53 protein-coding genes and 1 tRNA gene (1 of these 54 cut by a window edge) are annotated in these 57,336 nt (G+C 55.0%); 31 read left to right on the top strand and 23 right to left on the bottom strand.

The window, feature by feature from the left end:
- A tRNA-Met gene (locus AC2FI7_RS20930) sits at nt 1-77 on the top strand.
- Nucleotides 78-565: 488 nt separating this feature from the next.
- Nucleotides 566-3,403 carry a hypothetical protein gene (locus AC2FI7_RS20925; RefSeq protein WP_010438700.1) on the top strand — a complete coding sequence of 946 codons (2,838 nt, stop codon included), beginning with the start codon at nt 566-568 and terminating at the stop codon, nt 3,401-3,403.
- Here the strand turns inward: AC2FI7_RS20925 and AC2FI7_RS20920 are convergent.
- The 6 genes from AC2FI7_RS20920 to AC2FI7_RS20895 form a co-directional block, all read right to left on the bottom strand.
- Nucleotides 3,396-4,724, bottom strand: a complete 1,329-nt coding sequence (locus AC2FI7_RS20920; protein WP_496833598.1) for a phosphatase PAP2 family protein — start codon at nt 4,722-4,724, stop codon at nt 3,396-3,398. The genes AC2FI7_RS20925 and AC2FI7_RS20920 overlap by 8 nt on opposite strands.
- A 55-nt stretch (nt 4,725-4,779) precedes the next feature.
- Entirely contained in the window at nt 4,780-6,567 is a 1,788-nt protein-coding gene (locus AC2FI7_RS20915; RefSeq protein WP_010438704.1) for an adenylate/guanylate cyclase domain-containing protein, read from the bottom strand.
- 603 nt (nt 6,568-7,170) lie between these two features.
- Nucleotides 7,171-8,217, bottom strand: coding sequence for an energy transducer TonB family protein (locus tag AC2FI7_RS20910; RefSeq protein WP_496816892.1), 1,047 nt, complete (start codon nt 8,215-8,217; stop codon nt 7,171-7,173).
- Nucleotides 8,214-8,591 (bottom strand): ExbD/TolR family protein, encoded by a 378-nt coding sequence (locus AC2FI7_RS20905; protein WP_496816891.1) that lies wholly within the window; start codon nt 8,589-8,591, stop codon nt 8,214-8,216. Before AC2FI7_RS20905 ends, AC2FI7_RS20910 begins: the two co-directional genes overlap by 4 nt.
- 4 nt (nt 8,592-8,595) lie before the next feature.
- A complete protein-coding gene (locus AC2FI7_RS20900) occupies nt 8,596-8,922 on the bottom strand; it encodes a biopolymer transporter ExbD (protein ID WP_029621714.1) in 327 nt (108 codons plus the stop codon).
- A 31-nt stretch (nt 8,923-8,953) separates the two neighbouring features.
- Entirely contained in the window at nt 8,954-9,616 is a 663-nt protein-coding gene (locus tag AC2FI7_RS20895; RefSeq protein ID WP_010438715.1) for a MotA/TolQ/ExbB proton channel family protein, read from the bottom strand.
- A gap of 701 nt (nt 9,617-10,317) precedes the next feature.
- On the opposite strand from AC2FI7_RS20895, the gene AC2FI7_RS20890 reads away from it, so the two are divergent.
- Together AC2FI7_RS20890 and amaB are read left to right on the top strand one after the other, a co-directional pair.
- Complete coding sequence (locus AC2FI7_RS20890) at nt 10,318-11,424, top strand: saccharopine dehydrogenase family protein (RefSeq protein ID WP_029621716.1); 1,107 nt, start codon at nt 10,318-10,320, stop codon at nt 11,422-11,424.
- Nucleotides 11,425-11,442: 18 nt separating this feature from the next.
- Nucleotides 11,443-12,939 (top strand): L-piperidine-6-carboxylate dehydrogenase, encoded by a 1,497-nt coding sequence (amaB, locus tag AC2FI7_RS20885; protein WP_050806438.1) that lies wholly within the window; start codon nt 11,443-11,445, stop codon nt 12,937-12,939.
- Nucleotides 12,940-12,994: 55 nt separating this feature from the next.
- Here amaB and AC2FI7_RS20880 read toward each other — a convergent pair whose 3' ends face one another.
- Nucleotides 12,995-14,572 (bottom strand): DUF5928 domain-containing protein, encoded by a 1,578-nt coding sequence (locus tag AC2FI7_RS20880; protein WP_010438720.1) that lies wholly within the window; start codon nt 14,570-14,572, stop codon nt 12,995-12,997.
- Nucleotides 14,573-14,711: 139 nt separating this feature from the next.
- Between AC2FI7_RS20880 and AC2FI7_RS20875 the strand changes: the two genes are divergently transcribed.
- Nucleotides 14,712-15,530 (top strand): sulfotransferase family protein, encoded by an 819-nt coding sequence (locus AC2FI7_RS20875; protein WP_010438722.1) that lies wholly within the window; start codon nt 14,712-14,714, stop codon nt 15,528-15,530.
- A 164-nt stretch (nt 15,531-15,694) separates the two neighbouring features.
- On the opposite strand, the gene ilvD is transcribed toward AC2FI7_RS20875, so the two are convergent.
- Nucleotides 15,695-17,527 carry a dihydroxy-acid dehydratase gene (ilvD, locus tag AC2FI7_RS20870; RefSeq protein WP_010438724.1) on the bottom strand — a complete coding sequence of 611 codons (1,833 nt, stop codon included), beginning with the start codon at nt 17,525-17,527 and terminating at the stop codon, nt 15,695-15,697.
- Between the two features lie 104 nt (nt 17,528-17,631).
- Between ilvD and AC2FI7_RS20865 the strand changes: the two genes are divergently transcribed.
- The 4 genes from AC2FI7_RS20865 (at nt 17,632) to AC2FI7_RS20850 (ending at nt 20,603) form a co-directional block, all read left to right on the top strand.
- The gene (locus AC2FI7_RS20865) at nt 17,632-18,189 is read left to right on the top strand and encodes a helix-turn-helix domain-containing protein (RefSeq protein ID WP_010438727.1); all 558 of its coding nucleotides are present in this window, start codon (nt 17,632-17,634) and stop codon (nt 18,187-18,189) included.
- A gap of 12 nt (nt 18,190-18,201) precedes the next feature.
- Nucleotides 18,202-18,471, top strand: a complete 270-nt coding sequence (locus AC2FI7_RS20860; protein WP_010438730.1) for a CBU_0592 family membrane protein — start codon at nt 18,202-18,204, stop codon at nt 18,469-18,471.
- A 93-nt stretch (nt 18,472-18,564) separates the two neighbouring features.
- Nucleotides 18,565-19,419: a 3-mercaptopyruvate sulfurtransferase gene (gene sseA, locus AC2FI7_RS20855; protein WP_010438733.1), complete on the top strand. Its 855-nt coding sequence runs from the start codon at nt 18,565-18,567 to the stop codon at nt 19,417-19,419.
- Entirely contained in the window at nt 19,419-20,603 is a 1,185-nt protein-coding gene (locus AC2FI7_RS20850) for an amino acid aminotransferase (protein ID WP_010438736.1), read from the top strand. The genes sseA and AC2FI7_RS20850 overlap by 1 nt, the downstream gene beginning before the upstream one ends.
- Before the next feature lie 67 nt (nt 20,604-20,670).
- Here the strand turns inward: AC2FI7_RS20850 and AC2FI7_RS20845 are convergent, their stop codons facing one another.
- Together AC2FI7_RS20845 and AC2FI7_RS20840 are read right to left on the bottom strand one after the other, a co-directional pair.
- The gene (locus AC2FI7_RS20845) at nt 20,671-21,993 is read right to left on the bottom strand and encodes an ammonium transporter (RefSeq protein WP_010438738.1); all 1,323 of its coding nucleotides are present in this window, start codon (nt 21,991-21,993) and stop codon (nt 20,671-20,673) included.
- 33 nt (nt 21,994-22,026) lie between these two features.
- Nucleotides 22,027-22,365: a P-II family nitrogen regulator gene (locus AC2FI7_RS20840; RefSeq protein ID WP_010438740.1), complete on the bottom strand. Its 339-nt coding sequence runs from the start codon at nt 22,363-22,365 to the stop codon at nt 22,027-22,029.
- A 257-nt stretch (nt 22,366-22,622) separates the two neighbouring features.
- Between AC2FI7_RS20840 and AC2FI7_RS20835 the strand changes: the two genes are divergently transcribed.
- Nucleotides 22,623-24,809, top strand: coding sequence for a transglycosylase domain-containing protein (locus tag AC2FI7_RS20835; RefSeq protein ID WP_010438742.1), 2,187 nt, complete (start codon nt 22,623-22,625; stop codon nt 24,807-24,809).
- Nucleotides 24,810-24,865: 56 nt separating this feature from the next.
- Here the strand turns inward: AC2FI7_RS20835 and leuB are convergent, their stop codons facing one another.
- Nucleotides 24,866-25,969: a 3-isopropylmalate dehydrogenase gene (leuB, locus tag AC2FI7_RS20830; RefSeq protein WP_010438745.1), complete on the bottom strand. Its 1,104-nt coding sequence runs from the start codon at nt 25,967-25,969 to the stop codon at nt 24,866-24,868.
- Nucleotides 25,970-26,060: 91 nt separating this feature from the next.
- Between leuB and AC2FI7_RS20825 the strand changes: the two genes are divergently transcribed.
- Nucleotides 26,061-26,588, top strand: a complete 528-nt coding sequence (locus AC2FI7_RS20825; RefSeq protein WP_010438747.1) for a redoxin domain-containing protein — start codon at nt 26,061-26,063, stop codon at nt 26,586-26,588.
- 6 nt (nt 26,589-26,594) lie between these two features.
- On the opposite strand, the gene AC2FI7_RS20820 is transcribed toward AC2FI7_RS20825, so the two are convergent.
- The gene (locus AC2FI7_RS20820) at nt 26,595-27,488 is read right to left on the bottom strand and encodes a LysR family transcriptional regulator (RefSeq protein ID WP_010438749.1); all 894 of its coding nucleotides are present in this window, start codon (nt 27,486-27,488) and stop codon (nt 26,595-26,597) included.
- Nucleotides 27,489-27,571: 83 nt separating this feature from the next.
- On the opposite strand from AC2FI7_RS20820, the gene AC2FI7_RS20815 reads away from it, so the two are divergent.
- Entirely contained in the window at nt 27,572-28,477 is a 906-nt protein-coding gene (locus tag AC2FI7_RS20815; RefSeq protein ID WP_010438751.1) for a Rossmann-fold NAD(P)-binding domain-containing protein, read from the top strand.
- A gap of 10 nt (nt 28,478-28,487) precedes the next feature.
- Here AC2FI7_RS20815 and AC2FI7_RS20810 read toward each other — a convergent pair whose 3' ends face one another.
- The 6 genes from AC2FI7_RS20810 to AC2FI7_RS20785 all read right to left on the bottom strand — a co-directional run bounded on the left by AC2FI7_RS20810 (nt 28,488) and on the right by AC2FI7_RS20785 (nt 33,463).
- A complete protein-coding gene (locus AC2FI7_RS20810) occupies nt 28,488-29,510 on the bottom strand; it encodes an endonuclease/exonuclease/phosphatase family protein (protein WP_010438753.1) in 1,023 nt (340 codons plus the stop codon).
- Nucleotides 29,507-30,337 (bottom strand): hypothetical protein, encoded by an 831-nt coding sequence (locus tag AC2FI7_RS20805; RefSeq protein WP_010438756.1) that lies wholly within the window; start codon nt 30,335-30,337, stop codon nt 29,507-29,509. The genes AC2FI7_RS20810 and AC2FI7_RS20805 overlap by 4 nt, the downstream gene beginning before the upstream one ends.
- Before the next feature lie 330 nt (nt 30,338-30,667).
- The gene (leuD, locus tag AC2FI7_RS20800) at nt 30,668-31,273 is read right to left on the bottom strand and encodes a 3-isopropylmalate dehydratase small subunit (protein WP_010438759.1); all 606 of its coding nucleotides are present in this window, start codon (nt 31,271-31,273) and stop codon (nt 30,668-30,670) included.
- A gap of 42 nt (nt 31,274-31,315) precedes the next feature.
- Nucleotides 31,316-31,870 (bottom strand): HdeD family acid-resistance protein, encoded by a 555-nt coding sequence (locus tag AC2FI7_RS20795; RefSeq protein WP_010438761.1) that lies wholly within the window; start codon nt 31,868-31,870, stop codon nt 31,316-31,318.
- 38 nt (nt 31,871-31,908) lie between these two features.
- On the bottom strand, nt 31,909-33,312 hold the full coding sequence (leuC, locus tag AC2FI7_RS20790) for a 3-isopropylmalate dehydratase large subunit (protein ID WP_010438762.1): 1,404 nt from the start codon (nt 33,310-33,312) through the stop codon (nt 31,909-31,911).
- A 43-nt stretch (nt 33,313-33,355) separates the two neighbouring features.
- Nucleotides 33,356-33,463 (bottom strand): hypothetical protein, encoded by a 108-nt coding sequence (locus AC2FI7_RS20785; protein ID WP_010438763.1) that lies wholly within the window; start codon nt 33,461-33,463, stop codon nt 33,356-33,358.
- Nucleotides 33,464-33,536: 73 nt separating this feature from the next.
- Between AC2FI7_RS20785 and AC2FI7_RS20780 the strand changes: the two genes are divergently transcribed.
- The 4 genes from AC2FI7_RS20780 to AC2FI7_RS20765 all read left to right on the top strand — a co-directional run bounded on the left by AC2FI7_RS20780 (nt 33,537) and on the right by AC2FI7_RS20765 (nt 36,434).
- Complete coding sequence (locus tag AC2FI7_RS20780; protein WP_496833595.1) at nt 33,537-34,907, top strand: mechanosensitive ion channel family protein; 1,371 nt, start codon at nt 33,537-33,539, stop codon at nt 34,905-34,907.
- A 165-nt stretch (nt 34,908-35,072) separates the two neighbouring features.
- The gene (gene rsfS, locus AC2FI7_RS20775) at nt 35,073-35,432 is read left to right on the top strand and encodes a ribosome silencing factor (RefSeq protein ID WP_029621719.1); all 360 of its coding nucleotides are present in this window, start codon (nt 35,073-35,075) and stop codon (nt 35,430-35,432) included.
- A gap of 44 nt (nt 35,433-35,476) precedes the next feature.
- Entirely contained in the window at nt 35,477-35,947 is a 471-nt protein-coding gene (gene rlmH, locus AC2FI7_RS20770; RefSeq protein WP_010438768.1) for a 23S rRNA (pseudouridine(1915)-N(3))-methyltransferase RlmH, read from the top strand.
- Nucleotide 35,948: 1 nt separating this feature from the next.
- The gene (locus tag AC2FI7_RS20765) at nt 35,949-36,434 is read left to right on the top strand and encodes a flavodoxin family protein (protein WP_010438771.1); all 486 of its coding nucleotides are present in this window, start codon (nt 35,949-35,951) and stop codon (nt 36,432-36,434) included.
- Between the two features lie 3 nt (nt 36,435-36,437).
- Here AC2FI7_RS20765 and AC2FI7_RS20760 read toward each other — a convergent pair whose 3' ends face one another.
- Both AC2FI7_RS20760 and AC2FI7_RS20755 read right to left on the bottom strand, forming a co-directional pair.
- Nucleotides 36,438-36,785 (bottom strand): hypothetical protein, encoded by a 348-nt coding sequence (locus AC2FI7_RS20760; protein WP_010438774.1) that lies wholly within the window; start codon nt 36,783-36,785, stop codon nt 36,438-36,440.
- Nucleotides 36,786-36,820: 35 nt separating this feature from the next.
- The gene (locus AC2FI7_RS20755) at nt 36,821-37,531 is read right to left on the bottom strand and encodes a DUF599 domain-containing protein (protein ID WP_010438777.1); all 711 of its coding nucleotides are present in this window, start codon (nt 37,529-37,531) and stop codon (nt 36,821-36,823) included.
- A gap of 80 nt (nt 37,532-37,611) precedes the next feature.
- Between AC2FI7_RS20755 and AC2FI7_RS20750 the strand changes: the two genes are divergently transcribed.
- From AC2FI7_RS20750 to AC2FI7_RS20680, 15 genes are all read left to right on the top strand, one after another.
- Nucleotides 37,612-39,051 (top strand): FAD-linked oxidase C-terminal domain-containing protein, encoded by a 1,440-nt coding sequence (locus AC2FI7_RS20750; protein ID WP_010438780.1) that lies wholly within the window; start codon nt 37,612-37,614, stop codon nt 39,049-39,051.
- Nucleotides 39,052-39,096: 45 nt separating this feature from the next.
- Nucleotides 39,097-40,191: an FAD-binding protein gene (locus AC2FI7_RS20745; protein ID WP_010438783.1), complete on the top strand. Its 1,095-nt coding sequence runs from the start codon at nt 39,097-39,099 to the stop codon at nt 40,189-40,191.
- A 3-nt stretch (nt 40,192-40,194) separates the two neighbouring features.
- Nucleotides 40,195-41,508, top strand: a complete 1,314-nt coding sequence (gene glcF, locus AC2FI7_RS20740) for a glycolate oxidase subunit GlcF (RefSeq protein ID WP_496816889.1) — start codon at nt 40,195-40,197, stop codon at nt 41,506-41,508.
- Nucleotides 41,509-41,625: 117 nt separating this feature from the next.
- The gene (locus AC2FI7_RS20735) at nt 41,626-42,411 is read left to right on the top strand and encodes a trypsin-like serine peptidase (RefSeq protein WP_010438788.1); all 786 of its coding nucleotides are present in this window, start codon (nt 41,626-41,628) and stop codon (nt 42,409-42,411) included.
- Nucleotides 42,408-43,226 (top strand): trypsin-like serine peptidase, encoded by an 819-nt coding sequence (locus AC2FI7_RS20730; protein ID WP_010438791.1) that lies wholly within the window; start codon nt 42,408-42,410, stop codon nt 43,224-43,226. The genes AC2FI7_RS20735 and AC2FI7_RS20730 overlap by 4 nt, the downstream gene beginning before the upstream one ends.
- 121 nt (nt 43,227-43,347) lie before the next feature.
- A complete protein-coding gene (locus AC2FI7_RS20725) occupies nt 43,348-43,815 on the top strand; it encodes an Hsp20 family protein (protein WP_010438794.1) in 468 nt (155 codons plus the stop codon).
- A gap of 381 nt (nt 43,816-44,196) precedes the next feature.
- Nucleotides 44,197-45,918: an LTA synthase family protein gene (locus AC2FI7_RS20720; protein WP_010438797.1), complete on the top strand. Its 1,722-nt coding sequence runs from the start codon at nt 44,197-44,199 to the stop codon at nt 45,916-45,918.
- A 175-nt stretch (nt 45,919-46,093) separates the two neighbouring features.
- Entirely contained in the window at nt 46,094-47,173 is a 1,080-nt protein-coding gene (locus AC2FI7_RS20715) for a coiled-coil domain-containing protein (RefSeq protein WP_010438800.1), read from the top strand.
- Complete coding sequence (locus AC2FI7_RS20710) at nt 47,174-47,530, top strand: hypothetical protein (protein ID WP_010438804.1); 357 nt, start codon at nt 47,174-47,176, stop codon at nt 47,528-47,530.
- Nucleotides 47,517-48,641 carry a hypothetical protein gene (locus AC2FI7_RS20705; protein WP_496816888.1) on the top strand — a complete coding sequence of 375 codons (1,125 nt, stop codon included), beginning with the start codon at nt 47,517-47,519 and terminating at the stop codon, nt 48,639-48,641. The genes AC2FI7_RS20710 and AC2FI7_RS20705 overlap by 14 nt, the downstream gene beginning before the upstream one ends.
- Nucleotides 48,642-48,716: 75 nt before the next feature.
- Nucleotides 48,717-50,648 (top strand): AAA family ATPase, encoded by a 1,932-nt coding sequence (locus AC2FI7_RS20700; RefSeq protein ID WP_496816887.1) that lies wholly within the window; start codon nt 48,717-48,719, stop codon nt 50,646-50,648.
- The gene (locus AC2FI7_RS20695; RefSeq protein WP_496816886.1) at nt 50,645-51,583 is read left to right on the top strand and encodes a hypothetical protein; all 939 of its coding nucleotides are present in this window, start codon (nt 50,645-50,647) and stop codon (nt 51,581-51,583) included. The genes AC2FI7_RS20700 and AC2FI7_RS20695 overlap by 4 nt, the downstream gene beginning before the upstream one ends.
- Before the next feature lie 12 nt (nt 51,584-51,595).
- On the top strand, nt 51,596-52,933 hold the full coding sequence (locus AC2FI7_RS20690; protein WP_496816885.1) for a DUF6638 family protein: 1,338 nt from the start codon (nt 51,596-51,598) through the stop codon (nt 52,931-52,933).
- A gap of 1 nt (nt 52,934) precedes the next feature.
- Complete coding sequence (locus AC2FI7_RS20685; protein WP_010438816.1) at nt 52,935-53,201, top strand: hypothetical protein; 267 nt, start codon at nt 52,935-52,937, stop codon at nt 53,199-53,201.
- Nucleotides 53,202-53,211: 10 nt separating this feature from the next.
- The gene (locus tag AC2FI7_RS20680; RefSeq protein WP_010438818.1) at nt 53,212-53,856 is read left to right on the top strand and encodes a DUF1523 family protein; all 645 of its coding nucleotides are present in this window, start codon (nt 53,212-53,214) and stop codon (nt 53,854-53,856) included.
- Between the two features lie 45 nt (nt 53,857-53,901).
- On the opposite strand, the gene AC2FI7_RS20675 is transcribed toward AC2FI7_RS20680, so the two are convergent.
- The 3 genes in view from AC2FI7_RS20675 to flgK are tightly spaced (at most 2 nt apart) and all read right to left on the bottom strand, a layout consistent with a single transcriptional unit that may run on beyond the window.
- Nucleotides 53,902-54,996 carry a flagellar basal body P-ring protein FlgI gene (locus AC2FI7_RS20675; protein ID WP_170781775.1) on the bottom strand — a complete coding sequence of 365 codons (1,095 nt, stop codon included), beginning with the start codon at nt 54,994-54,996 and terminating at the stop codon, nt 53,902-53,904.
- On the bottom strand, nt 54,993-56,000 hold the full coding sequence (locus AC2FI7_RS20670) for a flagellin (RefSeq protein ID WP_010438823.1): 1,008 nt from the start codon (nt 55,998-56,000) through the stop codon (nt 54,993-54,995). The genes AC2FI7_RS20675 and AC2FI7_RS20670 overlap by 4 nt, the downstream gene beginning before the upstream one ends.
- Nucleotides 56,001-56,002: 2 nt before the next feature.
- On the bottom strand, nt 56,003-57,336 hold the 3' portion of the coding sequence (gene flgK / locus AC2FI7_RS20665) for a flagellar hook-associated protein FlgK (RefSeq protein WP_010438825.1). The gene runs 118 nt beyond the window's last position; the window shows 1,334 of its 1,452 coding nt (coding positions 119-1,452); its start codon lies off the right edge, out of view — the gene reads right to left on this strand; it ends in the stop codon at nt 56,003-56,005.

Raw genomic sequence — 57,336 nt, 5'->3', positions numbered from 1 at the left:
CGCGGGATGGAGCAGCCCGGTAGCTCGTCAGGCTCATAACCTGAAGGTCGCAGGTTCAAATCCTGCTCCCGCAACCACTTTTACCGAACGCAGTGCCACCCCAGCCACCCCAGGGCGGCTTTGTTCGTTCTGAGATGCTCCCAACGCCATCAAGCCCGCCAGTTTCCAATGAGTTCAATTGTATATGTCCCATCTTCCGGGACCAATCGAATCTCTGATAGCCGACACTGGCATATATTTAGAGGGGTCCTTAGTGTCATTTCGCAGTTTGTGGCAGTTGGTCAAATCTATGAAAACCACCCGTAACTTATGGATCGATTTTTCAGCGACTTTATCGCAATGAACAATCACTTGGCGGATCTAGGAGACCCGCTTCCTCTATTCCATGTTACTAGGTAGTAGCGCGCTAGAAGCCCCCCTTTCTAACAGTCCTTAAGTATCGTCCGTCGTTCGGTAAGCCTACCCGTTGAGTTATCATACTATCGGAATCTCAAAATTTCGATTAATTTGAAGTTACGTGCCCCAACTCAATCAAACCTATTTCTGAAGGAAAGGGAGCATAGTTTTGTCTATTGATTTTCCAAATTGGCCACCAGAACCTTACAACTCTGACAGTTGGCCACCACCGTGGCTTAGATTTGAGCGCGAGTATCCAAATTCGGAACGGCGTTCGCGACTAATATCGCATTCCGATGCGCCATATATCGCCATCGCGACGGATGAAGAGACTGATCGGGAAACACTTGGAGCTATTGCTTCGGACTATTTGGATAAAGTTGAAGATTATCTAACAAGTCATGGGCAATCGTTGAATTGGCCTGAAGGGTGGGGCGGAAATCAGTTTAATGACAACGCCAAAGCCGGAAACTGGGACTTGGTTCACTGGCTGAATATCTGGCCTCCGGTTGACAGCGGTGCGAATGACAACCCACCTCAAATTGCGTCATGGAACCTGTCCCGCGATGAACTCCACAGATTGCCAGCAACGATAGTCATGGTGGCGACAGAATTCATAAATGATCAGGGGGAACCTGCCGAGTTCTCTATCGGTGTCAGCATTCCTATGCTGGTGGAGGAAACAGATGGTGGTAAACTCCGCGTCATCATTCGCTCGTTCACAGCAGAATACCCGGTTGTATCGCAGCAGAGTTGGTCGACCGTGGATGCCAAGGCCGCATTTCCGTCTCGAGAGGAACGACAGATCGAACTTGGGGCACTTACAAATGATTTGGTAAACTATCCATCTGATATTCTAAATCAAATTGGAGCCGCGGCTTCTGTTGAACCGAGATCCATCGATTTAGAGCAAATCTTTATCTTGTCCGATGTTGACCCGGATTTTCTGGAAGAACCGGTTGTTATCGAAACAGTTTCGAAAGCGCTTGGGTCAATCGAGCGATTTCCAAATCGCTTGAGTTATTCGGTGACCAACAAGATCAAGGCAATACCAATTGGCGGTGCGCAACAGCGACAATTCCACTTCGAATTGCTATCCACTGAAACCTGCCCACTGATCACCCATGTAGGTGAGGGCGAAGCAAAAATTTGGACTCAAGTTCCGCCTGCTTCGAAATTACCTTTTGATCCTGCAAATCCAGCATTGCCTTACGATTGGGATCGAAGGCGACCCACTCGTACAGATGATTTCCTTGATCGCTTCAGAGAGTTGGGAAAACTGACGAACGGGAATGAATTGACGCTGGAAGATCTGGGGTTTCGTGTTCGCCGATGCCCAGATTTTGTTCCAGGTGACCAAGATGGACTTGGCAATCCCGGTCCGACCAAAGTTTTAAGGCTACCCGCGAACAAGGAGATTCTACTACGAAGTAATGAGTATTCAGCACTACTTGCCTATGTTAACTGCGTTGAATTTTTCGATTTGTTGAGATCGTTTGGAATTATCTTGGACGATTTCGTTGTTCGGGCAGAAAGGGACATTCAGATCTTTTACCGGTACGGTATTGCTCCGGGTCCTGGCAAAGATGGGCGAACGGTGAACGCGCAGGTCGCCTATGACTGCAAATCTGATGCTGCGACCTTGCCGACAATTCGAATGAATCTCGCACTTGCAGAACTGACACGTTGGGACCGGCCATTGAACAGCGACGGAGAGCGTACCTGGGCGCAGCCCCTTGGCCTCGCGACTGACAAGCGCTGGATGCTTCATGAGTTTGGGCACTATTTGTTGGCTGCGCGTCTTGGGAAGCTTGAATTTGATTTTGCGCACAGCGCCGGTGACGCAATGGCCGCTATTGTTTGTGATCCGGAGTCTAGGCTGGCTGACCCGCGAAATGGTGTCGCCGAAAGCTATCGTGGAATCACATTCCCATTCGTGTTTTCGACGCGTCGCCACGACAGATCCCCCACGTTAGGTTGGGCGTGGTACGGAGAATTGAACCGGTCTGTTATTGAATCGCCGCCAACTGGTTGTGACGACCTGAAGGGTTATCTGACGGAACAGATCCTTTCGACAACGCTCTTCCGGCTTTATCGTGCGCTGGGTGGAGACTCGATGGATGCGGACGCACCGGATGTTTACCTGCGCCAACGTGCGTCTTTTGTGACGGTGTACTTGTTGGTACGGGCAATCCAATCATTCGGGCAATCGCCATCGAGGGCAGAAATGCTGGAGCTGGCGATCGAACAAATTGACCGTTTGCAGGCTGGAGTGATTGAAATGCCTCCTATCCCAGATCTACCAAATAACCTACCCCAACCGGATTGTTGGAAAGGGGGTATGGTCCACAAAGTGGTACGGTGGTCATTTGAAACGCAAGGCATGTTTGTCGAGAACCTTGAAGAGACACACAATGGCATGGGCAAAGCGCCTGACGTCGATGTCTATATCGAAGATTCCCGCCCGCTTAGAGAGATGGTGAACGGCAGTTGGTTTAATTTCGGCGTGGGCAGTTATTGCCCGGTTTCGCTAGATTGGCGTGATGATGCGCAATGGACAATGCCGGATCAGGTGATTTTCGGGAATCGTGGATCGGTTACAGCTGAGGGCTGCACGCTTCGCCGCTGGTATGGGGTGGTCTTTAATCCAGAAGAGGATTGGGGTCTTTCCTCCATTATTATCTGGCTTCCGCTCTTTTCACAGGAAGACAATTTGCCGGACATTGGAGCAGGCGACAGGCGGGTTCTGCCGTTCAACGATGAGGGCGAAGCCCTGGCAGAGATTGAGCGAATAGTGAACGCCGACCGACCGCAAGGTAGCACAGCATATGGTCTGGCGCTTTATGAAATCACTTGTCCAGACGATCGTGCCAATACAGATCCGCTGCAAAGCCTTGGGGTGGCTGTCGGGACAACATCCAGCAACCTACCCAAAACACCCCGAGCATTGACCGACCTCGTAGCTAATGACAATAACCTTGGGTTGCGGGTTATTCGGTTCATATGACTTCCGGCACAGGATCACTGTCCCATGGCGTGGGCCATTCGACTTTTGACGCGTCCAGCACCGTCATCAGCGTCGGACAATCGATACCCGCTATTGGATTTCCATCGACGTCTGTGTCGTTGGCTCTGTCAAACAGGGCATCCCAAATACCTGCAGCCAGATGGCGACTGGCCGTACTGTCGGTCGGGTAGTGCACGCCAATACGTTCTCGGTTCACTGCTATTCGATGCGCAATTGCAAGCAGTGGTGACTTTATGGGCGCGGTCCCGCGCAAGTCACTCCATCGTGGTTTCCGAAGCAGATGCCCATCCTCTGGGCTTGGAACAATATCCGCACCATCAATCGAAACTTTATCTTTCAGCACTCCGTAGCGGTAATAAATTCCCGGTATTTCTAGCAAAAGAAGCGAAATGAAATGCGCAAGAAATGAATGTCCGCTTGGGAATGCCGGATGTGCGGGTGGGCCGAACGGTACAGTCAGGCCGGGGCGGAGGATCGATGGTCGCACTCTTTTGTAATGTGCTTTGTAAGCCATGTAGATCACGTTACCGATTGCCAGCCCGACGTTTATCAGGTCGAGCGTATTGGGGTGATCAAACGAATTGATGCCCAGAAAATGAATGAGATAATCCGGTAGACCATCTGCCTGGACGTCGCTTTCCACAAGATAGTTCCACCGATCGTCCTCCATATAGATTTTGAGTTTCTCCAACTCGCCCTTGATAAATAGGAACGCGGCCAAATTCTCAGCGGCTGTATCTCCGGGTTGCCATTTCAGGTCGTTTGCTTCCAGCCAACGCAGCTTAATCGGGTCGATACCTGGCGGGATGCGGCCAAGGGAAATCGGTAACCATTTCCCGAATTGCCCAGCGATTTCAAGGGCTGCGAGCGTACCGGGCTCACTCCGGTCAGCGGCGCGCAACCACTCACCCAATTGCGGATCAAACGGAAGTGTCCAGAAACGCAAATCCGGATCCCAGTCGGCGGTCGTCCATTCCAGCGGGTCACTGTTAGGTTGGTAGGGATTGATTATGAATTCGAGCGGAAATGGAGTTTCACCGGAATTGTCTGGTGTGAAGTTAAGCGACCAAGGCAACAGCGCCAGTTCAATGGGGGTAGCATAGTAGCTACGGATAAAGCCAATGCCACCGTCAGCTCCGACCGGGATCGCACCCATGCCCATGCCGTTACCCATGCCCATGCCCATGCCGTTACCCATGCCCATGCCCATGCCGTTACCCATGCCCATGCCCATGCCGCTACCCATGCCCATGCCCATGCCACTACCCATGCCGTTGGCTGTGTCCTTTCTAGAAGTCATTGGAAATCCCCCTATCGAATAATATGGACTTGAGATTTCGTCGGCTCAAAGTCCTCTAACGCGGCAAACCCGCAATAAATAACCCACTTTTTAGGGCCAATTTGTCTTCTCTACGTACAAATGGATACCACGAAACAAACCGATCCACCGAGAAATCTTTGTCGAGCCTTAGAATCTCGGCTCCAACGGCCCGTGCCTTTTCCTCTTGACCGTTCATTGCAAGACTGGCCGCCAGAATTCTCAAGGTCGCAATAAAGCGAGAGTTGACCTGACGTGCCTTCTGCAACCAGGAAATCGCTTCAGCATAATTTCCCGAGGAAAACTCGGCGATTCCAACCCCGGTCCACCAAGTAAAGTTCAAGGTGTCAAACGGGCTTAGTTTAAATGCATTCTGAAACCGGGGTATCGCCTCGTCTCTTCGGCCTAAATACGACAATGTTACTCCACTTGTTGCCCAGCCGAGTGCATTATTCTGATCAAGGGACAGGGCCAGATCAAACATCGACATCGCTTGATGCGGATCACCCTCAATGAGGCTTGTCAGATGCCCAGCGACCACTTGGCAGAAAGGATCATCAGGATCCAATGCGATGGAATGTCTGGCATGCTCAACAGCCAGCAGTTTGTCGCGCTCAGGATTGTTGGAGCGTTCCTCGCCAACGAGGTAATTCAATCGCCAAGCGGAGTAAGCATAGGCTCTGGCATAGGTAGGATCCAGTTCCATAGCCCTTTGCAACGCTATTCCGGATTGATGATACCCCTCATCTGTGAACCGATACAGTTCTGATGCCGCCTTGAGAACGCAATCATACGCATCAAGGCTATGGGTAGAGCGATTTCGAACGCGTTCAATCCCGTGCGCGTTCAGGCGGGGCTCGAATGAGCCGACAACTGCGGCAACTATTGTGTCTTGAAAATCGAACAGATCTTCGGCGGTCCCGTCGAACGACTCGGACCAGATTGATCGGTTCAAGGCAACATCAACCAATTCCGCTGTAATCCGAAGCCGATTGCCCTGTCGGCGCACGTTTCCATCCATTACATAGTTTACGCCCAACTGCGCCGCGATCTCCTGGAGATCAATCGATCGATTGGCAAAACGCAATGTGGAGGCGCGGGCGATTACGTGAAATGCATGGCTGCGGGATAGGCCGCTGATAATGTCTTCGGTGATCCCTGATCCAAAATACTCTTCCATTTCATGGCCAGAAGACGCGCGAAATGGCAAGACGGCCACTGTAGGTCGCGATGTCCATTCAATGAAAGGTTGGTGTAGGCTCGCGCTTTCTGAGGAAGAAGTTTCCAGTGGCACGACTTGAAACAAGTGGATAACTCGATTGATGTTTTTTAGTCGCGGCGTACCAATATCTCTGAAGCGAACATTGATCTTACTTCCTGCCAGTTCTCGAACCAGTCCTGTCGCAACGATTTGACCCGGCGCTGCAGCGTCATGAATACGCGAGGCAATGTTGACGCCGTCACCCAATATGTTTCCGTGGCTCACCAAAACATCTTCGACATTTACTGCAATCCTTAATTGCAAATTTTCACGGGTGCCCCTTTGCGCCTCTGGATGTGGTTTCTTCTGAGCGTCGACAGCCCATTTCAAGGCAGCCACCACGCTGCTGAATTCAACGAGGATCGCGTCTCCGACAGTTTCGACCAATCGGCCATCATATTGCTTAAGCAATGGCAACAGCAACTCTTCTCTGAGCGATTTCCACTGGTTGCTTGTCCAAACATCGTCTTCTGCCATTAGGCGGGAAAAACCGGCAACATCTGCGAACGCGACAACTGCAAGCCTGCGCGTTTCAGAAATTGGAGGTTCGTTTTCACTCGCCATTGAAAGTCTTTCTGAAGAATCCTGTTCGTTGTTTATGAATGATAACTTGAAGGCAGAGTAACGATAGGATTGTCTTCGGTCTATTGCCTCATCTAATGAATGGCGTCTTCTAACTGCTCTGATATAGTCGATATGCTTCTTTTGCCGAACGTTTTGGCTTCTTTGACTTCCTGTTTGGTCATAGGGCGGATCATCTTGGAATAGAAACTAATTCTAAAAAATCGTGCTGAGGCGGCGCGAGTACCTTCGACTAGCAGACCGATGCTTGAAAAAGTGGTCGAGGGCTTTTGGATTTGAGGCTTCAAACCAGACATTGCAACCGTATTCGACAACGGTGGTTGCACCCTCCCGCAACCAGCGTCAGAAAATCTAAGTACAGCCCGTTCAGACTACAATTGATCCACTGGATCAATTGATTAACGTCTTCACCTCGTCAGGCTCATAACCTGAAGGTCAGAGGTTCAAAGCCTACTCCCGAAACCAAATTCCAAACAACCCGCTCAGACTATTTTTCATCACACGGTTCAATAGTTTAAAGCACTCCAAGCTATAAGTCTCTTGGGGTTAACGAATAGCTATGCAACTGAGCCGCTGTCTCTGATCTCAACTATTCTGGTAATAGAATGATAGCCTGCGGCTTGAACCGCTTGGTGGGCGAGGAAATGGGGCGGCGCGGATGACTTGATCTCTGGCGGCGCGCTCGATCTCGGGTGAGCCTGAGCTGTCGACGATGTCGACCCAAGCCAGTGATCCATCAGGATTAATTTCGAAGAATACCTGCGCAAATCCTCGGACTGGTACATAGACGACGGGTGTTTGATTTAGATGGACCAGAACCTGTCCGGCATAGTTCGTAGTGTCGGAGTTTCCTGCGCCGCGGCCTGAGGATTGATTTCTGCCACTGCTGGTTCGGAACGGGTCAGCCCCTTCCTTTTGATACAGGCTTAAGGGCGACTCTACTGTCCGCGAAGGGTTGCGCAAATTGTCGAAGTTACTGAACCCATCCAGCGATTTTGGCGTATCCGTTGCGGGCCTTGTGTCCGGAAGGCGGGGACGCTTGGAGACAGATACAGCCTGATCGGAAGCCCCGGTTTGTTCTTCCGGCAGCTCTGTTGTTGGCTCATCGACGGTACTTGGGATTTCCGGTTCGACTGCCGCACTCTCCAGTGGAGGGACCGGAGCAGTTGGGGCGTCTGTGGGTGGTAGCACTGCCAAGCGCTCGGTCGCCGGGGGTGTTGCGGTAGTCACCGCGTCTGCGGCTGGTTCGGCGCTGGACGGGGCGACCGGTTCGGTCGGCACCCCTTCCTGCAATTCTGATTGTGGGGCGACGGGCGCTCCGACATCGGGTGAAGATACCTGCTGAGGATTGGGGGAGGCGACGAGTGTTTCGCTGATCGGGATGTCGGCAGTATCGGGCCTAATAGTGTCTTCAACCGGAGGCTCGGGTGCTTCAGCAGATTCCGGTTGCACCGGGTCCGTCGTGTCTTCGGTGAATTCTTCGAATGTGTTGCCAAGCTCGATCAAGCTGACCGATTCCCCCTTGGATCGCAATTGTGGCAGACTTGGTCCGTAGAAACTGATCCCAAGGATGTGCAGGACAAGCGAAAGCGCACCCGCCAACGCAGCGACGGCTGCTGACTTCCGGATCATTTTAACGCCTGCTGGGTCACGAGGAACACAGACGGCGCGCCATACCGTCGAAGGGCACCGGTTAACTCCATCAACCGTTGGCCTGAAACATGGCGGTCGGGGACAATCCTGACCGGTCCGTCATCATGTCTGGCCATGAAAGCCTCAGGGTCGGTTTGCACTCCGCGAAAGCTGAGGATGCCATCAGCGTTCAAGACAAGCGCATCGGGAGGGTCGCGGCCTTCGAGTTCCGATGTGTCGACAAGCTGAAGCTCGGGATCAAGCGGTGGTGCCAGGGTGCCTGCAATCAGAAAGAAGATCAGCATCAAAAAAACGACGTTGATCAGAGGGATGGTCGAGTCTCGTTTGCGGCTTGGGTGACCAAAGCGGATCATCGGTCTACTCCAACACCGTGACGGTCAAGCCATCGCGGCCGCGCAAAATAACCAGCAAATCCACAAGTCGTTGCGCGGACGTATCGGCATCAAGGCTTACCAGAGCCTGACCTGTCCCGATCCTTGCAGACAGGTCATCCAGCGTCAGCGTTTCGCCGTTCAAAGTCACGCGCTCCGCACCGATCTGGATGAAAATTCGCTCGACGGGCTCAGCCGAGGCTGATGCGCCTGAGGTTGCACTGCTGATCTCGATCTCCGCGAATTTTGAGAAGGTTGAAGACAACATGAAGAACAGCAACAGCAAGAAGATGACATCGATGAGCGGCGTCATTGACATAGGTCGTCTGACAAAGGGTGCCGTGTTACACATGTTCAGCGTTCAGAAACTCGGTCGCACCGGTGGCGGGCTGGTTCGAATGGTTTGGGACAAGAACTGTGCGCAGTGCTTTGTCCGCAAACACCCGTTCGCGCGCGGTTCGGCTTTCAAACCAGGACAAGACCATCGAGGTCGGCATCGCCACCGCTAGGCCAACAGCTGTGGTTACCAGGGCAACCCAGATGCCGCCTGCCAGCAATGAGGGATCGACAGAAGACCCGGCAGATTGAAGGCTTTGGAACGCATTGATCATTCCCAAAACTGTCCCGAACAACCCAAGCAGCGGGGCAAGCTGGGCAACCGTGTCTAAAAGTCGAAACCCCCGCTCAAGCCCGGCAAGTGCCAACCCGGCTTCGGCATCCAGCCGTGCGTCCAGATCGGGTGTGTCCGGCGCGTCCATTGCGGCTTCGACAAGTGGTGCAAGATAGCTTCTGCTCTGTGCGAGGCGTGTGCGTGCCTCGGCCCGATCCCCGGCATCCCAGGCTTGCAGCGCTTGTGACAGCACTTTGTGCCGTCCCACGCCACAGGCTGCGAACTGCCACAGCTTATAAAGACTGACCGCCACCGTCAGCACCGACATGACAATAAGAATGGCTACTACGGGCCCGCCAAGGGCCAGGATTTCCCGAAGAGAAGAGAGAATATTCATCCAAGTAACTCCACTTCAACTCGGCTGCTGAGCGTTAGGGTCGATTGGCAGACGTCGCTCTGAGATCCGTTTATCACGCATGAACTCGCGCCATTGATCAATGCTCGCCCAACAGACGTGCAAGACATCCCAGGCAGGTCAAACTGACGGACACGCGGGCGATCTAAGGGTAAGTCTCGAAAATCAAAAAGTGAAAGGGTTACAACACTCCCTTCATTGTCGAATATCACCGTCTCGAATATTGCCTCATCGATGCTGGTTCCGGATTGGTTGGTCACCAGGAAGGTTAATCTACAGGCACCACTAACGTCTGCCAAGGCATTGAGCTCCAAAGAAATCTCAGCGGTAGGTGCCTCAGCGGATTGCGCCAGAGCTCCGCATGAGAGCAGGCATGCGAAACAGGTAAGCAGGACACGGAGAGATCTCATTGAAGGGCACCTATATGCTTGGGCGAACCGCGTTTGTCTGCGTTGTGTAGCCGACAATGGTCCTCTCATACCTGATAGTACTCTCACTTCAAAGGATCGCTAAAACGATTGTGAATTCGACAATATTTAAGGGCGAATTTGAAGATGCAGTCTAGCAAATTGACATAATATATGACAATATGACGGATATCTGCCTCATTTCGTCAAGACATGATCTGCATCCCGAACAATTCGCCCCTCATAATCGAAAGAAATACAGTATGGAGGCGCGTTTTGAGCTGGAATATTTGCATAGTCGGGGCAGGAAAGATCGGTCAGATGATCGCGACCTTGTTGAAATCCTCGGCGCATTACTCGGTAACTGTTGCCGATCATGATCTGTCGGCATTGTCTGTGTTCAACAAGCGAGGGATTTCAACGCGGCAGATCGATGCCCGTGACAGTGCAAGCCTCGAACGGGGGCTCAGGGGGTTTGATGCTGTTGTTTCGGCGGCTCCATTTTTCCTGACGCCAGAAATTGCCGGTGCTGCAAAAACAGTCGGAGCCCATTATTTTGATCTGACAGAAGATGTTGAAGCGACCAATGCGGTACGCCAACTTTCGCAGAACAGCGATACAGCGTTCATGCCGCAATGCGGATTGGCACCCGGATTTGTCGGTATCGCTGGCGCCGCGCTGGCTTCGGAATTCGATGAGTTGGAAAGCTTACATATGCGGGTTGGGGCACTGCCGCTGTTTCCGACCAATGCATTGAAATATAACCTGACGTGGTCCACTGACGGATTGATAAATGAGTATTGTAACCCTTGCGATGCCATTGTGAACGGCGAGCGGGTTAAAACAGCACCACTCGAAGATTATGAACTGATCGGCCATGATGGTGTGGAGTATGAATGCTTCAACACGTCCGGTGGGCTGGGCACGCTGCCCGAAACGCTTGAAGGCAAAGCGCGGGCTGTGTCCTATCGGTCGATCCGCTATCCGGGACATCGGGATATTCTTCGATTGTTGCTGAATGACCTGGGATTAGAGCGGCGGCGCGATCTGTTGAAAGAGATCTTTGAAACCGCACTGCCGCGCACAGATCAGGATGTAGTGCTTGTCTATTGCACTGCCAAGGGAATGATTGATGGTTCCCTGCGCGAGAAGTCCCTGATCAACAAATCCTTTGCCCGCACCATTGATGGGCAAATCTGGAGTGCGATTCAGATCACCACCGCAGCAGGTGTGCTGGGTGTCGTCGATCTGATGCGGACGGGTGCTTTGCCGTCCAAGGGTTTTGTCCGGCAGGAGCAGGTAAAGCTTGCCGATTTCCTGAACACAGAATTTGGTCGGCTCTATCGCGCCGGCGATGTCACCGAACAGAACAAGGCGGCCTGAGATATGAAAGATGTTGTAATGACTGCTGAAGCTACTCTTGCGAAACTGGACCTGACGGCGGCAGAGCTGACTGGTGGATCGCTGCGCGTAACTTCTCCAATTGATGGAAGTGTGCTGGCTGAAGTGCACGAAACGCCTCTGTCCGAGATGAAATCCATATTTGCGCGCTCGAAGGAAGCGTTCCAAGCATGGCGGGTTGTGCCTGCCCCGCGCCGCGGAGAACTGATCCGCCTTCTGGGCGAAGAACTGCGCGCAGCTAAAGATGATCTGGGCGCGCTGGTCAGCTGGGAGGCCGGTAAGATCACCTCGGAAGGGCTGGGCGAAGTGCAGGAGATGATCGATATCTGCGACTTTGCCGTTGGACTGTCCCGACAGCTCTACGGTCTTACGATTGCATCGGAACGACCTGGCCATCGGATGATGGAAACCTGGCATCCTGCAGGACCAGTGGGCGTGATCTCGGCCTTCAACTTCCCGGTTGCGGTCTGGTCATGGAATGCGGCGTTGGCGTTGGTGTGTGGGGATCCGGTAATCTGGAAACCTTCAGAGAAAACGCCCCTGACCGCGATGGCCTGTCAGAAAATATTCGAGCGCGCATTGGCCCGCTTCGGGGATGCGCCTGTCGGCCTGCTGCAGACCCTGATCGGAGGTGCTGCGCTGGGTGAAGCTCTGGTCGCGAGCGAGGATGTGCCGGTAATCTCGGCCACCGGCTCCACTCGGATGGGCCGTGCAGTTGCTCCGATCGTGGCGCAGCGCTTTGGTAAATGCATTCTGGAGCTCGGTGGCAACAATGCGATGATCGTCGGTCCTTCGGCCGATCTGGAAATGGCGGTCCGGGCGATCGTGTTTTCAGCCGTCGGGACGGCGGGTCAACGCTGCACCACGCTACGCCGTCTGATCGTGCACAACTCGATCCGTGAAGAGCTTGTTGCGCGCCTCAAGAAAGCTTACTCGGGCCTGCCAATTGGCAATCCGCTGACGGAAGGGACATTGATAGGTCCGCTTGTCGACGAAGCCTCCGGCGACGCAATGACCGGAGCGCTTAAGAGGGCAGAAGCCGAGGGTGGAACGGTCTTTGGTGGCAAGCGAGTAACCGAGGGAATGCCCGGTGGCGTCTACATGGAACCCGCCATTGTCGAAATGCCCAGCCAGACAGCAACTGTGAAGACAGAAACCTTTGCTCCGATCCTGTATGTCATGGGTTATGACGATTTTGCCGAGGCGATCGAGCTCCAAAACGATGTGCCCCAAGGCCTGTCATCCTGTGTTTTCACGTTGAACATGCGTGAGGCAGAACAGTTCCTGACCGCAGCTGGCTCGGATTGTGGCATTGCAAACGTCAATATCGGCCCGTCCGGCGCCGAGATCGGAGGCGCGTTTGGCGGTGAAAAGGAAACTGGTGGTGGGCGCGAAAGCGGTTCAGATGCCTGGAAAGCCTATATGCGCCGTCAGACCAACACGGTGAACTATTCAGCCGAGTTGCCGTTGGCGCAGGGTGTCAAATTCGACATCTGATTGGCGGGTCTTGATCTTAAGTATATCCGGCGGTTTTAATATACGCCGCCGGAAATCAATCCGCGAAAAGGTAATCCAAATGCATAATCGATTTGGCCTGGACCTCCGTTAGGTTCAGAAACTCGGCTATTGCCTCTTCGTTGACCAAGCGATCAGCAGTTTCGCGCAAATGAAACAAACCATCGTTTTTGGAGTAGCGGATCTGCTCAGATTCATAGGCAAGTGCGTTCCGCAACGTCGGAAGCAATCGGGCCATTGACTCGGCCGAACTGTTCTGACCAGCCAACCCGACACGCAGGGCGTGACCAGCAAGGTATTCGTCGGAATATTCGCATTCGATTTCCAGTACACGCGTCTGGGCTTGATCCCCGCCAAAATCCTGAATGACATCTAAATTCGCAGGATCAACGCATAAGATCAGTTTGTCGCTGTCGAAATGTTCGAACAGCAATTTCGCGACTGCGCGACGATGTCGGGAGCGTTTGGTCAATGTCGTCTCAATACCACCCAGATCGGGAAGCGGAGTGTCTTGCTCATCGTATATGTATTCAATACAGGGAATGCTGGTTTCCGAGGCAATCTGATCAACCAATCGTTTGGCAACGTGCCATTTTTTGCAGACAATCAAGTATATTTCGCGATCGGGTCCCAGGGTGTTACCCGCTTCCCAGAACCGTTGTGTGTACCGCCGTCCGACGCGTCCACGGCTGGTCAAGAAATGATACAGTTTGCGCCCTTCCCCAGAAATACCAAATGCGACCCCTTCGCTGGCATATAATTGCCCTAATCGTTCCTTGAGCTCATGGGCTTCAGGGCTGATCTTGCGTGAGAAGAGGTAATCCTGACCCAGCAGCATGTCATAGTGATCGTTGTAAAAACTAACGGGCATGCCGTAGTCGGAGAACATCAGAAATGTCAGCGTTCGGTTCTCGATCTCGTGCTTTGGTATCAGATGGCGAACGAGAGTTTGAAAGAACGTCTCATCTGGAATCCACGTTGTCTTGAAGAACCGAAGCACATCCGGGCGTTGTTGCAGGAATTCGAGAATCATCTCGACAGTACGACGGCGAAGACACCACCATTGGCTGCCAATCATGATCTGAAGGTCTGACGGTATGTCGCGAGTGAGGCCAAACCGTTTTTGCATCTCGTAAGCGGTGTAGAAGAGGCGCGGTTGATTGCGTTCGTTAAAGTAATGGCGATAGATCAGCCGGTCTTCTTTCATTCCGGTCTTGATCCAGTTGCTTGCGAAAAAATCGTGGCTCTCGATGAAATCCACATCGCGATCATCAAGGAAACCGCACACATATTCAGCGGTCTTGATGGCCATGCAATCGCCAGACAGCATATAGAAATGGGTGGCCCTGGGGAACTGCTCTACAGCCGACTGAAGCGCATGCAGCGTAGCCTGTACCAGGGACCATTCACCCCATCCGCATTTAATGCGCTTCTTCGAAAAGGTGACATTAGGGTTGTCGCTTAGGGCCTCGCGAATTCGCGCATAATCTGTGTCGCTGGCACGGGCATCAAAATGGATCGCCATGCAATCACCGGCAGCGGTCAGCTGACCGGCCTGCGCGATGATCGCGTCCGGATCTTTGTGACACAGCAAGATAAAGGCAATCTTTGCCATTCTATATTCGTATTTCCCCGTTTCTGCCGTTTGCAACCGTGATACTGAGGATGAGCGATTGAATAAACAGAATATTTTTGGTTCTTTGAGCCAATATGCCGGAGTATCAATACGATAACTGGCTAAGGAGGCACAGCAGATGGGTTTTCCCGGTACATGGATGACCGAAAGTCAGAGCATGGTCTATCGTGTCGTGCCAAAATGTGCTTGCTCGACCATTGGACAGATCATGTACTTCTCGGATCATGGCCGGTTTTTTGATGGTGATATTCACGACGCCAATGATGGGATGCATAAGTGGGCTTTTAATGCCAGTCAGGACCCAATTGCGCGGAATGTTCAGTCGCATGGGTCATACACTTTTACCTGTGTGCGCAATCCATATACGCGCATCCTAAGTTCGTTCTTCGACAAGATTTGCGGTATTCAGCGGAACGGTAAACGCTATCGCGGAAATCTGGTGCCGACATTGATTTACAACTACGGGATTGAGGTTGGCGGTGAGGATGGCAAAGGTGAGTTTGACCAAATCGCTAGTTTCCGCAGGTTTCTACTGTTTGCGCGCGATACGATCCGCTGGCGACGCCCGATGGATCCAGACATTCATTGGTCCGCCATGTCCGGTCATGTCTCAACTTTGATCGCTAATGGTGGCCGATATGATCGCATTTTCTGGACCGAGAAATTCAATGATGGAATGCAGGATGTTCTGGATCACCTGGACACAGCGCATAGGGTGACTCTGTCCGAAATTCCACGCTTCAATGAATCTGAAGGCCATGGGCCAAAGCGTGCGCATCCGGTCGAGGACTATTTTGACGACCTGTCCATGCACTTGGTCTATGAAATCTACAAGCAGGATTTCGAGTTGTTCAAATACGATTTCGAGAATCCCGCGAACAAGATGCCAATTGGTGAAATCGATCTGGACGAGATTCACGCAAAACTAGGTGATTGAGCTAAATCAGAAGGCTCCCGCCCATCGTCAACGTCTCTGACAAGACGTCTCCTCTGGTTGGGTCCGGCGCCGCGCATGGCGCGGTGCCGGACCCAAGTCTACAAGGGCTATCGGTGCAGCCGATGCTCCGCTGCGGGCGCGGGAGCACTTACGTTTGAACTAGGTCAAACCTGGCGTACTGCGCCTTTTGCGGCACTGGTTGCCAGTTTTGCATAGGCTTTGAGGGCGGTTGATACCTTGCGTTTGCGTGGGTTGGCGGGGTGCCAGCCTTTTTCGTCTTGTGCCTCGCGCCGGGCCGCAAGCTCCTCGTCAGAGACTGCCAAATGAATTGTGCGGTTGGGGATGTCTATTTCGATTTTGTCGCCCGTATGTACCAGACCGATCTCGCCACCTTCAGCGGCTTCTGGTGAGACATGGCCGATCGACAGCCCCGAGGTTCCACCCGAGAAACGCCCATCGGTCAGCAAGGCACAGGCTTTACCCAGACCTTTGGATTTCAGGTAAGAAGTCGGATACAGCATTTCTTGCATGCCCGGACCTCCGCGTGGGCCTTCGTAACGGATAACCACCACGTCCCCCTCTTTGACCTTACCGGTCAGAATATCGTTCACCGCCTGATCCTGGCTTTCGCAAACATAAGCAGAGCCGGTGAATTTCAGGATATTCTCATCAACACCCGCCGTTTTCACGATGCAGCCGTCGCGCGCGATGTTCCCGAACAACACAGCCAGACCGCCATCCTGACTGAACGCGTGTTCTTTCGAGCGGATAACGCCGCCTTCACGATCGATATCAAGCTCTTTGAACCGGTTTGATTGGCTGAAGGCCTGCGTGGTGCGCACGCCTCCGGGCGCGGCCTTGAACAGATCCTGCGCCTTCGGGTTGTTGGCGATCTTGATGTCCCAGTTGGCAATCGCTTCACCCATCGTACCCGAATGCACCGTATGGCAGTGCTCGTGCAACAGACCCGCGCGGCTGAGTTCGCCGAGGATTGAGAAGATGCCACCGGCGCGGTGGACGTCTTCCATATGCACATTTTCGATATTTGGCGCGACCTTGCACAGACAGGGCACCTGGCGGCTGAGCCGATCCATGTCGGACATGGTGAAATGAACTTCGCCCTCATGCGCGATGGCCAGCAGGTGCAGCACGGTATTGGTCGAGCCACCCATTGCGATGTCGAGGCTCATGGCATTTTCAAAGGCATCAAACGTCGCGATTTCACGCGGCAAGAAGCCTTTTTCGTCCAAATCATAGTGCCGCTTGGTAATCTCGACGATGCGGCGACCGGCCTCGAGGAACAGCTCTTTGCGGTCCGCGTGCGTAGCCAATGTCGAACCGTTGCCCGGCAGGGCCAGCCCCAGCGCCTCGGCCAGACAGTTCATCGAGTTTGCGGTGAACATGCCCGAGCACGATCCGCAGGTCGGGCAGGCGTTTTCTTCGATATGCTGGACCTGTTCGTCAGTGAACTTGTCGTCAGCAGCAGCGACCATCGCATCCACAAGGTCGATCTTTTTGGCCTCTAGATCGGCGATGTCGATTTTGCCGGCTTCCATCGGACCACCCGAGACGAAGATCGCCGGGATGTTCAGACGCATGGCCGCCATCAGCATACCGGGTGTGATCTTGTCGCAGTTCGAGATGCAGACCATCGCATCAGCGCAATGGGCGTTAACCATGTATTCGACCGAATCCGCGATCACCTCGCGCGAGGGCAGGGAATACAGCATCCCGTCATGGCCCATGGCGATCCCGTCATCCACCGCGATGGTGTTGAACTCTTTAGCCACGCCGCCTGCGGCCTCTACCTCGCGAGCAACCATCTGGCCCAGATCCTTCAGGTGCACGTGGCCAGGTACAAATTGAGTGAACGAGTTGACGATCGCTATGATTGGCTTGCCAAAATCGTCGTCGCCCATTCCGGTGGCGCGCCATAGGCCACGGGCGCCGGCCATGTTGCGGCCATGGGTGGAGGTTCTGGATCGGTACATTGGCATGATGCTGTTTCCCTATTGCCCAAGCTGCGATATTGGGTGTGTACGTTATAGCGCACGTATCATATGTACGTTATAACGCACAAGGCAAATCGCAAGGCTTGGGTATGGAATCAGACGAGTTAACGCTGAAACTAAGGGATGTTCGCGCTGCATCGGGGTTAAGCCTGTCTAAAGTGGCCGAACTGACCGGGGTTAGTAAAGCCATGTTGGGTCAGATCGAGCGCGGCGAATCAAGCCCGACCATCGCGACCTTGTGGAAGATCGCGAAGGGCTTCCAATTGCCGCTGAGCGCTTTGATTGGCACCGCCGCAATGCGCGACACGGCAGATACCGATGTGTTCAGTACCGTGACATTTCCGGGAAGCATCGAGGTTAAGATTGTCTTTCCCTTTGATCCGGCATTGGGAGCCGAGACATTTCATGTTGAGCTGTCCCCGAACCAAAGCCACGAGTCGCCAGCCCATGCGGCGGGGGTGACCGAAGAGGTCTTTGTGCTCAGCGGAGTTTTGGAAATTCTGCGTGCGGACAAATGGATTCCGCTGCAAGCTGGGCAGGGATTGCGCTTCGCTGCTGATTTACCGCATGGATACCGCGCTGGTGATCAGGGGGCGGCGTTCCTGAACATGCACCACTATTCCCAATCGGCCGAAAACCTAGAATAGGATCGAATCCCCGTGACTGCCTTCTTTGACAGCCTGACATTCGTCGATGCGATCGGCTCCTTCGGGGCATTGATCGTGGTTGTAGCTTATTTTGCCACCCAGATGCGCATGATGAATTCGGACGATCTGGCCTTTCCAGTGGTGAACCTGATCGGTTCGGTTCTGATCGTGTTTTCGCTGATGCAGAACTTCAATCTGGCATCGATGCTGATCGAAGGCTTCTGGATAATCATCAGCGTGATCGGGATCATTCAGCACTTTCGCCTGCGTCGGGCGGGTTAAATCCAATGCTACCGAAGCGCTAGCGCTATCCAGCCTTGAACCCGCATCGCGCCGAGTATAGGGAAAACCCAAGCTCGCTTAGGGGAGGCTTTGATGCAGGACGATCCAAAAACCCTCGTTTCTACCGAATGGCTTGCCGCTCATATCAAAGATCCGGATCTACGGATACTGGATGGGTCGTGGTACCTACCGCAGCAAGCTCGCGACGCCAAGGCAGAGTATGACGCGGGCCACATTCCCGGTGCACGTTATTTCGATATTGATGAGATTTCCGATCATCGTTCGGATCTGCCGCACATGGCACCTCCGGTCGAGAAATTCATGTCGCGCTTGCGGGCAATGGGAGTGGGTGATGGCCATCAGGTAGTGGTTTATGATGGCGCTGGTCTGATGTCGGCAGCACGGGTCTGGTGGATGTTCCGTCTGATGGGGCAGGAAAACATCGCCGTTCTGGATGGTGGGTTGCCCAAATGGCAGGCCGAAGGTCGAGAGATTGAGGACCTGCCTCCTGTCATTCGCGACCGTCACATGACTGTGCGGGTGCAGAACCATCTGATCCGCGATGTCACGCAGGTTTCTGCGGCTGCCAAACTGCATGATCATGAGATAATCGATGCCCGTTCGGCATCACGTTTCGCTGGTGCCGAGGCTGAGCCACGTGAAGGGTTGCGTTCGGGCCATATCCCCGGTTCTCGCAATGTGCCATTTGGAATGCTGCTGAACAAAAACGGCACGATGAAATCACCCGAAGACTGTCGTGTAATATTCGAATCTGCAGGTGTGGACCTGTCGAAACCCGCGATCACATCCTGTGGGTCGGGCGTGACCGCAGCGATCCTCAGCCTTGCGCTTGAGCGCATGGGTAAGAAAGACCACTCGCTTTATGACGGCTCCTGGGCTGAATGGGGTGCCTTCCCGACCCTGCCCGTCGCAACCGGAGAGAACTGATGTTCGAGAACCTCAAACCGCAACCCGCTGACAAGATTCTGGCGCTGATGCAGATGTACCGCGAAGACCCACGTGATCAAAAGATCGATCTGGGTGTCGGTGTGTACAAGAACGCCGAAGGTGTCACACCGGTGATGCGTGCAGTGAAGGCTGCCGAAAAGCGAATTCTCGAAGAGCAAGAAAGCAAGGCTTATACCGGGTTGGCGGGCGATCCGGCTTATGCAGATGCGATGATCGGTCTGATCCTTGGGGACGCAGTGCCACGTGGCAATATTGCTGCCGTGGCGACCCCCGGCGGAACCGGGGCTTGTCGTCAGGCGTTTGAACTAATCCGCATGGCAAATCCGTCGGCCCGTGTCTTCCTGTCGAACCCTACATGGCCAAACCATCCGTCGATCCTGCGTTATCTGGGGATTGAAACCGCCGAATACCGCTATTTTGACAGCGAAACCCGTGGTGTTGATTTCGATGGTATGATCGAAGATCTGAAAACTGCCAATGCGGGCGACGTGGTTCTGCTGCATGGTTGTTGCCACAACCCAACGGGCGCCAACCTGAACATGGTGCAGTGGCAGGAAGTCGTGAACCTGATCAACGAACGCGGTCTCGTGGCGATGATCGACATCGCCTATCAAGGCTTTGGCGATGGTCTTGAGGAAGATGCGCAGGCGACGCGTCTGGTGGCTTCTTCCGTGAAACGCTGCCTCATCGCGGCGTCCTGCTCGAAGAACTTTGGCGTTTATCGTGAACGTACTGGACTGCTGATGGCGATCAGTGATGATCCAGCTCAGACGGCGTTGAACCAATCCTCTCTGGCGTTTCTGAATCGCCAAAATTACTCTTTCCCACCCGATCATGGCGCGCGCGTTGTGACCACGATCCTGAATGATGAGGCTCTGCGCGCCGATTGGGCCGCCGAGCTGGAAGAAGTTCGCTTGTCGATGCTGGGCCTGCGTCAACAACTGGCGGACGAGTTGCAGCGCCTCAGCGGATCGGATCGGTTCGGGTTTATCGCGCAACACCGAGGAATGTTTTCGCGGCTGGGCGCTGCCCCTGAGCTGGTCGAGAAGCTGCGTGCGGATCATGGTATCTACATGGTTGGTGATAGCCGTCTGAATATTGCGGGATTGAATGCGACGACCGTGCCGATTCTGGCTCAGGCGATCATTGATGTTGGTGTCTGAAGCGCGTCTCTGAAAAATGGAAAACCCGGGCGTGAAGCCCGGGTTTTTGTTTGTATATGGTTGGCTATTAACCTTTGGAGAACTCCGGATAGGCCTCCATACCAAGCTCAGCCATGTCGAGACCGTTGATCTCATCTTCTTCGCTGACGCGGATACCGACAGTGGCTTTCAGTAAGGTCCACAGGATCAGAGCGGCGACAAAGGTGAATACACCGTACGCGATGATGCCGGTCAGCTGCGTGATCAGGCTGGCTTCGCCATAGAAGATCACGGCAATCGTGCCCCAGATACCGGCGAACAGGTGAACCGGGATAGCGCCCACAACATCGTCGATCTTGAACTTGTCCAGCATCGGAACCGCGAAGACTACGATGATACCACCAACGGCACCGATCCATAGGGCGCCGAACAGGGTTGGGGCCAGGGGTTCAGCGGTGATCGAAACCAGACCGGCCAGCGCGCCGTTCAGCACCATGGTAAGGTCAGGCTTTTTGTACAGCAGCTGCGTTAGGATCAAGGCAGCAACCGCGCCTGATGCGGCGGCCATGTTGGTGTTGGCAAAGATGCGCGATACGTCCGAGACATCTCCTACGGTGCCCATGGCCAGCTGCGAGCCACCGTTGAAACCGAACCAACCCAGCCAAAGGATGAAGGTACCCAAAGTAGCCAGCGCCAGGTTCGAACCGGGCATCGGGTGCACTTTGCCGTCTTTGTACTTGCCAATGCGCGGCCCAAGGATGAGGGCACCTGCCAGAGCTGCCCAGCCACCGACCGAGTGCACGATGGTCGAACCCGCGAAGTCCGAGAAGCCAGCTTCGGACAACCAGCCACCACCCCACTGCCACGAGCCCGAGATCGGATACATGATGCCGGTCAGGACAACCACGAAGGCAAGGAAAGGCCAAAGCTTGATCCGCTCAGCCACTGCGCCGGATACGATCGAGGCGGTTGCGGCGACAAAGACCAGTTGGAAGAAGAAATCTGATCCGATCGAGGCGTAGTCAAGTGCGGCTGCATCTGCACCAACGCCCACTGGATCAAGCACGGTTGTCGAGAAGAACGGACCCAGCCAGCCTGAAATGGTCCAGCCATCACCGGGGTACATCAGGTTGAAACCGATCAGCCAGTACATGATCGCAGCAATGGAAAACAGGGCGATGTTCTTGGTCATCTGCATAGCAACGTTCTTGGACCGCACCAGCCCACCTTCGAGCATGGCAAAGCCTGCGGCCATGAAGAACACCAGAAAGCCGCCCATCAGGAACAGCAGCGTGGTGAAGATGTATTGGGTGTGTTGCGCGGGCTCGCCGGTAGCGGCCTCTTGTGCAAGACCCATCTGCGGCAACGCGACAATCGCGGCGGCAGGGATGAGAGATTTCATCAGGTTCATTGTCAGTCCTCGAATGATTGTGAGTGAGCGCGCTTAAAGCGCTTCTTCGTTGGTTTCCCCGGTCCGCACGCGCAGGGCTTGCTCGACATCGAGGACGAAAATCTTGCCATCACCGATCTTGCCGGTCTTGGCGGTGGTGGTGATGGTCTCAATGATCTGGTCGGCCATCGTGGCGGGCACCACGATCTCAAGCTTGATCTTGGGTACGAAATTCACAGCGTATTCTGCGCCGCGATAAATCTCGGTGTGACCCGATTGCGAGCCGAACCCTTTGATCTCAGTCACCATCATGCCGCGCACGCCTGCATTGGTCAGCGCCTCGCGCACCTCCTCAAGCTTGAACGGTTTGATTGTCGCAATGATCAGTTTCACGTCTTTCCCCTCTATTACCCCGGGTGGCCGGGCATTTTGCACCTGCAGAAAAATGCGCATTCGAGGCTCTGAAGGAACGCTCTCACAGGGGAAATGAGGGGGAATAATCAGAAAATTTGCACATTTTTTGCACGAACAGCGCTATTTGATGAAAAAATGGGCAAACAAGTGAGGGGAAATACCAGAATTTCACACCTCTACATGGCCGTTCCGGCGGGGTATGGTGCCCCAAAAGTATAACCGGGCAGAGTTTGAGCATGACTGAGTCCAACCGCCGAAAACCGCGACTGGTCGCGGATAAAAGGTACCCGTCCAAAGGTCGAAAACCTGCGGCGACCAAGCGGGCTGCAAAACCTGCTGGTAAGAAGTCGGCTGCCCGAAAAACCGCCCCGCGCAAGACAGCGCGGAAGAAGACGCGTCGCAGTTCCGGCGGCAAAGGGGGCGGCATTTTCCGACGCCTGTTCCGTTGGCTCTGGCGTCTGTTCTGGGGCGTCACATGGCGGATTGGTGCGGTAGCGGGCCTGTTGTTGGCGCTGGCCGTCGGTGTCGTTTACACATCACTACCGGATGTGGATGCCTTGTTGGATGGGCGAGCCAAGGGCTCGGTGACGTTGCTGGATCGTGATGGCAAGGTCTTTGCCTGGCGCGGCGATCAGTTTGGCGGCGTGATTACGGCAGATACAGTTTCGCCGCATCTCAAGAATGCCGTGATCGCGACCGAGGATAAGCGGTTCTACCGCCATTTCGGCGTCAGCCCGCGCGGTGTCGCGAGCGCGGTGCGCATCAACCTGAGCGAAGGGCGCGGACCGTTGTCTGGCCACGGTGGCTCGACCATCACGCAGCAGACAGCAAAGCTGCTGTGTCTTGGTGTGCCTTATGATCCCAGCGCGTGGGAATCCGAGGCCGCTTACGAAGCTGATTGCCGTCAGGGTTCGCTTTGGCGCAAAGCGAAAGAGGCGGTTTACGCCATTGCGATGGAGGTCAAATACTCCAAGGATGAAATTCTGACGATCTATCTGAACCGGGCCTTCCTCGGTGCAGGAGCGCGCGGTTTCGAAGCCGCCAGCCAGCGCTATTTCGGGATTTCGGCTGCCGAAGTGTCTCCGGCCGAGGCCGCAATGTTGGCGGGACTTCTGGTGGCACCTTCTCGCTATGCGCCCACGAATAACCTGCAACGATCGCAGGACCGGGCACGGTTGGTGGTTGGGCTAATGGAGGCTCAAGGCTATCTGAGCAGCGCGCAGGCAAGCGAGGCCCGCAGCCGTCCGGCGCAGTTGTCTGAAGCCGCCGCCGCCCGGGCCGGTGGCTATTTTGCCGATTGGGTCATGGCCAGTGGGCCTGAGTTTTTCACACGTAACACAACCGAGGACGTGGTGATCCGGACCACGCTGGATCAGCGCATTCAAACCTCGGCGGAAGAGGCACTGAAGTTCATCTTCCAAGAAAAAGTGCGCGAAGGGTCCAAAGCGCAGGCCGCTATTGTGGTGATGTCCGCGGATGGCGCTGTGCGCGGTATGGTCGGTGGCCGCAAGACCCGAGTATCAGGCGCGTTCAACCGAGCCACGCAGGCTCTGCGTCAGACGGGGTCGTCTTTCAAACCGTTTGTCTATGCGACGGCGTTGGAGCTGGGATATTCACCGTTGGATACGGTTATGGACGAACCGACCTGCTGGGATATCGCAGGGTCGGGTCAGTGGTGCCCGAAGAACTACACCCACAAGTTTTATGGTCGGGTGACTCTTGCGGATGCGCTGAAGAATTCATTGAACATCCCGGCGGTCAAAGTGGCAGATATTTCTGGGCTTGATAATGTCCGCACCGTTGCCAGCGGTTTCGGCCTTTCAAGTGATCTGGCCGAAGGGCTCGCGCTGGCGTTGGGCGCATCGGAAAGCACGCTGATCGAGATGACAGGCGCTTATGCCGGTATCCTGAACGGCGGCTCAGCGGTGGAACCCTATGGCCTGACTGAGCTGAAGCTGCTGGGTGAGTCCGACCCCGTCATGGTCACGACAACCGGTATCGGTGAACGCGTCATCAACGACAAGGCCGCCAAGCAACTGACCTGGATGATGGAGCGCGTGGTCTCGGAAGGCACTGGTGGGCGCGCAAAACTGCCGGGCTGGCAGGTGGCGGGCAAAACCGGAACGACTCAGGCCGCGCGGGATGCGTGGTTCATCGGGTTCACAGCCGATTACGTTGCGGGTGTTTGGATGGGGTATGATGACAATACACCTTTGTCGGGTGTGACGGGCGGCGGTCTACCGGCGGAAATTTGGAAAGAGACGATGTTGCGCGTCACGGAAGGAATGACGCCAACGCCATTGCCGATGCTGGAGCCGGACCCACCGGTCAGAACTGCTCAGCCTCAGCAACAGCGCCGTAAGAAACAGACCGGCTTGGATAAGGCGATCAACAATCTGCTGAACAACATTTTCGGAAATTGACATACAAAAAAGGCGGTGCGCTGGGCACCGCCTTTGATGTCTGAATGATCGTAAGATCAGACGCTTTCGTCGAGTGCCGCCAGAATTGCATCACCCATTTCACTGGTCGATACTGGCTGAACACCTTCTTCTGCCAGCAGATCGGCCGTGCGAACGCCATCGGCCAGAACCTTTTCGATCGCGGCTTCCAGACGACCTGCTTCGTCGCCCTGATCGAAGCTGTAGCGCAGCGCCATGGCGAAGCTGAGGATACACGCGATCGGATTGGCTTTGCCCTGACCCGTGATATCGGGGGCGGATCCATGTACCGGTTCGTACATCGCCTTGGGGCGACCATTGGCCATCGGTGCGCCAAGTGAGGCGGAAGGCAGCATACCCAAAGACCCGGTCAGCATCGCGGCGCAATCGGACAGCACATCGCCGAACAGGTTGTCGGTGACGATCACGTCAAACTGCTTGGGCGCGCGCACCAGCTGCATCGCACCGTTGTCGGCATACATATGCGACAGCTCGACCTCGGGGTATTCTTGGCCCACGCGGGTTACGACTTCGCGCCAAAGGATGCCCGACTCCATTACATTGGCTTTTTCCATCGAGCACAGTTTCTTGTTCCGGCGCATCGCCAGCTCAAATGCCGAACGCGCGGCGCGTTCGATCTCGGACTCGGTGTAACGCTGGGTGTTGATGCCAACGCGTTCATTGCCTTCCTCGAAAATGCCGCGCGGCTCGCCGAAATAAACACCCGAGGTCAGCTCGCGCACGATCATGATGTCGAGGCCGGCTACCACATCCTTCTTCAGCGACGAGAAATCCGCCAGCGCGTCAAAGCATTGAGCGGGGCGCAGGTTGGAATACAAGTCCATTTCTTTGCGCAAACGCAGCAGGCCGCGTTCGGGCTTCAGGCTGAAGTCCAGATCGTCATACTTAGGGCCACCAACAGCACCCAGCAGAACGGCATCGACCTCTTGCGCCTTGGCCATGGTCTCATCCGACAGGGGCTTCCCGTGTGCGTCATAGGCAGCGCCGCCAACCAGATCCTCGCTCACGTCAAATTGAAGACCGCGATTGGCACCGAACCAATCGATGATTTTGCGCACTTCGGCCATAACTTCCGGGCCAATTCCGTCTCCGGGCAGGATGAGGAGCGAGGGGTTGGACATCGACAGTCTCCTTGCGTTTTGTCGCACAGGCCCTAGCGTTTGCGGCGCATCGGGTCAATGAGACGAACCCGCCAAATCACGAGGAAACCACATGCTGACACCCGGAAATCCGGCCCCATCGCTGAAAATCGAAACTGTAGGCCATGGTACCTTTGATCTTGAGCGTGACACGGGCGAAAACGGAACTCTGGTGATACAGTATCGCGGCTTGCACTGTCCGATCTGCATTCGCCAGATGGGTGAGGTCGAAGCTGCGCTGGGTGATTTCGCCGAATTGGGGGTCGAGGTGATCATGATCACTACGGATGCCGGCGAACGAGCGGCGGAAACGGTGGAGAAAGCCGGGGTCTCGAAACTGCGTGTTGGGTACGGCCTGTCCATGGCCGATGCGCGGGATGTCTGGGGTCTGAACATCTCCGTGGCTCGTGAAGGTAGTGCCGAGCCAGCGTTATTCGCTGAACCGGGGCACTTCTATATCAAGCCTGATCAGACTCTCTATTACGTCTGGCAGCAGACAACGCCTTTTGCTCGACCGACTATGTCCGACATCGTCGGCGGTTTGAAATTTACCTTGGCCAATAACTATCCTGCGCGCGGCACCTATACTGGCGCGCTGTAGGCGGCTTTACAGCCGCGCCTTCAACCCTTCGGCCAACAGATCCCAGACCCTGCGGATGCGCGGGGTCTGTCGCATCGCCTGAGGGGCGGCCAGCCAGACCGGCAGCACCGGTATCTCGACATCAATGTCCAACACCTCGACCTCTGGATCAGCCAGCACAATGCTGAGCTGGCTGAACCCCACTCCACAACCTGCGCGGATCAATTCCCAGTAAGCCGTCTGGTTATCGCACCGCGTGGCAAAGCTGTCCCGGCTGGCAGGCCAGCCTTTGTTACGCATCGCGATAATAATGTCTTCGTTGGTGTCAAATCCCACAAGGTCGTGCTGCATCAGCTCTGTCGGCGTATTGGGCCGTCCTGCATGGTCCAGATAGGACCGTGAGGCGCAGAAACATAACGGCACCTCGCCGATATGCTTTGCGACGATGTCGACTTGTTCGGGGCGGTACATGCGCACGGCGATGTCGGCTTCGCGAAACAATAGATTCTCGCTGGCATCCGAGGCGACCAGATCAAGCTGAATAGCCGGTTCAGCCTGACGAATCGCGGCGATTATCGGTGGCAGTAAATGGTGCGAGACAAAGACCGAGGCGGTAATCCTGACCGAGCCCTCCAACTGCTGCGCCTGCCCGGCTGCCGTCAAACCAAGCGCATTGACCGCGCTGTACATCTGCTGCGCCATCGGCAGCACTTGCTGCCCCACCTCGCTGAGCGTCAACCCACGCGCGTGGCGGTCAAACAGCGACACGCCCAATTCTTCTTCCAGCGCATGCACCTGACGCCCCAGCGTTGGCTGGCTGCGCCCAAGTTGCTTCGCGGCCGCGGATAATGAACCCGTTTCCGCAACAGCGAGAAAACTTTGGATCAAGGACCAGTCAGAAAGTTGAAGAGAATTTGCCATTCAAAAACGAATACATAATCTGCGGTTTTTGGCAATTTCCAAATACTGATGAATGAATAGATTGGTGTTGAATGGAGGGACCGATGTCACAAACAGCACTTATTCTCGGGGCCAGTGGCCGCTTTGGTCGCAATGCTGCACAGGCTTTTTCCAACGCGGGTTGGGGCGTGCGCCGGTTTGATCGACGCAGCGACAATCTACACTCGGCGGCACGCGGGGCAGACGTTATCGTGAACGCATGGAACCCGCTGTATCCCGATTGGGCGAAACAAGTCCCTGAATTGCATCGACAGGTCATAGATGTGGCATCTGAACATGATTTGACAGTGATTGTGCCCGGCAACGTTTATGTCTTCGGCGCGGATACGCCTGGACCTTGGTCCAGTGAAACACCCCATCTTGCACGCAATCCGCTGGGGCGCATCCGCATCGAAATGGAAGAGGCATATCGCGCTTCATCCGTGCGGACAATTATGTTGCGCGCAGGTGACTTCATCGACACCACGGCCTCGGGCAACTGGTTTGATCAGATCATGATCAAACACTTGCAGCGCGGTCGCTTTGTGTACCCGGGCAATCCCGACATCCAGCATTCTTGGGCCTACTTGCCCGATCTGACCCGATCCGCCGTGGCCCTGGCAGACATACGCGGCGAGCTGCCGCGATTCTGTGATGTTCCCTTTGCAGGTTACACTCTGACCGGCAATGAAATGGCACAGATGTTGTCACAGATGACTGGGCAAGACATTGCGCTTAAGCAGATGGCGTGGTGGCCGTTGCAGTTGGCCCGCCCCTTCTGGCGTCTAGCCCCACATCTGCTTGAAATGCGCTACCTATGGGATACACCGCATCGTCTGGATGGAAGTTTCTTTAACGAATTGCTGCCGGGATTTTCGCTGACTGAACCGAACGAGGCGCTTAGAAATGCGATCCCAAAACCTAAAGTCTCTGCTGCGGCGCAACGAACCGGTGCAGCTTTGCGATCATGACCGCAGGCGCCTATTGGTTGATGAGATCGACCCAGACAAGCCGGTGACGGCTTGCTGCTTCTGCCGAAGCTCGGGCTTCGGTCTCAGGCCAGTAAATACCTGCATCGTGCACGTGCCAATCGGATGAGGGCAATACGTAATCCACTCTCATTTCGCCTACCCCTTTCCATTGAACTGTTGCGGCCGATCCGGCAGGGTCCAATGGCACAGGGTCTTGGATCAGAGGGTCGGCAAGAAGATCGTTGATTGCAGCCTTGTGCCCTTCGCCGTTGTGCGGGTCCAGATTGGCATCGCCTGCGATGACGAACCGATCTGAAGGAGTAGGCCCCAATTTACCGTCCAGCAGTAGCGACCAGAATCGAACTTCATCCCGGTTGCGTAACCCGTTGCGATCTTCGGGACCATCAAAGACAGGGGGGCTGGCGTGAAACGTCATCAAATTGATACGACCAACAGGGGTGTCGATCGGGACGACCCAATGTGATGTGGATGACAGCCTTTGAATGGCTTGTGCCTGAGGTGAGGGAAATGGATTTCCGTTTATTTTTGGTAGCCGGGCACCGGGAAGTTCGTTCCAAAGCAACTCGGTATAGGACTGGACCTCTCTGGCTGCGATGGGATAGCGGGATAAGACTGCCAGGCCGCTTTGGCCCGTAAAGCGCCCCCATCCCTGTGTGTCGCCCGGACCACCAGTTTCGCCGTCCCCATCTAAATCTTCAACGGTTTCGAGCCCCGAATTGGGTTGCTCGAAATAGCTGTAGGGATAATTCAAGCCATGGCCTTCCAGTGCATCAACCAGAGTGTCGAGCGCTAGCCCGTCCAGATCCCAATCGAGCCCTTGCAGTGAAACGATGTCTGGGCGGGTTGTTACCAACACCTCAATCACCGCCGTAACCTGTGGGTCTTCCCGCAGGATGTCGCGCAGTAACAGGCCAGGTCCATTGCGACTGAGTTCAGTATTGTAACTTGCGACGCGCAATGTCTCTGCCTGCGCCACGCAGGGCAGCATTAACAGGACCAGCAGTCGGATCATGCGATCTGTGTAGACTCGGATGTTGAATAGGCGCGGCGTTTTTCAACGATCAGGTTGGCAATGCGCAGGGTCGCCATACCGCGCATGATCATGCTGGCAGGCAGGAACGCCCAGGCGCAAAGCGTCCAGATCAGAGTCTGGGGATTGCCGAGCGTGATCGGCGTGATAAATTCGGCTGTCAATTTGATTACAGCAGGGATCAGGAAGGGCAGCAACGCCCCAATTGCGATGTTCAACCGCCCATCGCGCTGCAATCGGGCAACAACATCTCCACCCTTGGTTGGGTCAAACAAAGGCAGATTGGTCCAAACGTTGAACGCGCCATTTCCTGTTGGCCATCCTCTGAGTTTTACGGCGTAGGCAAAGCTCGCGATGGTGACCAAAGCCGCGACATAGGCGATGCTGGCTGATATACTGACAAGCTCAATAAGTGGTGCGCTGGCGTTTCCGGGAAGCACAAGAACCACGAGCCGAACAGGCGAATAGGGAAAGTCCACCACATTCGCGACCATCAAGCCAATAGAATAGAATACGCCCGTAAGATCCGTGGGTGCATACGCATTCTTACAGATCAGCGTTAAAAAGGTGACCATCGACATTAGGCCAACAAAACGCAACCTGTTTACCGGCGGGGCGTCACGGAATTCGATAAAGCTGGGGAAGGCTGAATTATATTCAGAGAATGTTAGAATAAACGCGAGGATCGCCAGAAAGACGATAATCTCAGTCCCGTTAGACGTCGATGTGGGCAGGTATAACGCGGGGGTTAGCACCATCAGTGCCACCAATAATCCACGTATCGCCGCGCCCGTCGTGCGTGCAATCACAATCCGAACCCTTTCCAAACCGGAGCTGTCGATTCTAAGTCGACTTGTCGTCCAACTTGCGCGCGCCACTCGTTCACTGGCGGCTACCTGTTAGGTGCCACCTTGGCTGATAAGCGGTAATTCGCTCAAGTCAGAGTGCAGAAAACACTGAGTTTCGGGCAAAATGATGGCGCAACTGGTGCGGGATTGCATCAATTTCGACGCAAATCCGACGTGTATATCAAAATGATACCTAGATGTAGTAGATTGGGGAGATTTAACCCCAAGAATGCGAACGGGGCCGCGCTTGCGACCCCGTTAAGTTGAGTATCAACAGATTCGTCCCCAGAATCATACCCAGGGACGGGCTTGGCTTGCGTGATCCTCGAACTTGTCGATGTGATGGTCTTTTTCCATCGTCAGACCAATATCGTCCAGACCGTTCAGCAGGCAGTGTTTGCGGTGTGGGTCGATGTCGAATTCGATGACCACGCCATCTGATGTGGTGATCTGCTGATCTTCCAGATGCACGGTCATACGAGCATTCTCGCCCTTATGCGCGTCATCCATCAGAATCGCGTGATGTTCCTCTTCCACCACGATGGGCAGGATGCCGTTCTTGAAGCAGTTGTTGAAGAAGATGTCGGCGAAACTGGTCGAGATCACGACCTTGATGCCGAAATCCTTGATCGCCCAAGGCGCATGTTCACGGGATGAGCCGCAGCCGAAATTGTCGCCCGCCACCAGAATCTCGGTTTGGCGATAGGCGGGTTTGTTCAGTACGAACTCTTCGTTCTCGCCGCCGTGGTCGTGATAACGCATCTCGTCAAACAGCACGACGCCAAGGCCGGACCGCTTGATGGTTTTCAGGTGCACTTTGGGAATGATCATATCGGTGTCGATATTGATCAACGGCATTGGGGCGGCCACCCCGTGGACTTTTTCGAACTTTTCCATTTCTACACTCCTGCGGGAGAGGGCCGCGCCCATGCCCCGCGTTTAAGCTTCTTTCGCTTCTGTTGTTTCGTCCTTGGGTGCGTTCTTGACGAAGAACGCCATGAAGACCAATCCGAACCCGTTGAACAGCATCTCGATGCCCAGGAAGATTCCCAGAATGCTCAACAACGCCTGCGGTTCCTGCCCCACATAGCTCCAGATGATGCCTGCGAGGATGATCGACAAGATGCCCGAGATCATCGTGGGCCAGAAAAACTGTGTTCCCTTCATTTGGAACGACAGGATGATCCGCGCGATGCCGCCTGCCATGAACAGGATCAGCACCACAGTCGCGAGCGTCAGCGTGCCCTGCAGCGGGTGATCCAGAAAGGACCAGCCCAGGAACAGCATGACCGCACCCATGATGAGTGACAGGATTTTGTTGCCAGCGCCTTCAACCGTGAAGCCACCAACGATCTGCAATCCGCCTGCGATCAGCAGCAACACACCGGTTACTACTGTTACGGCAACGGACGCCACGACCGGCGCGCCCAATACGAACACACCGAATGCTATGGACAAAAGTCCCAGCAGTAGCCATTTGACCCAATCACTCATGTTAGTCTCTCCATCAAATATCTAGATATGAGAGAGTCTTACATCATTTCACGGACGTCTGTCAGCCGTCCAGTGATTGCCGCCGCGGCAGCCATTGCGGGGCTGAGCAGATGGGTGCGCCCACCGCGGCCCTGACGACCTTCGAAGTTGCGGTTCGAAGTCGCTGCACAGCGCTCACCCGGCTGCAGTTGGTCGGGGTTCATCGCCAGACACATTGAGCATCCCGCCAGACGCCATTCGAACCCGGCATCTTTGAAGATTTCGGCCAATCCTTCTTCTTCGGCCTGTGCACGCACCAAGCCCGAGCCTGGTACGACCATGGCGCGCATGCCGTCCTTGATCTTCTTGCCTTTCAGGATTTCCGCCGCAGCGCGCAGGTCTTCGATCCGACCATTGGTGCAAGAGCCGATGAAAACAGTGTCGATTTCAACGTCGCTCAGCTTTTGACCGGCTTCCAGACCCATGTACTCGATCGAACGGCGGGCCGCGTCTACTTTACCACCTTCAAAATCTTCGGGATGCGGTACGGATGCAGTGATCGGCAGCACGTCCTCGGGGCTGGTGCCCCAAGTGACGACTGGTGCGATATCTTCACCACGCAGCGTGATGACTTTGTCGAAACGCGCGCCCTCGTCGGTATAAAGCGTTTTCCACCAGTCCATTGCGGCTTCCCACTGTGCACCTTTGGGGGCATGCGGGCGGCCTTTGACATATTCAAATGTGGTTTCATCCGGTGCGATCAGGCCAGCGCGCGCGCCGCCTTCGATCGCCATGTTGCAGACGGTCATGCGCCCTTCCATCGACAGATCGCGGATCGCCTCGCCACAGTATTCGATGACGTAGCCAGTGCCGCCAGCGGTACCAGTCTCACCAATCACGGCTAGGGTGATGTCTTTGGCGGTCACGCCTGGCTGCAGTTTGCCAGTGATTTCCACCTTCATATTCTTGGACTTCTTCTGGATCAGTGTCTGCGTGGCCAGAACGTGTTCAACCTCAGACGTGCCGATGCCGTGGGCCAGAGCGCCGAATGCACCATGAGTCGCAGTGTGGCTGTCGCCGCAGACAACGGTCATGCCGGGCAAGGTCCAGCCTTGCTCGGGGCCAACGATGTGGACGATGCCCTGACGAACGTCATGCACAGGATAGTAGTGAATGCCGAAATCCTTGGCGTTCTTGTCCAGTGCCTCGACCTGAATGCGTGATTCCGGGTTTTCGATCCCGTTCACGCGGTCCGGGGTGGTCGGAACGTTGTGGTCCGGTACAGCGATGGTTTTTTCCGGGGCGCGCACCTTGCGGCCCGCCATGCGCAGGCCTTCGAACGCCTGTGGGCTGGTCACTTCGTGAACCAGGTGGCGGTCGATATACAGCAGGCAGGTGCCATCATCGGCTTCATGCGCGACATGGGCATCCCAGATCTTGTCATAGAGTGTTTTGGGGGACATCGGTCCTCTCCCGTATGTAATGAGAAATAGCTGGCGAGGTGGCTCAGGCGACGGGTAGGCGTGCCAGAACCGTGCGGGCGGCCCCAAAGAACCGTTCACGCAACCGCGCGCGATCTTCCAGATTCTGTTCTTGGGCCACATTGAGTCTCATGCGCTCCAGATATAACGGGGTTTGCCGTCAATCAAGGTTCAATCCGGGTAGGGGCTTGCATCCCCTCAAATGGATGGCCAAGCTGACAGGCATGAACCAGGATCTGTTACCAGAAACGCTGTCCGAGCTTTACGGCAATATGACGGCAGCCTTTTCAGAACAGATTGAAAATTTGATCGAGCTGATGGTCACGCCCGGTTGGCGGCAGTATCAATTGGTTATCATCCTGTTCCTATGGGCGTTGGCGTTTCTTCTGAAACTTCTGACGCAAAAAAGATGGGATGTATGGGCGCGCGCGCGTACCGGCTGGCCGAAATGGCGGCTGCGCATTCTGATCCAACTGATGCGGCGTTTGACGCTGGTCTATTTCGTGCTGCTGACTTGGGGGCTCTACTGGGTCATGCAGCAAACAACGTGGCCTTCGCGTAGCTATATCATAGGTGTATTTGCGACCCTGGCAGCGGCTTGGTTGGCCATTGCGTTGGCATCGCGCTTGGTGCGCAACCGGACACTGCGGCAGATTTTCAAATGGTCCATGTGGGTCTATGCGACGCTAATCGCGCTGAATCTGACGGATGATGTCGCCGGTTTTCTGGACGGTGTGGCGCTCTCGATAGGTGATCTCCATATCTCGGCGTTGGGGATCATCAAAGCCGTCCTGCTGATCGGCATTCTACTAACGCTCGCAAGGATCGGGACCCGCGCGGCTGAACGCGGGCTTATGAGCAATGATGACATCACGCCATCGATGCAGGTGTTACTCGCCAAGGGAATTCAGGTGCTGCTCTATGGCGCAGTGTTCATGGCCGCGATCCGCACGCTTGGCTTTGATCTGACCGGGATTGCGCTGTTGTCCGGCGCGATTGGTGTAGGGATCGGGTTCGGGCTACAAAAAGTGGTCTCGAACCTGATTTCGGGCATCATCATTCTAATGGACCGATCGATCAAGCCGGGCGATGTGATCTCGCTGGGCGATACGTTCGGTTGGATCAATGCGCTGGGCGCGCGCTATGTCTCGGTTGTCACGCGCGATGGGCGGGAATACCTGATCCCAAACGAGGATTTGATCACCAATCAGGTGGTGAACTGGTCGCATTCGGACAAGTTTGTTCGGCTGGATCTGGAATTCGGAACCAGCTATGGCGACGACCCTCACAAAGTGAGGGCAACGGCGATACGAGCCGTCAAATCGGTTGGTCGAGTGTTAAGTGGAGGATCCCATGAACCCGTCTGCCACATCACCGGTTTTGGCGACAGCAGCGTGGACTATGTGCTGCGGTTCTGGATTAGTGATCCGACCAAAGGGCTGACGAACATCCGGGGCAATGTTTATCTGGCGTTGTGGGATGCGTTCCAGGCTGAAGACATCTCGCTACCCTTCCCACAACGTGAAGTTCGTCTGCTGCCGGACGACGCAGAGGCGCAACAACTCGCCAAAGAGTGAGCCGATGTCACTGCGTGAAGCAGCCAGTTCATTGAAATGTTGCAATCCCCTTGTTACCTTATTAGTACCCCAGCGCCGGGGATTTGGCGGCGCGTTGCAAAGGAGGACTATGTCCTGTCTCTACATACACAGGCGGGTTTGCCCGCCGATGATGGGGCCAAAGTAATGGCCCACTCTGAGTCAATCAGCGATATGCTGCTTGAACGTATCCTTTCCTCACTTTCCGATGACAAGGCCGAAGACGTCGTGCAGATCAACTTGCAAGGTAAGTCTTCTGTCGCGGATCACATGGTGATTGCCTCGGGTCGGTCGACCCGTCAGGTCTCGGCCATGGCGGAAAAGCTGACGGATCGCATCAAGCAGGAATTCGGCTTCACCTCGAAGGTCGAAGGCAAGGATGCCGGCGACTGGGTGTTGATCGATACGGGCGACGTGGTCGTTCATATCTTCCGCCCCGAAGTGCGTGAATTCTATCAGCTGGAAAAGATGTGGCTGCCTCAGGGCGGCAGCGCTTCGGCGAATTAAGGCGCCATCCCGGCCCGTATTGAGGGGCCGGAGGCGAGAGAGACATGCGTATCAGCATCGTTGCGGTCGGGCGATTGCGCGCCGGACCGGAGAAATCCCTGCTTGATGACTACCTGAATCGTTTCGACCGAACCGGCCGTGCGCTGGGCCTTGGGCCTGCAAAGGTGATCGAAGTCGAAGACAAGAAAAACGCAGGCATGGGGGCCGAGGCCGCGTTGCTGCGGAAAGCTCTGCCCAAGGGCGCGGTGATCTGTACGCTGGATGAGCGCGGACGGGTGATGTCCTCACCCGATTTTGCAAAAAAGCTGGGTGGATGGCGTGATGAGGGCCGACAGGATCTGGCGCTGATCATCGGTGGAGCGGACGGAATAGACCCTAATCTGCGGGCCGAGGCCGATTTTTCCCTGTCCTTTGGGTCAATGGTCTGGCCTCATATGCTGGTCCGTGTGATGTTGGCCGAGCAACTGTACCGGGCCGCTACCATCCTGTCGGGCGGTCCTTATCACCGGGTCTGACATGGCGCAGCTTTTGATCGTCTACCATTCGCGCACCGGCGGTGCCCGGCAGATGGCCGAAGCCGCAGCAGATGCAGCGCGCGACGAGGCGAACACCATCCTGAAAACCGCCGATCAGACCGGGCCGAAAGACCTGCTGGCCTCTGATGGCTATATCTTCTGCGCACCCGAGAACCTGGCCGCGATCTCTGGGCTGATGAAAGAGTTTTTCGATCGCTGTTATTATCCGGTACTGGGGAGGATCGAAGGTCGACCCTATGCGCAGATGGTCTGCGCCGGATCAGATGGTGAGAATGCCGCGCGACAGATGGCAAGGATCGCAACGGGGTGGCGGTTGAAAGAGGTGCAACCGCCCCTGATCATCTGCACTCATGCGCAAACGCCCGAAGCAATCCTGGCTGAGAAGATCATTCCTCAGGAACAACTTGAAAACTGTCGCGATATTGGTGCGGCCTTAGCGGCAGGTCTCAGCCTCGGGGTGTTCTGAAGGTCAGTTCAGATCGACCACTGTCGTGTCTTCGCTCCAACCACCGACATTGTCGCGCGCCTGAATTTGCACCTGCGTGGTCCCGTCCGGGATCATCACCCCGCCCAAAGACCGGGTAAAGGGTTGCTCTTCAACATGAGGGTGGTGCAGCACGCGCATCCCCAGTTCGTTTCCCTGCATATCCAGAACTCGCCAGCCGTCGGCATAATCATCCCATCCGGTATCGGGATGACGGATCGTGACATCGAATCGCCAAGTATCACCGTTCGAACGGGTCGAGACCTGTTCGATCGTCGGAGAGTCAGCGAAGGCGGGGCTGGCCAGTAAGGCGCTGAGAATCAGATATCGCATAGGGTCAAACTATGCGCTCGGGCGCGGCATTGCGATCACGACTCTGTGTTTGGTGGCGCTGTCATCATGACGGTTCGCGAATGTGAGGCGAACTCGCGACGATATAGGACTCCAAATGTAACGGCTGAGCTCAGTATTAATGCCATTGGTCCCAAAATCCAGGCAATGGATGCCAAAGCAAAGTAGGTTGCCCGCAACGCGCGATTGAAACTGCGCGCCGCCGTGATGCAGATATCGCCCGCCTGAGCGGCACGGGCATAGGCCTGCGGATGGTCGGGGTCGTTTGGAACCGCGGCCATCAGGATGGCGCAATATCCAAACAAACGATGCGACCATACAAATTTCAGAAATGCGTTCGACAGAAAAAGAAGAATAATCAGTATTTTGACTTCCCACACCATTGCGGGCGCACGGCCAATGGCAAGGTCTTCGGCAACTCCGGCCAAGCGCTCGGTATTGCCAAGCAGCGCCAAGCCACCGCCAATTGCAATCATGATCGTTGACGCAAAGAACGTACTGCCCTGACGCATGGCCGAGATCACCTGCGCATCGAACACACGTGGCTGGCGCGTCACCATCTCTCGCATCCAGACCTTGCGGAAATCATCCATCATCAACGACACCGACGGTTTCTGAGAGGATGGATTCTCGATCCTCCATCCAATTCCCAGCCAAGCTGCAAACAGAAGCAGTACGGCAACGTAGTCTAGCGGAGAGAACAGCAGCGCGCGGTCGATCCAAGTCATGCCGCGACACTATTGCTGGATTCAGAAACTTGCCAGCCGGTAAAATTGGTAATATAATTTTACCAAATGGAGGGTCAGCGATGGAAATGCCCAAGCCAAATCCGGATGTCATGGCGCGTAAGCAAGCTTTGGTTGCGCGGTTGCAGCAGGTCCTGCCGAGGGATGCCGTCATCCACGATGTGGCTGAAACGCGTGCATATGAATGTGATGCATTGACCGCTTACAAATGTCCGCCCTTGTTGGCAGTACTGCCGTCGACAACACAGCAGGTTTCCGATGTTTTGCGCATTTGCCACGAACTGAGTGTGCCCGTGGTGCCGCGCGGTGCGGGGACCTCGTTGGCCGGCGGTGCTTTGCCGACAGCGGATTGCGTGATCTTAGGCGTTGCTCGGATGAATGAAGTGTTGGAGGTCGACTACGACAATCGGTTTATCAAGGTGCAGACCGGCCGAACCAATTTGAGTGTGACCGGAGCTGTTGAAGAAGAGGATTTCTTCTACGCCCCTGATCCTTCGTCCCAACTTGCCTGCGCCATCGCCGGGAATATCGCGATGAATTCGGGCGGGGCGCATTGCCTGAAATATGGCGTGACGACCAACAACCTGATGGGCGTCACCATGGTGATGATGGATGGCAGTGTGGTCGAAATCGGAGGCACGTATCTGGATGCTGGTGGGTTGGACCTGCTGGGCGTGATTTGCGGATCCGAAGGGCAGCTGGGAATCGTAACCGAAGCGACGTTGCGTATCCTGCGCAAACCGGAAGGGGCACGGCCCGTTCTGATGGGCTTTGATGACAATGAAGTTGCGGGCCAATGTGTCTCTGACATTATCAAATCGGGCATTCTACCCGTCGCAATCGAGTTTATGGACCGCCTCTGTATCAGGGCCTGCGAGAATTTCGCCCATGCTGGCTATCCCGATTGTGAGGCGTTGCTGATCGTCGAGGTTGAAGGGTCAGAGGCTGAGATCGACAGCCAGCTTTCGAAGATCATCGAGATTGCCAAACGCCACAATCCCGTTGAGCTGCGCGAAAGCCAATCCGCTGATGAAAGCGCGCGTATCTGGCTGGGGCGGAAATCGGCCTTTGGTGCGATGGGGCAGATCAACGATTATATGTGTCTTGATGGGACGATCCCGGTCTCATCGCTGCCCTTTGTGCTGCGCCGCATCGGAGAGTTGAGCAAGGACTACGGCCTACCTGTTGGCAACGTGTTTCATGCCGGTGACGGTAACATGCACCCCTTGATCCTTTTTGACGCCAACAAACCGGGTGATCTTGAGAAATGCGAGGCGTTCGGGGCGGACATCCTGAAGCTTTGCGTCGATGCCGGAGGCTGCCTGACGGGGGAGCATGGGGTTGGCATCGAAAAGCGCGATCTTATGACCCATCAATATGCAGCTCAGGATCTTGAGGCACAGATGGCTGTGAAAGATGTGTTTGATCCTAACTGGCTGCTGAATCCAGCCAAAGTGTTCCCATTGGCGGCGTCAGCGGGACGCAGGATGGCGGCGGAATAGGGGCTTTGCCCTCACCTTCAAGAAATTTGTGAAAAGATGAACGCAATGAGACCTGAAACCGAGGCTGAACTTGCAGAAACCGTTGCTGGGCTTAACGGACCCGTATGTATTGCCGGCGGTGGCACACGCGGCGTTGTTGGTGCGGAACCGGAGCTGAGTACCGCTGGATTGAGCGGGATTACTCTCTATGAACCCGGAGCACTGACTCTGGTCGCGCGTGCGGGAACTCCTGTTGCTGAGATTGAGGCGGCTCTGGATGGCGAGGGTCAGCAATTGGCATTCGAGCCAATGGATCACCGCGGTTTGTTGGGCACGACTGGTGAACCGACGATTGGAGGCGTTGTTGCAGCCAACATCTCGGGGTCTCGCAGAATTCAGGCCGGGGCCTGCCGGGATTTCCTGCTGGGCGTCCGTTATGTCGATGGCCTTGGGCAAGTCATCAAAAATGGTGGACGGGTGATGAAAAATGTCACCGGCTACGATTTGGTGAAACTGGTGGCCGGGTCATGGGGCACATTGGGGGTTTTGTCAGAAGTCTCGCTGAAGGTTTTGCCCAAGCCAGAGACTCAGGCCACATTGGCTGTCAGTGCCGATGATGTAGGAACCGCAGTTGATCTTATGTCGACTGCCCTGAGATCCCCATACGAAGTGAGCGGCGCGGCGTATGATCCGAAGGATAGACAGGCGTTTTTGAGGATCGAGGGATTTGCCGACTCGGTCGCTTATCGGGCTAGTCGATTGAGCGAAATCCTTGGCAACGAATGCACCGAGTTGGAGGAGTCGCGCAAGCGGTGGGCTGATCTGCGCGATGTGCGTGCGTTCCATGATCTGGAAGGCGATGTCTGGCGCTTGTCGGTGAAACCCGGTGATGCCCTGGTCATTGCGGATCGGATCGAAGCAGGGAGGACCCTGCTTGATTGGGGTGGTGGTTTGATATGGGCGCTGGTGCCAAAGGGCACGGATTTGCGTGCGCGCTTGGGGGCCTTCGAGGGCCATGCGAGCCTTGTACGTGCAGATGCCCATACGATGGACGAATTTGGTCGGTTTCAACCAGAGAACCATCAGGTTAGGGCTCTAACAAGGGCAATTCGGCTGAAATTCGATCCGCGTAGCGTGTTCAATCCGGGTCTTATGGGGTAGACGATGCAGACGACATTTACCGAAAAGCAGCTGCAGGACCCCGCGATTGAGCGGTCCAATGAAATTCTGCGGAACTGCGTTCATTGTGGTTTCTGTACTGCAACGTGCCCCACTTACCAGGTTCTTGGTGATGAGTTGGACAGTCCTCGCGGACGCATCTATCTGATCAAGGATATGTTGGAGAATGAACGTGTCCCGGACGAAAAGACCGTCAAGCATATCGACCGCTGCTTATCTTGCCTCGCCTGTATGACCACTTGTCCCTCGGGTGTGCACTATATGCATCTGGTCGATCACGCGCGGGAATACATCGAAGATAATTACAAACGCCCATTCTCGGATCAGGCACTGCGTTGGATACTGGCCAAAATCTTACCTTATCCTACGCGCTTTCGATGGGCGCTGATTGGTGCAAAGCTGGGCCGCCCGTTCCGGTTTTTGATGCCGGATGCGCGACTGAAAGCGATGCTGGATATGGCGCCCAAGCATATTCCACCGGTTAGTCGCAATGATGATCCCCAAAGTTTTGCACCAAAAGGTTCAAGAACCATGCGTGTGGCGTTGATGACAGGGTGCGCGCAAAAAGCGCTGAATACAGACATCAACGATGCCACGATTCGTCTGCTGACACGCTTGGGATGTGAGGTAGTGGTTGCTGAAGGGGCAGGGTGTTGTGGAGCGTTAACTCATCATATGGGTAAAACGGGCGAAAGCCACGCTTCTGCCGCCACCAACATCCGGGCCTGGACGCGCGAAATGGATGGCGATGGCTTAGATGCGATTGTCATTAATACATCGGGGTGTGGGACTACGGTGAAGGATTATGGCCACATGTTCCGCAACGACCCGCTTGCTGCAGATGCCGCGCGTGTGTCGGCGTTGGCGATGGATATCAGCGAACTGTTGGTTCAGTTGGAGCTGCCATTCAGTGACAAAAAAGAACTGGTCGTTGCCTACCATGCAGCATGCTCTCTGCAGCATGGCCAAAAAGTTACTACCCACCCCAAAAGTCTGTTGAAATCTGCTGGATTCACTGTGTTAGAGCCTACTAATAGTCATTTATGCTGCGGCAGCGCCGGAACCTATAACCTTATGCAGCCTGAAATTTCCAGTCAGCTAAAACAGCGCAAGGTGCGCTCGCTTGAGGCCAGAAATCCCGATGTGATCGCAGCAGGAAACATAGGGTGCATGATGCAGATCGGGTCCGGAACCGACACGCCCGTTATCCATACCGTCGAACTGCTGGATTGGGCCACAGGTGGGCCCAAACCGCGCGCGCTGCACGGTGATACCAGCGGCATACCGCAATTACGTTAGCCAATTGCTGCAAGCGGGCATCAGATCAGAGCGAATCCAGAACGGGCCGCATTTGCCCTATTTTCGCCGTACCCACAGCATACGAATGTTGATCGGACCACTTGACCGGAGACCTGTGTGCGCAACTGGATCACGGCTATTACGCTTAGCTTGCTGCCTTTGGCAGGGCAGGCGCAGGATTCAGGGCTTAAAAGCCTTGATACCACTGACGCTGGACGAGAGTGGATGGCGGTTGGTCGGCTGGATATTGATGGAACCGGGTTCTGCACCGGATCGCTCATATCTCCAACGCTGGTTCTGACCGCAGCGCATTGCCTTTTCGATAAAGCGACGAAACAGCGGATTGATCCGGCGCGGATCGAGTTTTTGGCGGGTTGGCGTCTTGGGCATGCGTCGGCATATCGACCGGCACGGCGCACGGTGGTGCATCCGGAATATAAATATGTCGGTGATTTATCGGCGACACGCGTACGTCACGATATCGCATTGATCGAGCTCTGGCAGCCGATCCGCAACACATCGGTCATACCTTTTGAAACCGGACACCGCCCAACTCGCGGTGAAGAGGTCGGTGTTGTCTCTTACGCCCATGACCGGTCCGAAGCACCGTCTCTGCAAGAGGTCTGTTCAGTCATCGGCCGTCAGGCGGGCATCCTGATCATGTCTTGTGACGTGGATTTCGGAGCGTCCGGTGCGCCGATTTTTTCGTTTGAGGGTGAACGCCCTCGCATCGTTTCAGTCGTAGCCGCCAAAGCTGAAATGCAGGGTCAACGCGTTGCGCTGGGCACCGACTTGAACGAATCTTTGGAATTGTTGCAGGCCGAGCTTTCCCAAGGGCGAGGTATGAACGCGTCTCTGGACAACAACACCAAACATCTTGGAGCAAAATTCGTTAAGCCATGACCCGGTTATTATTCAAAATTATTTTATGTTTTTCCGTTCTTGCAACCACATCTCAGGCCCAGACCGGAAACAAGCGCCGTCTGACTGACCGGGATGATCTGTACGGATGGGAAGCGGTTGGCCGACTGGATTTTGGCGATAAGGGTTTTTGCACGGGTACATTGATTGCTCAGGATATCGTATTGACGGCTGCCCACTGCGCGCTGGACAAGGCGACTGGTAAATCATACGCCCCCGGCGAAGTGACATTTCGCGCCGGGCTAAGCGATGGCGAAGCGCTGGCCGAGCGGAAGGTTATCCAGATCGCCGCGCACCCGGATTTTGTCGCGAACGCCCCTGTCTCGGCCCCTCGGGTTCGGGTGGATGTGGCTCTAATGCGGCTCGAAGAGCCGATTCCCTACTCTATTGCTGATCCGTTTGCCCTGCACAGTGGCCGCGTAACCGACAATGAAATCAGCGTCGCATCTTATGGGCGCGGCAGGGAAGACGCGATCCTGCGGCAGCGATCCTGTCACATTCTTCAGCGTGGACAGGGCCTGATCGTGTTTAACTGCGACGTCACATTTGGATCGTCTGGCTCGGCCATTCTGGCAAAGAAGGGGCCGCGCTGGCAGATATTGTCGGTTGCCTCGGCAATTTCAACGAATGGAGGTCAGAAAGTCGGCTACGGTATGGAGTTGTCGGGAATCGTTTCAGAATTGAAGGCGATCCTGCGCCGTGATGCACCCCGGCCAACGGCCACGATCCGCAGATTGCAGCCCGGATCAGACAAATCCAGCTCGGGTGCCAAATTCATCAGCGCCGGCGGGTCTTGAACCCGAACAAACTGCTTCCCATGTGAGTTTTACCGGATCGCCACGATTGGGGTCCGGGAAACTCACCGCCCGTCCATACCGGAGGGCAAATTCGTAAATCGCTCAATGATGAGGATACGACATGCGTACATTTGACTTTGCACCGCTTCACCGCGCCACTATCGGTTTCGATCAGATCGCAGACATGATGGACAGGGTTCTGACCAACGACGTGGCTCAGCCCAGCTATCCCCCTTACAACATTGAAAAGACCGATGCTGACACCTATCGCATCTCGGTCGCTGTTGCCGGGTTCTCTGAAGCTGATCTGTCAGTTGAAGTAAAAGAAAATTCGTTGGTTGTCTCTGGCAAGAAATCCGCCGAGGACAAGGATCGCAGCTACCTGCACCGTGGCATCGCGACCCGCGCATTCGAGCGCCGTTTCGCCCTGGCCGACCACGTTCGCGTCACCGGCGCAAGCCATGAGAACGGCATGCTGAACATCGACCTGAAGCGCGAAGTGCCCGAAGCCCTTAAGCCGCGCCGAATCGAGATCTCTTCGGCAAATGCCATCGAAAAGGATGTGGTTGACGCAAAAGCCGTGAACTAACGCCTTTGATCACGTCGCGATAATCTTCTCCTCTCTGGGTTATCGCAACACACGCCCCGCGTTCCTCCAGACGCGGGGCGTTGTCGTTCCAGAGTAATGACCGAATGGACCGACTTCTGGCAAATTAGCCTATCGCGATTCGAATGCCGAGGTGTGCCGTTTTTGCCAATTTTATCTGGGTACAGAGAACAATGAGTTCCGGTCGCCGACCGAAACAGATATCTATCGTAAATACATCATCCCTGATTTCCTCGGGCTAAATTTTTTGGGCAAGAAGCGTTGAACAGTTATTCTAAGCACCACTTGTCCAAGTTTTCCGTCTCAAATTATTTAATCTGCGCGGCGTGCATTCTAGTCGCAGTGTTCTTTGTCAGATATGGCATGATTGACGCTAGCCTGTATCAAACGCGTGACGATGGTGTCATTACAATGAGTGCAGGGCGAAACCTTGTTGACTTTGGCTTTGTCGGCGTAAGTCCCTCTGGCCCAATTGTCGAAGCATCTTCCAGCCCTGTGCAAATGATTCTATATGCCGCTACCTATGCTATGACCGGCATTAATTACGCATCATTTGCCTTTTTACAAACGCTTGTTGCGACATTGCTATTGGGCGCGGCGGTAGCTTTGGCACTTGGCGTTTCAAGGGCCGAAGGTCTGTTTTCTATTCTGCTATTGTCGCTCGCATTGAGTTTTGTGTATCCATTTTTCCTCTGGCATGGGTCCGGGATGGAAAACGCTTTAACTCATTTCCTAATCGTACTGAGCATCGCAGGGCTTGTTCGGATGATAAGGTGCAAGCGCGTGTCGTTCCTCTGGGCCATTCCCTTGGTCCTAACGTGCTTTGTAAGGCTGGAGCTTCTGCTTACTATAGTGGCTTTATTAGGTTTGTTTTCAGTCTATTGGCAGCGCAAGTTTCATTCATTTGGGGCGCTAAAGTTTTCGTTTTTGGTTGCGGCGCTATGTGTCGTCATTCATGGAATTCGATTTGCCTATTTCGGAGAATTCTTCCCAAATACCGCTGCGGCGCAGGGTATTTCTCCACTTGACCGAGTGCAGGCGCTGTTATCAGGATCCGTTCAACCAATGGTCGAAGGAATGCAGGTATCGGCTTATAACTTTGTGCAAGGTGGCTGGTGGCTAGCCGTTGTTTGCCTACCACTTGTCTTCAGATTGGGGATGGACGCTGCTGATAAATTTCTGATTTCTGCGATATTAGTTGTCTTGTGCGTGGCGCTTATTTCTCCTGTATTCTTGGGCCGTCCTCGGATCGATTGGATGCGCACTTACAGCTATGTCACGGTCGTTTCTCTCCTGCTCCCGACATGGTGTGTTTATCACGCTGTTGCGTCGCGAAGAATTGTTGAACTTCGTACTATTGCTGTAGTTGGCGTTGTTGCTTCGGTCTGGATGTATCGAACGGAGCCTTACTATCTTGGCTGGGCAGTCGATGGTTTTGATCAAGTGCGTCGAGAATTCAATGCGATTGCTCAGAACAACGAAATCCGACGACCGTTGGTATCTAACCCGGATCTTGGTGTGATGTCATGGCACAAGCAGTTCAATATTCTTGATCTTGGAATGCTTGGTAGTCCGGTTATGGCGAACTTGCACAAAAATCCGGGTATTGCCGATTATGTACTAGACTTCACCAAGCCGGATATCGTCGAAAGCCATGGCTTTTGGACGGGACTATACTGTAGGGATCTATTTCAGGATGCCCGCTTCCAAGATCAATATCGATCAGTATCACCTAAGCTCTCAGTCCAAGAAATGTGCGGTGCACGACGGAATGAAAAAGCCATATGGATAAGAAAATCAATAGAACTCGGTTCTTCCAGCGCAGAAAGGCAGTTCCTGGATCGGCTACAAGATGAGTTTTTGATCGATACGATCAAACAAGAATTTGATCTTTGTGATCCTGAAAAGATTGACTGCCGTTATGTAATGCGAACCGTTTTTCGATTCGTCCCGGAACTGATGGAGCAAAGGCAACTGAATGAAGTTCTTTCTCTTTTTGATGATGATATCGAGCGCGCGTATTTATCGAGTGTCTACGATAATGACGCGACTGACAAAATTACAAATCACTTCTTCATAGATTAAAGAGCAATTTGGATGTTTCGGGAAATCCATCTTGGCGTTTCAGTCTATGGTATCCCTTCTTTCATTTCATGTCTGAATTTGCCAATCTTCGTGGGGATTTAACACTTAGAGGGATGTAAATCTGTGTAACATCCCCTATCTTATTGGGTAGATAAGAAAAAAAGGAATAGGACAGATGTCGAACCAGCAGTTTGAAGCGTTGATTCAGGAAACTCAGGCCAAAGTGCGCGAAAGTCAGTCGCAGATCGAAGGGTTGACTTCGCGGATCGAAGCGGCACGGGCCAAGATTGGCACCGCCGAGGCGGATATCGACATCGAAAATGCAACGCTCGAGGATGTGCACGCCCATACCGAGGTGATGAACGCAAACATCGCCGAGCTGATCATGGGTTTGGATGATGTCACCAATGCGTTTTCCAAGGATTTCGACGAGATGCGCTCGAAAACCGGGTGGGAGTCGTTTGTTGGCATCTTCGCCAAAGCCAAATCCGAGTCGATGCGGCAGGAGCGGATGCGCACAGCAAATATCGACGACAAGCTGCAGGACCTGATCGCCAAATCCGACGTGATCGTGAAGCTGCTGGAGGGGCAGTTGTCGGTGCTGGAAGAGCAGCGTGTGAAGGTTGAGGACAATCTGAGTGGCACTTTGGACGACCGCGAAGCCACGGTGGCCGAACTGGAAGCGTTGCGGGCTGAAATTCAGGGCATGGACCCGACGATCATCACGCTGGAGAACAAGATCAGCGTCGAACAGGACGCCGCCGCGCGGACCCAGTTAGAGACTGAACTGGCCGAGTTGAACAAGCAATACAACGCCAAGGTTCAGGAAGAGCAGGTCAAGTTGGCCAAGTCCCAGACGCTGGAGCGGTATATCGAGAAGGGCAAGACCTGGGTCGATTCACTGCAGAACCAGGCGGCGACGCAGATGGTGCTGATCAACAAGCTGCAGACAGACACCCAACAGCGCGTCGTGCTGTATGACGCGCTGACCAAATCGCTGAAAACCGCGCAACAGCAGGACGTGGCCCATCGCATCAACGAGATCGGCGTGCAGACCGACCAAGAGGCGCAAACCGCCATGGCCGCCATCGGTACCGCGACCAACCAGAAAATGGCCGACATGCTTGAGGCGCATGAGGACCACATGGTCTTTGCCCGCGACGTGCTGGAAAAAAAGGCCAAAGCGGATGAACGTTTTGCCCGTCGGTTTGCCTCGATTGTCGAGAAGCATGATAAGAATTTGTATGGGGGGTAAATGGCCTCTTTCATATTGATGTTTGGCCCAATGGTCGTGTTGATGCCGGTATTGGCAATTGCGTTGGTTGTTTATGTATTAGCACTGTGGGTTTTGGCGCTTTTGGGCCTGCACAATGCAGCCAACGTGGAGGGTATCGCAGTTATTTTCGGAGTGCTGCTATTACCGGCCTACGTCTATTTCGTCGTCCGTATTGTGGTGCCAGCTTTTTGGTTCGGCATGGTGAATATGTATGAAGAAATACTTCACAGTGATGGTATGACGTCAGCCGAAGCCTTTGGTTTTTGGCGGGATCGTTTCCGGCTCGTCTTTGAAGATTGGGGCAGATACAGGAAATTTATCCGTGGTCGAAACTAACCCCACCCAAGACCATGTCGGCCTGACCGACACTTTCGCCTCGCAGCGCTACTTCCGCAAATTCGAGGTGATCACCGTCCACCTCCTGCGCGTGGCCGCGACGATGGAGGCCGAGGGCGCGATCAGCAAGCAAGAGGTGCGGATCGTGTCGCGCTACCTATCGGGGCTGCTCTACACCTTCCGCGCGCTATCCATGAAATATCTGCTGGTCGGGCGCGATACGGGGCGGTTCTTTGGCAGCCTCGCCATGGACAAGCGCGACAGCGGGTTTCCGGTAGCGGCCGAGTTGCTGACGATGGCCAATGACGCGCAGCAGGCGCAGGTGCATCTGGCCAATATGCCCTCGGAAGACGACCTGAAAACCGACATGGTGCGAACGATCATCGGCGATCAGGAAATCCCCACCAAACTGCAATTCGCGCTGTCCCAAAGGCTCTATTACGAGGAATTGTTGAAAGGTCAGCTGTTCTGGGCCCGCAACGATCCCGAATGTCACTGGATCGGGAATGAGGACGAGCGGCGCAAGTTTATGATCCACTGGGCGGTCTATGACAGCCAGATCAACCTGCCGGTCATTTATCTGATGCAGTTGGAGGACAGTGGCAAAACTGCCCTGCCCAAGGATCAACGCCGCTGGCCCGAGGTGCAGGCGCATCTGATGGCGCAGTCGCTGGGCGGGTTGAAACTGGTGACGATTGCCAAGGGCTTCGATCAGGATTTCGATGACCTGCATCCCAAGCATCTGCGCCGTATTCATGTAGGGCCGATGTATTCCTCGGCTTATACCGAACAATCCGGCCCGCTGCGGCAGGTGCTTGAGGACGCGCAATCTCCGCAAGGCCAGGATTGGGCGTTGGCCTGGACCACCGAGGAATTGGAAAGCGAAGAGGTGATTGAAGAACGCGCCGGCTGGTTCTCGACCGTCGAGCGCGAGGTCTTTGCGTTGGACCCGTTCGGCGGGCAAGGAGCCGAAACCGGGGCCACCCGAACCCAGCGCTCGATCATCCTGCCCCAGCGTCCGTTTCAGGTGCTGGCCGAACGCAACCCGCCGGGGTTTGCAGACGTGCGCAAGTTCGTGGTCAGCAAGGCCGGACAGGTGCTGAGATATTGAGACCAGTGGCGGGCTGAAGCCCGCCCTACAGAATTTAAGTAGGCCGGGCTTCAGCCCGGCATTGCGAGGAAAAACATGAGTTTGACGTCAGATCAGATGGAATTGCGCGAAGACGACATTCGCAAGCACTACCCGGCAGCGACTGCCTTACTGAACGGTTTCGAGCATGCTCCGCGGATTGCCAAAGTGGTTGAAACGACTGTCGAACGGTCCCCTGGTGTCTCTACCGGGCGGCGCTTTCGGTCGACGACGCCGGGTTTGGTGACACGCCGTACTGCCCGCAGGGACGGGGTGCATCTGGTCGAGCGGATCGAAGCTTCAGATGACGGGGATACTCTGGTCTCACCACCACAGGCGACTTCGCAACAGGCGATACGACGTGCCATCGCAATCGCTCTGGCCGTGGCCGAGGCTTATGCGGAACAGACTCCGCTGGCCGATCTGAAGCGCGCGAATTTGGCCGGAGATCTGCCTGCCGCCCGCAAGACCGAATTCTCGGAATTGCTGACCGCTGAGGCTCTGATCACGTCACATACTTTTGGCAATGCGCTGGCCTATCTGATCTCCTCGCATTTGGGCGAAACCACCGTCGACATCATTGAGATCGAAGAGGTTCTGACCGACAACGGCCAACTTGCTCTGCATGGCGCGTTGTGGGAGCTGGATCAAACGCTGGCCAAACACGCCCCCGACGACGCCAACCTGATCGCGGCCACCAGCGCCTATGCCGAACAACTGATGGAGAAGGCCGCCCTGCGCGCCCAGTCCGCAGGCCATCTGGCGCCGTTCCAGAATGCTGCCTGGCATATCGAGGCCGATGACCTGACCATTCGAGGGTTCGAACCCGCCTCCAAGGCCAAATCCACCACTCTGACCATGACGTTCAAGAAACCGAACGAAGTGGTGGGCAACCATATCGCCAAATATCAGGCCATGAAGCTGGCCAAGATGGTTATGGCTTATGACTTTGACCGCCGCCTGAACCCGTTTGCGGAACTCGGCGGGTTCATCTTTACCTTCATGGGCGACGGCAAACCGGGCACCGGCAAGACCACACTGATCCAGATGATGGCCGGGCTGATCAACGACTATTGTCAGAACGCAGGTTACCCGTTCCGCTATCAGAACCTCAGCACCGACAATATCGACAGCTATCAAGGTAAATCCGGCCAGAACGCCAAGGCCTTTATCAACACAATCATCGACCCCTCAGTCATCGGTTTCGGCACAATCGACGATATCGACCAGCTTGCGGGCAAGCGCGGCGACCGGCAGTCCTCGGCCGGGCAGCTGGAAATCACCGCCGTGCTGATGGAGAGCTTTGCGGGCGCCAACACCGTCGTGCGCGGCAACTGCACCTTTGGCATGTTCTCGAACTACCCCGAGAATGTGGACGATGCCCTGCGCCAGCGGGCGGGCGCGCGGTTCCTGGTGGACGGGCCGCAGACGCGCGAGGACTACATCGACATTCTGCACCTGCTGATGGGCCGCAACCACGACATCCCGCTGGGCGAGCATGAAGCCTATGCTGCGCAGGAAATTAAAAAGGCCGTCGCCGCCAGTTTCGAAAGCCACTCCCGCCCGCATGAGGATGCCTTGCTGCAGGTCTATGACCAGGTCTCCGGCGAGATCGGCCAGATGGACACCATCGCCAAGTTGGGCACCTACCTCAAGGCGATCCAACAGGCGGATGAACGGTTCACCGGCCGCGCGATCAAGAACATCACCGACGCGGTCAAGGTCCGCGCGATGGATTTCGAACTGCCCGACGAATGGATGGAAAACCCCGACCTGTTCCTGTTCCGCGACTACGACAGCAAGAAGGCGATGATCGAGGACCTGCGCCAGCCGATCACGGTGGAAATGGTGATGCAGGAAATCAACCGCTACGCCGACAGCGAGTTCCGCTATGCCGATAAGAGCGACGAGGTCGCCATCGAGAACGCCGTCCGCGAGATGGGCCGGATGGAAGAAGCCAAGCGGCGGTATCTGGAGGGGGAGGAGTGACGTATTTTGGTATCAACATTCCCGTTATTTGGATTTGGTTTGTAGCCGCGGCCACCTTTCTGACTTTGGCGATACTTTGTGCCGTAAATTTCCCAACACTTCGTTGGAAACTTGCTGTCGTCCGCTTGCGATGGAATAAACAAGATAGGCTAATAAAGTTTGGCACGTTGATTACTATCGGACTTTTAATAACTACTTTTCTTATTTCCGGCCTTCCATCATGCCAAGGCGAAAACTGCCCGTCTAAGTTGGTAGCGTTTCTTTATTCGCCTCCGAACGTGGTTGGGGATACATTAGCTGGCTTTGCTGGAACGCTCGCGTTTCTCTGGATCATTGTTACGGTACTTTTACAAAGTAAGGAGTTGTCGGCGCAGCGAGAAGAACTTCGACTTACCAGGGGGGAAATGAAAGAACAGCGTGAAGCAACGCAAGAAATGGCGCAGTCTATGTCGCAGCAAGCTACACTAGCTAAAATTGAAAAACGACTGCGATCCGAAAAAGAAACTGCTGAGCTTTTTGATCAACTACTTAAAAATTTGGCAGATTTTTGCTTTAGAAGCCACTTTCCGAGATGGATATATGTCACGCCTGCAGAAGATGGAAAAGGCGGGGCTAAGGGAGCAATCAAGCTAATTGAAAAGTTTGAACCGGATGGAGAACGAATCGACGCCTATTTTCAACTCCTAGCATTCTATTTGAAAGACAGCTCAAAGCGGATTCTTGATTACAATGAGCGCGGTCAATTGGAAGATCGCCCAAAACTTGAGGGTTCTTACTCCGAAGTTCTCGAGATGCTGCGCGAAATTGTCGAAATTAAACCGCGGCTATCAGAACGCTATAGAGCACGACTGAAGGCTTTGGACCTAGAGTCTATGTATATTCACTTTCAAAGCCTAGCAGACAATCCAAATCTTTGGATTGATGAGACTGTCTAGGAGTTAATCGTTATGATCCGCCTCATCGAAAAAGGCCTGATGTTCGGCAACCTCGTCCACGTCTCCAGCCCGGCTCTGGTCGAGCGGTATAACCGTGCGCTGCAGCATCTGGCGGGCAAGACCACGGCGCTGACGGATTTTCATGTCGATATTTCGGGCTATTCACCCGAGGTGGGGATTGAGCTGGAGGACGAGCTTTACCTCAATCCCAACGGGGTCAACCGGCAGTTCATCCTGCTGACGACCGAGCAGAAACGCGCACCGTTGCTGAACGTGAGATTCTCGACCTCGCGCGATATCCTGCGCGAATTCATCGAGATGAATGAGGCGCAGCTGTTCGCCCTGACCGCCACCGATGCGGTGGCCGGAGAGCTGGTGAACTCGGTCATCAAACTCACCACCCCGCGCGACCTGTTGAACCTAAGCAAGATCGAAATTGAGGCTGATACCGCAGGCGGCACCCTGCGCAAGGCCCAGCAGCTAGCGGGCATGGTCGAACGTTTCAAAACCGAAGAGGACGCCTGGTTCGACGACGTGCTGATCGCCAAGATGATCGAGACAGCCAAGGAAACCGGCGACGTCACCCGCAACCCTGTTCACCTGCGCCACACGGCGTTCGAACAGCGTAATTTCTGGACGGCACACTTTGGCGGGCTCTACCTGTTCCCGGATATGGATCACCCGGCGGCGATTTGCATGGGCGAAAAGCCCGACGAAATGCCGATCAAATACGTTTTTGGCCCGTCGCAGCGAAACCAGATTGCAAAGTTTCTGGACTACAACGATCTGGTCGAACCCATCGTCAAGGCCCGCGGCGTGGATGCTGCCGCGATCCTGCAACAGAAAATGGACTTTCTGACCATTGCTGCGGCTGCTGACGCGGATGTTGATCTGAGCGGGTTGGACCGCAGCGACATGCGCCGCCTCGCCCGCAATCACGCGGATCGCCTACCCGAAGCGTATCACGGCCTCGCGCAACTATTGCGCTGGGCGACAGATGGCGGGCGTTGGCCGCGCATCACTTCGGACCATCCGGCCTATTTCTATACCTTGCGCGCAGCCGATACGCCGAACCGCGATCTGGTGAACATGCTGCTGGCAGAGCTTGCACCGCTGGACCCGCGCCAGCTGTTCATCTGCCACAAGGAGCTGTTCTATAAGACCTACACGAACTGGCCCGAGGCCAAGAAAGCCTATGTTGCCGATTTCCTTGCGCGAGAGTATCAGGTGGACAAGGCTGGTGCCCGTGCGGCCTTGTTTGGCCATGAGCCGGACATGAGCGGTAACGACCGGGGCAGCGAAACGGTCATCGCACGGGTTGGCCCCTGGGGCGCGGTTGGGCGGGATTGAGATGTTCGGAGCAATGCGCCTGTTGCTGATCCTGCTGGTTGTCCAGACGATCGCCTATTTCGCGCTGTCCTTTTATTCGCGCAGCGTCAGGCGGCAAAAGCTGGAAACCTGGTGGGACGAAAAGGGCAAAACCGGTAACAAAGAAGCGTTTGTTGCGCGTGGTTTGCACGTCTACGACAATTCGTTCCGGCGCAAATTGATTTTGGGTGTCTATATTGTGCCTTGGGTGGCGATTGGCGCGCTGATCTACATCGTGAATTACATGTGAGGGTTAAGGCATGGCCTATGTAAAATGGGCGTTCATTATCATCTTCTGGGGCACGGTTGCCGTGATCCTGCAGTATTCTCTACCGCAGCACGATGTTGTGCGGATCGTCAACACCTATGAGGAACGTCAGGACCTGACGGATTGGACCCGAATATTCTGGTCTGAACCCGAGGATCAATCCACGAGCCTGTCAAACCGCGATGTGCAGTTCATTCAGGCGGTGCGCGCCAACGGAAAGCCCATTGTCTATCGCAACGAAGACACCGGCTGGGGCTGGCCGCCCTATTTCAAGTTCGACACGGCGAACCTCTATACCGAGGCTAACGACGCGAAATCGACCAAGGAAAACCCCGATTGGGTGGTCGTAACGCATTACGGCTGGCGCAATGAGTTCATGTCGATCTTTCCTAACGCGATCTTCATTCGCTATGTCGATGGACCTGATGTGCGCATCATACCCTGGTTCAATATCATCTTTCTGACGATATTCGCGGCATTGGTATGGGCTATCTGGGTCCGGTGGCGCCGTTTCCGGCAAAAGAAGATCGATCCGGTTTTGGAAAACATGGAAGATGGTCTTTACGCCGCCGGTGATGCGATTGATGAAAAACGCAAAGGATTACGCCGCTGGCTGGATAGTTGGAAATCCAAGTAAGTCGAATTCAGAGAGGTTCTTTGTTGATAGCATTTGCGATACTGCTCATCTGACGATGAACTCAGCATGAAGCGCACCGGCAGCTTTGATGGTTTTCAAAATATCGATCATGTCGCGTGGCGATACGCCCAAGGCATTCAACCCGGCAACCACTTCGGAAAGAGTGGTTGCTTCGGGAATTTCCGCCAGTCCAGTTCCTTCTTCTTCCTCGATTCCAGCAAAAGTACGCGGAACGACGACTGTTTCGCCACGCGCAAAAGGATTGGGTTGAACGGCAATAGGGGCTTCCTCGACGGTGAGGGTCAAGTTGCCCTGCGACACCGCTACGCGCGAAATCCTGACATCTCGACCCATTACGATTGTACCCGATCTCTGATCGACGACAACACGGGCCTTGCTTTGGGGTTCAACCAAAATATTCTCGATCCGACCGATTGCGTGGGCGGTAGAAACTGCGCGCGTTGCATCGATGCTTAGCTCCACAGTGCCGGAGTCGCGCATGAGTGCAACGGCCCGGTTAAATTCGGTGTTTATCGCGGCTTCGATACGGCTGGCGGTCGTGAAATCCGGCTCCCTCAAAGCCAGCCTGAGTTGCGTTAGGTCGGAAAGGGTAAAGTCTATCTCACGCTCGACGCGCGCTCCGGAGGGTATGACTCCCGATGTGGGAACGCCGCTTACGACCGAAGCGGCGTCACCCTCAACCGCAGCACCACCAGCCAATACTGTTCCCTGGGCCACGGCATAGATCTGACCGTCTGCCGCGTTCAGGGGTGTCATGATCAGCGTACCTCCAAGAAGTCCTTTGGAATCTCCAATCGCAGAGACGGTTACATCAATTTGACCACCGACACGTGCGAAGGGCGGAAGTGTGGCTGTAACCAATACAGCGGCGACGTTCTTCGGGCGAAAATCCTCGCCGTTCACGTTCACACCCAACCGTTCGAGAATGTTGGACATGATTTCTTCGGTAAACGGAGAGTTACGCAAGCCGTCTCCGGTACCGTTCAGACCGACAACAAGGCCATAACCCACCAGGTCGTTGCCGCGCACGCCGTCGAAATCAACCAGATCTTTCAGACGGATAGCACCGGCGTTTGCGATACAAGGCAAGATTATCAACAGGAATGCGAGAATTTTCATCTGAGGAAGTTCACCAGCGAAAGGTTGGCGTTGCGGACGGTCACGGAATAAAGACTTTCCAGCTGGAACTGCACAGTTTGCAGCCGTGCCGCGGTTTCGTAAGGATCTGCTGAGATCAATTCACTACGTGCATACTCGGCGCTTGTATTTGCAGCTGCGTTGCGAGTGGCGGCCTGCTCAATGCGTGCTTCGGCGGCACCAACCTGGGCGCGCAGGTTTACCGTCGCGTCCTGAGTATTAGCCAATTCAACGCCGAGCTCTGTGAATAGCGCGGTACGCAGACCTGGAGACCATGCCAGCGCGTCATCTGTGGCCAGTGCTGCAACAGCGACGTCGCGTAGCGCAGACTTTAGCGCGGGATCGGTAGCGGTGATTGGAAGAGAGACCCTCTCGTTCTCGGATATTTGCATCGGGCTCAGGGTGTCGGCGCCACCCTGATAAATAACCGCGTCAAACCCCGTTGGGTCGTCGAACCAGTCTTCGGCGGCTTGGCGGATGTCCGTTGCGGTTGTGAGGCCCGACAACTCTGCTTGCAGTGCCCCCAGCAAAGTTTCAGCTGACAGTAACGGAGAGATATCGGTTGAGGTCCCGGAATACAGGCTGCGCCCACCGGCCCTTGTGTTCAGCGCTGAGATCATTGTGTCGAGTTCGTTGCGGGCCTGAACCGAGGCCTGCTCATGTGTCACGGTCTGATTTGCAGTACCAAATGACAGCAGCGATGCAGATATCTCGGCCACCGATCCGCTGAACGTTTTCAGGCTCAATTGCATTGCGTCCGTGAATAGTCGCGCCTCGGCGGTGGCGATTGAATATGCGTCCAACAGCTCGAGACTGCGATCCAGATCCAGCAGGTGCGCGTAGTCGCCGCCCAGGTGGCCTGAAATATCTTGCACCTTGCCTGTAGACATCTCATAGGACAGAGTTTCAATTTGCGATTTGATTTCGGTGCTGCGGGTCCTGAGGGTCAACCCCCGAGCCAGATCACCGATAGAGTTCAACGCCATGTTTATAGCCTCAACAAGGTATCCATCAATTCATCAACAACCGTAACAACGCGGGCGTTGGCGGCGTAGGTCTGCTCGATCTGCATCAAACGCTGCAGTTCGGCATCGCTGTCAACGCCTTGCTCTGCGACGATTTTCTGCATCTCTAATTGGGCGTTTGCTGCAAAGATGCTGCGTTGGTCCGCTGCATGTGCGTTTGTACCGGCTTTTGAGAGCAATGCTTCGGTAATTTCAGCAGCACGCATCGACCCAGTCCCGAAGCTGGCACTGGGAATCGGGCGTGCGTCTGACAAAATGACACCGAAGGCGTGCAACTGGCTTGCATCTCCAGGGGCACCGGGTGTCAAGGCACCCAATCCTGCGCGCAGTTTCCAGCTGTCGCCTCCGGCATCCGGATCGACGACGACATTTAAGGAGATGCGCGACGCAAGCCCGGTTTCCCTAGTTGCGTCAAAGCGATTGCCATCATCGGTGAATAGTCCGGGATTGGCGGTCGTTGCAGTTGGGTCAAGCCCGGCTGTTTCGAACCGCTCAATCAAGTCGCGGGCCACAGCGTCGAGGTCAGCTTGTGCTTCGACGGCAAGTTCATCCCTAACCGCGAACTGCGCCATCAGCGCGCCGCCCTTGATTTGCGCGAAATCGCCGCTGAGCCGAATGGGGCGCCCATTGACTTCGAGCCCGGACAGCAATCCGTTTGCTACGGTCATATGTGGCATCGTATCGCCGGTGGTCGTGAACGAGAGCTGGGCGGAGGTTCCTTCAATAAGGATCAGCCCGCCCTCCGCGTAGAGTGAAACCTGATCATTCTCACGCGCGACCACATTGACCGGAACTAGTTCATTGACCTGATCGATCAAAATTTGGCGTTGGTCGAGAAGGGCACCGATGTCTCCGCCCGAGTTACGGATCGCAGGAATTCGAGCATTCAGTTTCTCGATGTCTTCCAGTGTCTGATTCAGAGTATCAACGTGCTTACCAATGGTGCGATCAGCATCTGATCGCATATGCCGCAATCCATCGGACGCTGAGTTGAGCGCAGAACTGAAATCGCGAGCAGCGCGCGCGGCTTGATCCAGGCGTCGCGCCGAGTCCGGCAAGCTGGCTGCGGTAATCAGGCTACTCTCGAATTGTGCGAGCCGAGCTGCGATCGAAGTGGCGTCATCTGCGGACCCAATCAGATTTTCATAGTTTGAATGAAACTGAGATATGGTCTTGGCGGCTGCGAAATCCGCATCTGTCTCGCGCTGGTTAGCGATCAGCACCGGATCATGATGGCGCGTGACCCCGACGACACGAACGCCGTTTCCCGAAATTGGACTGGTCGCCAGTTCAAGGG

This window comes from Ruegeria sp. YTSA064, assembly GCF_059610325.1.
The sequence above is the reverse complement of the archived record's forward strand: the minus strand, read 5'-3'. Positions and strand labels throughout refer to the sequence as shown.

Bases quoted from the DNA above. Each gene is read 5' to 3' on its own strand.
- AC2FI7_RS20880 (WP_010438720.1), bottom strand. From the start codon at position 14,572: ATGGCAAAGATTGCCTTTATCTTGCTGTGTCACAAAGATCCGGACGCG.
- AC2FI7_RS20700 (WP_496816887.1), top strand. From the start codon at position 48,717: ATGAGTTTGACGTCAGATCAGATGGAATTGCGCGAAGACGACATTCGC.
- AC2FI7_RS20670 (WP_010438823.1), bottom strand. From the start codon at position 56,000: ATGGCGTTGAACTCTATCGGTGATCTGGCTCGGGGGTTGACCCTCAGG.
- AC2FI7_RS20795 (WP_010438761.1), bottom strand. From the start codon at position 31,870: ATGAGTGATTGGGTCAAATGGCTACTGCTGGGACTTTTGTCCATAGCA.
- AC2FI7_RS20690 (WP_496816885.1), top strand. From the start codon at position 51,596: ATGATCCGCCTCATCGAAAAAGGCCTGATGTTCGGCAACCTCGTCCAC.
- AC2FI7_RS20760 (WP_010438774.1), bottom strand. From the start codon at position 36,785: ATGCGATATCTGATTCTCAGCGCCTTACTGGCCAGCCCCGCCTTCGCT.
- AC2FI7_RS20865 (WP_010438727.1), top strand. From the start codon at position 17,632: ATGGAATCAGACGAGTTAACGCTGAAACTAAGGGATGTTCGCGCTGCA.
- AC2FI7_RS20905 (WP_496816891.1), bottom strand. From the start codon at position 8,591: ATGATCCGCTTTGGTCACCCAAGCCGCAAACGAGACTCGACCATCCCT.
- AC2FI7_RS20685 (WP_010438816.1), top strand. From the start codon at position 52,935: ATGTTCGGAGCAATGCGCCTGTTGCTGATCCTGCTGGTTGTCCAGACG.
- AC2FI7_RS20725 (WP_010438794.1), top strand. From the start codon at position 43,348: ATGCGTACATTTGACTTTGCACCGCTTCACCGCGCCACTATCGGTTTC.
- leuC (WP_010438762.1), bottom strand. From the start codon at position 33,312: ATGTCCCCCAAAACACTCTATGACAAGATCTGGGATGCCCATGTCGCG.
- AC2FI7_RS20710 (WP_010438804.1), top strand. From the start codon at position 47,174: ATGGCCTCTTTCATATTGATGTTTGGCCCAATGGTCGTGTTGATGCCG.
- AC2FI7_RS20910 (WP_496816892.1), bottom strand. From the start codon at position 8,217: ATGATCCGGAAGTCAGCAGCCGTCGCTGCGTTGGCGGGTGCGCTTTCG.
- AC2FI7_RS20915 (WP_010438704.1), bottom strand. From the start codon at position 6,567: ATGGCGAGTGAAAACGAACCTCCAATTTCTGAAACGCGCAGGCTTGCA.
- AC2FI7_RS20845 (WP_010438738.1), bottom strand. From the start codon at position 21,993: ATGAACCTGATGAAATCTCTCATCCCTGCCGCCGCGATTGTCGCGTTG.
- AC2FI7_RS20825 (WP_010438747.1), top strand. From the start codon at position 26,061: ATGCTGACACCCGGAAATCCGGCCCCATCGCTGAAAATCGAAACTGTA.
- leuB (WP_010438745.1), bottom strand. From the start codon at position 25,969: ATGTCCAACCCCTCGCTCCTCATCCTGCCCGGAGACGGAATTGGCCCG.
- sseA (WP_010438733.1), top strand. From the start codon at position 18,565: ATGCAGGACGATCCAAAAACCCTCGTTTCTACCGAATGGCTTGCCGCT.
- AC2FI7_RS20920 (WP_496833598.1), bottom strand. From the start codon at position 4,724: ATGACTTCTAGAAAGGACACAGCCAACGGCATGGGTAGTGGCATGGGC.
- AC2FI7_RS20715 (WP_010438800.1), top strand. From the start codon at position 46,094: ATGTCGAACCAGCAGTTTGAAGCGTTGATTCAGGAAACTCAGGCCAAA.
- AC2FI7_RS20785 (WP_010438763.1), bottom strand. From the start codon at position 33,463: ATGAGACTCAATGTGGCCCAAGAACAGAATCTGGAAGATCGCGCGCGG.
- AC2FI7_RS20750 (WP_010438780.1), top strand. From the start codon at position 37,612: ATGGAAATGCCCAAGCCAAATCCGGATGTCATGGCGCGTAAGCAAGCT.
- AC2FI7_RS20810 (WP_010438753.1), bottom strand. From the start codon at position 29,510: ATGATCCGACTGCTGGTCCTGTTAATGCTGCCCTGCGTGGCGCAGGCA.
- AC2FI7_RS20820 (WP_010438749.1), bottom strand. From the start codon at position 27,488: ATGGCAAATTCTCTTCAACTTTCTGACTGGTCCTTGATCCAAAGTTTT.
- AC2FI7_RS20900 (WP_029621714.1), bottom strand. From the start codon at position 8,922: ATGACGCCGCTCATCGATGTCATCTTCTTGCTGTTGCTGTTCTTCATG.
- AC2FI7_RS20835 (WP_010438742.1), top strand. From the start codon at position 22,623: ATGACTGAGTCCAACCGCCGAAAACCGCGACTGGTCGCGGATAAAAGG.
- AC2FI7_RS20875 (WP_010438722.1), top strand. From the start codon at position 14,712: ATGGGTTTTCCCGGTACATGGATGACCGAAAGTCAGAGCATGGTCTAT.
- AC2FI7_RS20895 (WP_010438715.1), bottom strand. From the start codon at position 9,616: ATGAATATTCTCTCTTCTCTTCGGGAAATCCTGGCCCTTGGCGGGCCC.
- AC2FI7_RS20745 (WP_010438783.1), top strand. From the start codon at position 39,097: ATGAGACCTGAAACCGAGGCTGAACTTGCAGAAACCGTTGCTGGGCTT.
- AC2FI7_RS20780 (WP_496833595.1), top strand. From the start codon at position 33,537: ATGGCCAAGCTGACAGGCATGAACCAGGATCTGTTACCAGAAACGCTG.
- AC2FI7_RS20675 (WP_170781775.1), bottom strand. From the start codon at position 54,996: ATGAAAATTCTCGCATTCCTGTTGATAATCTTGCCTTGTATCGCAAAC.
- AC2FI7_RS20755 (WP_010438777.1), bottom strand. From the start codon at position 37,531: ATGACTTGGATCGACCGCGCGCTGCTGTTCTCTCCGCTAGACTACGTT.
- AC2FI7_RS20680 (WP_010438818.1), top strand. From the start codon at position 53,212: ATGGCCTATGTAAAATGGGCGTTCATTATCATCTTCTGGGGCACGGTT.
- AC2FI7_RS20815 (WP_010438751.1), top strand. From the start codon at position 27,572: ATGTCACAAACAGCACTTATTCTCGGGGCCAGTGGCCGCTTTGGTCGC.
- leuD (WP_010438759.1), bottom strand. From the start codon at position 31,273: ATGGAAAAGTTCGAAAAAGTCCACGGGGTGGCCGCCCCAATGCCGTTG.
- glcF (WP_496816889.1), top strand. From the start codon at position 40,195: ATGCAGACGACATTTACCGAAAAGCAGCTGCAGGACCCCGCGATTGAG.
- rlmH (WP_010438768.1), top strand. From the start codon at position 35,477: ATGCGTATCAGCATCGTTGCGGTCGGGCGATTGCGCGCCGGACCGGAG.
- AC2FI7_RS20720 (WP_010438797.1), top strand. From the start codon at position 44,197: ATGATTGACGCTAGCCTGTATCAAACGCGTGACGATGGTGTCATTACA.
- AC2FI7_RS20765 (WP_010438771.1), top strand. From the start codon at position 35,949: ATGGCGCAGCTTTTGATCGTCTACCATTCGCGCACCGGCGGTGCCCGG.
- rsfS (WP_029621719.1), top strand. From the start codon at position 35,073: ATGGCCCACTCTGAGTCAATCAGCGATATGCTGCTTGAACGTATCCTT.
- AC2FI7_RS20730 (WP_010438791.1), top strand. From the start codon at position 42,408: ATGACCCGGTTATTATTCAAAATTATTTTATGTTTTTCCGTTCTTGCA.
- amaB (WP_050806438.1), top strand. From the start codon at position 11,443: ATGACTGCTGAAGCTACTCTTGCGAAACTGGACCTGACGGCGGCAGAG.
- AC2FI7_RS20850 (WP_010438736.1), top strand. From the start codon at position 19,419: ATGTTCGAGAACCTCAAACCGCAACCCGCTGACAAGATTCTGGCGCTG.
- ilvD (WP_010438724.1), bottom strand. From the start codon at position 17,527: ATGCCAATGTACCGATCCAGAACCTCCACCCATGGCCGCAACATGGCC.